We start from the raw sequence: 46,426 nt of genomic DNA on the forward strand, positions 1-46,426 counted from the left end.
AAGTGTTGCCGTGGTAATCCACGGTGGCGATCAGTTTCTCGGCAGGCAGGCCAAGGCGCTTGCCGGTTGCCTGCAGGATGCGGATGTTCGCCTGATGCGGAATAAGCCAGTCGAGCGAACTGACATCGATATCCGCACCGGCGAGCACTTCCTGTGCAACCTCGCCCAGCACCCTCACAGCAAACTTGAATACGGCTTGTCCGTCCATGCGCAGGAATGGATCACCGACCACCTGTCCTGCGGCAACGCTGCCTGGCACGCAGAGAATGGGATGGTGCGAACCGTCGGCATGCAAGGCGCTGGAGAGCACGCCCGGCGTATCGCTGGCCTCAAGAATGACCGCGCCGGCTCCGTCGCCGAAGAGCACGCATGTTCCTCGATCCGACCAGTCCAGGATCCGCGAGAAGACCTCGGCCCCGACGACCAACGCACGCTTGTTCGCGCCCGATCGAATGAACTTTTCAGCCACGGTCAGCGCATAGACGAAGCCGCTACACACCGCCTGAAGATCAAATGCGGCACAGCCATTGCTGATTCCGAGCTTGGATTGCAGCAAGGTTGCGGTACTGGGGAAAATGTAGTCCGGCGTGGAAGTCGCAACGATGATGAGATCGATGTCGTTGGGAACCAGAGCGGCCGCCTCAAGCGCCTTGAGACTCGCTTCAAGCGCGAGGTCGCTGGTCATCTGCCCAGGTGCAGCCAGGTGCCGCGCGCGAATCCCGGTGCGTTCGACGATCCAGTCATCGGACGTCTCGATTCCGCGCGCCACCAGATCATGGTTGGTAATCGGTTTGCCTGGCAGACAACTCCCGGTACCAGCGACTCTCGCATAAATCATGTGCTTGCCCCTTCCATCGCTGCCATGCGCTCGGCAATACGCTCGACGAGGCGATTGGCTCCAGCCTCTGCGGCACGGTAGATTGCCTGCTCAAAGGCGAATTCATCGGCCGAGCCGTGACTCTTGATGACCACGCCGCGCAAGCCCACGAGTGCCGCGCCATTGTATCTGCGGTGATCGACCCGATTCTTGAAACGCTTCAGCGCCGGCATTGCCGCAAGCGCCATGGCGCGCGTGAAGATATTGCGGGTGAACTCCTCACGCAGCATCGTCGCGAGCATCTGAGCCAGCCCCTCAGAGGTCTTGAGCAATACGTTGCCGACGAAGCCATCGCACACGACGACATCGGTCGTACCCTTGTAAATATCGTCGCCTTCCACATTGCCGTGGAAATTCAGGCCGCTGTTGCGAAGAAGCTCGCCGGCCTGCTTGACGATATCGTTGCCCTTGATCGCCTCTTCGCCGATGTTGAGCAGACCGACTGTCGGCCGCGACTTGTGATCGATGGCGGTCATCAGCATCGAGCCCATCACTGCGAACTGCAGCAAGTGCTCGGCCGTGCAGTCAACATTGGCGCCCAGGTCGAGCACATAGCTATGCCCTTTGCGATTGGGCAAGGCAGTGGCGATCGCCGGCCGGTCAATCCCAGGCAGTGTCTTGAGGACGAAACGCGATATCGCCATCAGCGCACCGGTATTGCCGGCTGATACAGCGGCCTGCGCGCGGCCGCTCTTGACGAGATCGATCGCCACACGCATCGAAGAATCCTTCTTGTTGCGCATGGCATTCGCAGGGGCCTCGTCCATACCCACCACTTCGGAGGCGGGCTGAATTTCGCAGCGCCCAGCCAATGCGCCACCAGTTTCGGCGATCGCCGCTTCCAGGGCTTCCGGTCGGCCCACCAGAATCACTTTCGACCCGGCATGTTTGCGCAAGAAAGCCAGCGCAGCGGGCACAGTGACGACCGGGCCATGATCGCCACCCATGCAGTCGATTGCAACGGTGACATCCATCAGCTAATCATCCGGTTCGAACTCGCACGACGAACAAAATTCTCAAGACAAAAAAACGGCGCAGACACACCTCGTGCTGCGCCGCCTTCGCAGTCGGGAAATTACTCGCCCTTGGTCTTGACCACTTTCTTGCCGCGGTAGAAACCGTTGGGGCTGATGTGGTGACGCAGGTGCACCTCGCCCGTGGTCGCCTCGACGGCGAGCGGGGGATTGGTGAGGAAGTCGTGAGCGCGATGCATGCCACGCTTGGACGGGGACTTCTTGTTTTGCTGGACGGCCATCAGATTACTCCTAGTCTAAATACAAACGCGCTTGCCGACGACTGGATGTCACTCTGCCTTGCGACGAAGTGATGCCAGTGCGGCAAAAGGCGATTCCTTTTCGGCCCCGTCCCTTGGACGTGGCTGCTCACAACTTTCATGCCGGGGCGCGATCGGCAGGCTGAGCAAGAGCTCGTCCTCGACCAACTCAAGCGCATCGAGCCCAGGTGTAGCCTCGATCGCATCGAACGCGTCGATGTCGAGCTCCTCGTCCGGTATCGGCGCGCCAACCGGGACGAGCTGCAACAGACGCCCCACCTCGACCGGCCAGTCCACTCGTTCCAGACAGCGTTGACACTGCATGCCCAGCACACCCTTCGCCGTCAAGCGAAGATATGGCTTCCCGTCCGCGCCCTGCTCGCCAACGATAACGTACTCGAACTCACCGGCGTGATCCAACAGCGCATCCGCAAGACGGCGAAACGCTTCCACCTTGACGACGCCACCAAGCCGACGCGCCTCACGGGCGAATCGAATCGGATCGGAGAGCACGCCTAGTCGCGACATAAGAGCGGGATGATATTATTTTCGACCGTTTGTGTCAAAGCCCTTGAACCCAATGCGAAACATCGTCCTAGCCTCGACCTCGGCCTACCGCCGCATGCTGCTGGAGCGCTTCCAGCTGCCATTTGAAACCGCCCGCCCCGAAGTGGATGAAACCCCCTTGCCCGATGAGCACCCGGCGGCTACCGCCGACCGCCTCGCCATTGCGAAAGCGCAAGCGGTCGCGCCCCAATGGCCGGACGCACTCGTCATCGGTAGCGATCAGGTCGCGCACATCGACGACGAGGTTTTCGGCAAACCTGGCTCCGTCGAACGTGCAGTCGCGCAGCTTCGCAGCATGAGCGGCCGGACCGTGGTGTTCCACACCGCACTGGCGGTGATCGACACCCGCAGCCGAGGCATCCAGACCGACAGCGTGCCCACCGAAGTGCGCTTTCGCACACTAAGCGACGCCGAGATCACCCGCTATGTTGAGAGGGAGCTACCGCTCGACTGCGCCGGCAGCGCCAAATCAGAGGGACTCGGCATCACCCTGCTCGACGCGCTCAGCGGTGACGACCCGACAGCTCTGGTGGGACTGCCCCTGATCGCACTGTCGCGCATGCTGCGCGAAGCGGGCGTCGAACTGCCATGACCGGACCCACCCAACGCGGTGCGCTGGTGCTGGTGCCGGTTGCGCTGGGCGAGACGCCCTGGACTTCCTTTCTGCCGCCAGAGGCCCATGCCAGGGCGTGCGGCTTGCGTCATTTCGTCGTAGAGACCGAGAAGACCGCCCGTTTGCAGCTCAAGCGCCTCGCTCATCCGACCCCGCTGCGCGAGCTCGACATCCGGTCGCTGCCCGAATCCGGCCCCGAGCAGGATCTGGACGCACTGCTCGCACCGACACTGGCAGGCGAGGACGTTGGCTTGATGTCGGACGCGGGTTGCCCCGGCGTTGCCGACCCGGGCGCAAGACTCGTCGCCCGCGCCCATGCGCTGGGCGTACCGGTGGTGCCACTGGTCGGCCCCTCCTCGATTCTGCTTGCACTGATGGCATCCGGCCTCAATGGCCAGAGCTTCGCCTTTGACGGCTACCTGCCGGTCGATGACGCCGAAAGAGACCAGCGGATTCGACTGCTCGAAGACGAATCACGCCGCCTGGGCCGCACCCAACTGTTCATCGAGACACCGTATCGCAACGATCGCATGTACGCCGCGCTCCTCGCAGCCTGCAAACCGGATACCCGGCTTTGCGTCGCCCGGGACCTCACCACCCGCGGCGAGTTGATCGGCACTCAAGCGGTCTCGACCTGGCGACGCCAGCCCGCACCCGATCTGGCAAGGCGACCTGCGATCTTCCTGATGCTCGCCGCTCAGGGCAGCGGCAAGCGAAGATAAACACCGCCGTCCCGCTCGAAGACCTCCAGCGCTTCGAGCGACGCACCCTCGCAGGGTCCCGCTACGCAGCGCCCCGTCGCCGGATCGTAGAGCGCACCATGAGTCGCACAGATGATCAGACGGCGATCGACGCCAAGAAAGCGGCCCGGCATCCAGTCGAGTTCGACCGGTACGTGGGCACATCGATTGACGAACGCCCTGACCACCCCGCCGGCACGCACAACGAAGGCCGGGACCACTGCGCCACGTTCGCGCTCGAGTTCGAATCGCACGCCGTCTCCACCATCGGCCAGCGCGGCCGACCCACAGATCAGGCGTGCCGACTCAGCCACTGGTGAAGACCCGAGGGTTCATCGACGATATCGAGCGGCCCGACCGCCTCAAGCTCTGCACGGGGATGCGCCCCGAAGGACACCGCCAGAGCCGCGACGCCTGCATTGCGCGCCATGTTGAGATCGTGGGTGGTATCGCCGACCATCAGTGTGCGTTCGCGCGCCACACCGAGTTCGTCCATGATCTCCTCAAGCATCGCAGGGTGAGGTTTGGAGAAACACTCGTCGGCACATCGGGTGCTATGGAAGAAGCTCGCCAGGCCGGTATGGCCGAGCGCCCGGTTCAGTCCGACTCGGCTCTTGCCAGTCGCCACGCCAAGCCACCGCTCCTCGCCCGCCAACGACTCGATCATGCCGAAAACCCCGGGGAAGAGGTCCAGCTCGCGGTCTTTGGATAGAAAGTGATGGCGATAGCGCTCGACCATTTGCGGGTAATCGCGTTCAGGCAGCTCCGGCACCGCATGCCGGAGCGCGTCGTGAAGCCCCAGACCGATGACGTGGCGGGCGCGCGACTCCGACGGTTCGGCAAGACCCAGGTCGCGACACGCGGCGCGGATCGCGTTGACGATCGCGCCCGCCGAATCCATGAGCGTGCCATCCCAGTCGAAAACGATGAGATCGAATCGTCTTTCAAGCGCCATGCTCAAGCCGCTCCAGAAACATCTTCAGTTCAGGCGCGAGCGGCGCGTGAAGCGCCAGCCGCTCGCCGGTCAGGGGGTGATCGAACACCAGTTGTTCAGCGTGGAGAAACATGCGCTTCAACCCCTCGCCTTCGAGACGCTTGTTGAGCGCAAAATCTCCGTATTTGTCGTCACCGCACAGGGGAAAACCCAGATGCGCGAGATGCACCCGGATCTGATGAGTGCGACCAGTCTTGAGTTCAACATCGAGCAGACTGTAATCCCCACAGCGCTTCTGTAGGCGCACGATGCTGTGCGAGGGTTTGCCGCCATCCGCAACCCTCACCCGCCGCTCGCCATCCTCGGTGAGGTACTTGTGCAATGAGAGCTTCACATGCTGGAGGGGGTTCTGCCACTTGCCATGAACCAGCGTCAGGTAGTGCTTCTCGACCTTGCCGGCGCGCATCATGTCGTGCAAAGCCTTCAGGGCCGCGCGTTTCTTCGCCACGATGAGCAGACCTGACGTTTCTCGGTCCAGTCGGTGCGCCAGCTCGAGCATGCGCGCCTCGGGCCTCTGGCTGCGCAACTGCTCGATGACGCCGAAACTCACCCCGCTGCCGCCATGCACCGCCTTGCCAGCCGGTTTGTCAACGACCAACAGGGCATCATCCTCATACACCACCGGCAGGGGCTTTCCTGACGGTACCGCGGCTGCCTGCCCGCCGGTCGACACCCGCATTGGCGGAATGCGCACTTCGTCGCCCTGCCTGAGCTTGTAAGTCGGCGCGACTCGCCCGCCATTGACCCTCACCTCACCGCTTCGCAGGATGCGATAGACGTGGCTCTTCGGCACACCCTTGCACATCTTCGCCAGGTAGTTGTCGATCCGCTGGCCATCGGAGGCCTCGTCGATGGTCTCGCGTCTCACCTGTCGCGCAACGACGCGTTCGCCAACCGGGGGGGCTTCACGCCTCATCGCGCAACCCGCATCGCGGCAGCATTCGTGTATTGGTTTTTGCTTTGTAAGCGGATCATGAATATACTCTAGACCGGTTGTACCGGTTGCAGCCGGATCATCCTGGTCGGAACTGACTGGGTAAGGATTCGGTAGAGAGCCCACAAGCGAGCTCCCGGCCAACCCACACGTCCCTTCGGTGCCGGTCGAAAAGGCATCGATGGTAACGCAACAGGCAACTTCCGATCCACTGGATCGGTTTTTTACGCGAAGACGCACAGCAGGATAAAGTGCTCCGGCCCGACCGGCCTCAATGCGCGGCGCGCGAGACGCGATCGCCGCCCTGTCCGGTCAGACTGCGGGAGTACCGAAACGACCAGCCGACCCATCACAGCCTCTAGATCGACAAACCTCTAGAAATCCGGATGAAAGTAGCAACTACCCACCGCTCCTGAAGTTCGTAGCGCAAGATGGTGCGCGCCGTTCGTCCTGCCCGTGTGTTCCATGCGGGAGAACGAAACAACATGAAGCGCATGCTTTTCAATGCGACGCAGGCCGAGGAACTCCGCGTCGCGATCGTCGATGGTCAGAAACTGATCGACCTCGACATCGAATCGGCCGCAAAGGAAGAAAAAAAGAGCAACATCTACAAGGCAGTCATCACCCGCATCGAGCCCAGTCTCGAAGCCGCCTTCGTTGATTATGGTTCCGAGCGTCACGGCTTCCTGCCCTTCAAGGAAATCGCTCGCAACTACTACGCCGCCGGCTCCGATTCCGGCAAGGCGCGCATCCAGGATGCGCTTTCCGTCGGCCAGGAACTCATCGTCCAGGTTGAAAAGGATGAGCGTGGCACCAAGGGTGCGGCACTCACCACCTACGTTTCCCTCGCTGGTCGCTATCTTGTCCTGATGCCCAACAACCCGCGCGGCGGTGGCGTCTCGCGCCGCGTCGAGGGTGACGAGCGCGCAGAACTGCGCGAGATCATGGACCAGCTCGAGGTCCCCTCGGGCATGAGCCTGATCGCCCGCACCGCAGCCATTGGCCGCAGCGCCGAAGAACTGCAGTGGGATCTCGATTACCTGCTGCAACTGTGGCGCGCCATCGACGGCGCTGCCAAGGAACAGTCCGGCGCTTTCCTCATTTACCAGGAAGGCAGTCTCGTCATCCGGGCGATCCGAGACTACTTCCAGCCGGAAATCGGCGAGATCCTCATCGACACCGACGACATCTTCGAGCAGGCGCGCCAGTTCATGGCCCACGTGATGCCGGGCAACGTCGCCAAGGTGAAGCGCTATAACGACGACGTGCCGCTGTTCTCGCGCTTTCAGATCGAGCACCAGATCGAATCGGCCTACGCACGCCAGGTAAACCTGCCGAGCGGCGGCGCGGTGGTCATCGACCACACCGAGGCCCTCGTTTCGATCGACGTGAACTCGGGCCGCGCCACCAAGGGCGCCGACATTGAGGAGACCGCGCTCAAGACCAACCTCGAAGCGGCCGACGAAATTGCCCGCCAACTTCGACTGCGCGACCTCGGTGGTCTGATCGTCATCGACTTCATCGACATGGAGTCCCAGAAGGCCCAGCGCGATGTCGAAAACCGTCTGCGCGAGGCCCTGCACTTCGACCGCGCCCGGGTGCAGACTTCCAAGATCAGCCGCTTCGGCCTGCTCGAGCTGTCCCGCCAGCGCCTGCGTCCGGCGCTCGCCGAGACCAGCTACATCCCCTGCCCGCGTTGCAACGGCACCGGCCATATCCGCAGCACCGAGTCGTCCGCACTGCATATTCTGCGCATCCTCGAAGAGGAAGCAATGAAGGACAACACCGGCGCGGTCCATGTGCAGGTGCCGGTCGACGTCGCCACCTTCCTGCTCAACGAGAAGCGTTCGGACATCGCCCGCATCGAGATGCGGCACAAGATCCTGCTGATCATCGTGCCGAACCGTCATCTTGAAACCCCGCATCACGACATCATTCGCCTGCGTCACGACCAGCTCAACCAGGAAGACATCGCGCTGGCCAGCTATCAAATGGTCGCGGCACCAGTGGAAGAGGAACTGCGCATCGGCGAAAGCAACGGCAAACCGGCTCGTGCCGAAGCCGCGGTCAAGGGCATTGCTCCCGGCCAACCGGCCCCAACGGTCACGCCTGCACCACAACCCGTCGCACAAGCCGAGCCCTCCGCCCCCGGACTGCTGTCACGCATGTTCGCCTGGTTCCGCAAGACTGGCGCACCTGAAGTCGCTTCACCGACCCCGGCCGCCAAGCCTGAATCGGACCGTGAATCCCGCTCGCGTGGCGACAGCCGCCGCGGAGGACGCAGTGGCGGTCGTCGCGACGGCGCTTCGCGCACCGAAAAGGCCGAAGCCGATGCCAGCCGCAAAGGCCGTCAGAAGCCTGCGCGCGCCCCTGAAAGCACCGATGAGGCGACTCAGGGAGCTCAACAGGAAAGCCGCAACGGCAACCGCAATCGCCGCGGTCGCGGGCAACGGGGTCAGCAGAAATCCGACGAATCCGTGGCTGCTGCCACCGCGATCGCGGTCACGGAGGAGCTTGTCGCCGATACCCCGGTGACGGAGGAACCGATTCCAGCGATCGAGATGGCGACAAAGGAGACAGGAGAACTGGTCGCCGCTGCCGATGAAGCCAGCAGCACCGGTCGGAGACGTCGTCGCGGCCGCGGTCGCCGTGGCGGTCGCAGCGAAAACGCGCAGACCGAGGGCACCGAAGAGATCAGCGCGCAGAGTGATACGGACGCCGAAGCCGACACGTCGACCGAATTCGAAGCCGCCCCGATTGAGGCTGCGGAGCTGCCGGTTCCTGCCGGAGCCGCAGTGACCGTCGAAGCTGGGTCGCTCGAAGCGCAGGAGCAGCCGGCAGAACTGCCGATCAGTGTTAGCTCGCAGGAACCAGCGACTCAGGTGCAAACTGCCGTGGCGGCCGAGGAGACGATTAGCGATACTTCGCTGCCGCCCCAGCCCAGCCAGGAAAGGCCCGCTGAGGAAGAAATCAAGCCGTCGCAAACCGCTGAAGCGGCCATTGCAGCCACCGCGGATGTCACGGAAACCGCTATGGAAACGACCACAGCGGAAACTGCCGCGGTCGAACCACCCGCGGAAATCGTCCAAGCGGTTGCTGAAACCGTTGCGGCTGAAGCGGTCGAAACCAGAAGCGAGACTGTGGCACCCGCCGGGCACGAACAGCAGGCCTTGCCACTCGAGGAAGAGGCACCGGCAGCTGTCGTAGCGGAGACTGTCGAAGCAGCCGCTGAAGCACCGGTTCCGGTCGCGACCCACAAGGAGCCCAGCGCACCGATCGACCTTGGCGCCACACTGAGCGAGAGTGGCTTGGTAATGATCGAAACCAAGCCGGAGAAAGTGGCCGAACCGAGCCAGACCGACTTTCCCCCGCAACAACTGGGACGTCGCCCGCGACCGGCTCAGGTCATACCCGACGAACCGATGCAGCAGGTTGAAACCCGCAAGTAAGTCGGACATGAAAACGGCCCATTCGGGCCGTTTTCTTTTGTATCGTCACGGGTTGGCTCCGTTGACACCATCTTTGCACCGGAGCCAGTCAGCCTCACCGAGCCGCCGGACCGCACAATCTGTCGATCAGGCCCTGCACCGCATCCTCGCAGTAATTCAGCACCGCCTCGAAACCGGCGTCACCCCCGTAGTACGGATCGGGTACTTCTTCGAGATCATGATTGCGCGCAAAACGCATGAACAAGTCGAGTTTGTGTCGATAGACCTCGGGACACATCCGCTGCATGAAACGCAGATGGCTGCCATCCATCGCCAGTAGCAGATCGAAGCGTTGAAAATCGGCGGTCTCGAGCTTGCGCGCGCGTTGTGCCGACAAGTCGTAACCACGGCTCAATGCCGCCTTGCGAGTTCTCGGGTCGGGCAATTCGCCAACGTGATAACCGTGTGTACCTGCGGAGTCGACCACAATACGGTCGACAAGCCCTGCGTTGCGCAGCATATGGCGCGCAACGCCCTCGGCAGTCGGTGACCGACAGATATTACCCGTGCATACGAACAGCACGCGGCTGGTGGTTTCGATCATCAGCACTCTCCCCCTCGCTTTGCGCGCTCAGTCCTGGTCGTGACGGTCGGCGCCGAAAGCACGCAAACGCAGCTTGAACAGTTCGTCGCGCGCCGCTGCAGCCTTTTCGAACTCCAGGTTGCGCGCGTGCTCCTGCATTTCCTTCTCGAGCTTCTTGATCGCACGCGCGAGCGCCTTCTCGTCCATGGTCGCATAGTCCGCGCGTGCCTCCGCAACGCCCCTGGCAGACTTCGCGTCATCACTCTCCGACGAATAGACACCATCAATGATGTCCTTGATCCGTTTGCTCACCGAGCGTGGCACGACGCCATGCGCCTCGTTGTGAGCGATCTGCTTGTTGCGACGGCGCTCGGTCTCGCCGATCGCCGCCGCCATTGAACGCGTGACCGTATCCGCATAGAGAATAGCGGTGCCGTGCAGATGGCGGGCCGCCCGGCCGATGGTCTGGATGAGCGATCGCTCCGAGCGCAAGAAGCCCTCCTTGTCGGCATCGAGAATCGTCACCAGCGACACCTCGGGAATGTCCAGACCTTCGCGCAACAGGTTGATCCCGACCAGCACGTCGAACTCGCCCAGACGCAGGTCTCGGATGATCTCCACGCGTTCAACCGTATCGATGTCCGAATGCAGGTAGCGAACCCGGATGCCGTTCTCGGCGAGGTAATCGGTCAGATCCTCGGCCATGCGCTTGGTCAGCGTCGTCACCAGCACCCGCTCGCCGACATCGATGCGCCGCTTCGCCTCCATCAGCAAGTCGTCGACCTGGGTAATTGCCGGACGTATCTGCACCGCGGGATCGACCAGACCGGTCGGGCGAACGACCTGCTCGACGATCTGGTCCTGATGACTCTGCTCATATTGAGCCGGTGTGGCCGAGACGAAGATGGTTTGCGGCATCAGGCGCTCGAACTCCTCGAAACGCAGGGGCCGGTTGTCCAGTGCCGAAGGCAGGCGGAAGCCGTATTCGACGAGGTTCTCCTTGCGCGAGCGGTCGCCCTTGTACATACCGCCGACCTGCGGGATCGATACATGGGATTCGTCCACGAACAGCAAGGCGTCGCCGGGCAGGTAGTCGATCAGAGTCGGCGGCGGCTCGCCGGGTCCGCGACCGGACAGATGGCGCGAGTAGTTCTCGATGCCCTTGCAGAAACCCATCTCGTTGAGCATCTCGAGATCGAAGCGGGTGCGCTGCTCGATGCGTTGGGCCTCGACCAGCTTGCCGGCCTTCTGGAAGGTCGAGATCCGCTCGCGCAACTCCTCCTTGATTGCCTCGATTGCCTTCAGCACGGTCTCGCGTGGCGTTACGTAGTGACTGGAGGGGTACACCGTGAATCTGGCCAGTTTGTGGCGCAGATGACCGGTGAGCGGATCGAACAGGGTCAGGTGCTCGATCTCGTCGTCGAACATCTCGATGCGCACCGCGAGCTCCGCGTTCTCCGACGGAAACACGTCGATGACATCGCCACGCACCCGGAACGTGCCCCGCCGAAAGTCGATGTCGGCCCGGGAGTACTGCATTGCCACCAGGCGCCGGATCAGGTCGCGGTGCGCAATGCGTTCGCCTTCGCGCAGATGCAGCACCATCGAGTGGTAATCCACCGGGTCGCCGATACCGTAGATGCAGGACACGGTCGCCACGATGACGACGTCCCGCCGCTCCATCAGGCTCTTGGTGGCCGACAGGCGCATCTGCTCGATATGTTCGTTAACGCTGGAATCCTTCTCGATGAAGAGATCGCGCGACGGCACATAGGCCTCGGGCTGGTAGTAGTCGTAATAGGAGACGAAGTACTCTACCGCGTTCTCGGGCAGGAATTCCTTGAACTCGGAATACAGTTGCGCCGCCAGTGTCTTGTTGGGCGCCAGCACGAGGGCCGGTCTGCCACAACGAGCGATAACGTTGGCCATGGTGTAGGTTTTGCCCGAGCCGGTCACGCCGAGCAGCGTCTGATACATCAGACCATCCTGCACCCCCTCGGTAAGCAGGCGAATCGCCTCCGGCTGATCGCCGGCTGGCTGAAAGGGCTGATGCAGCCTGAACGGGCTACCCTCGAAGGTCACCACGGCGTCGCTGGCAGCTGAGCTTGTCATGCTAAAATTTCCTGTTGTTCGGGCCGTTCGACTGGAGTGAATCTCGTACGGCCCGGCGCCCGATTATTCCCCAAAACGCCCCCGGGGGCACGGCCACATGGACCGGACGGGGTAGATCGGGTTCCCGCAATCGACACCGACCAACACTGGAGCTGAAATGTCTGCCTCGATCTTCGCCAAAGTCGAAATGGCCCCCCGTGACCCGATTCTCGGTCTCAACGAAGGCTTTGCCGCCGACACCCGTGCCGAGAAGGTGAATCTCGGCGTCGGCGTGTACTACGACGACAACGGCAAGATTCCCCTGCTGGCTGCAGTGCGCCAGGCTGAGAAGGCCCGCCTCGAAGCCGCCCCGGCACGTGGCTACCAGCCGATCGAGGGTCCCGCGGCGTACAACGCTGCGGTGCAGAACCTGCTCTTCGGCGCCGGTCATGATCTCATCGCCGCCGGCAAGGTCGTCACCGCCGAGGCTCTCGGCGGCACCGGCGCGCTGAAGATCGGCGCCGACTTCCTCAAGCAGCTCAACCCGGACGCCACGGTGTACATCTCCGACCCGAGCTGGGAGAACCACCGCGCCCTGTTCCAGAACGCCGGCTTCAAGGTCGAGAACTACCCCTACTACGACGCTGCCACCCGCGGGGTGGACTTTGCCGCAATGAAGGCTTCCTTGCTCGGCCTACCCGCAGGCGCCATCGTCGTGCTGCACGCCTGCTGCCATAACCCGACAGGCGCCGACCTGAGCGAATCGCAGTGGGGCGACGTGGTCGAGGCCTGCCGCGAGCGTGGCCTGGTGCCTTTCCTCGACATTGCTTACCAGGGCTTCGCCGACGGCATCGAGCCCGACGCGGTCGCGGTTCGCCTGTTCGGTAACAGCGGCCTGCAGTTCTTCGTGTCCAGCTCCTTCTCCAAGTCCTTCTCGCTGTACGGCGAGCGCGTCGGCGCGCTGTCCATCATCACCGACGGCAAGGACGAGTCCGCCCGCGTGCTCTCCCAACTCAAGCGCGTAATCCGTACCAACTACTCCAACCCGCCGATCCACGGCGGCGCCATCGTCGCTGCGGTGCTCAACTCGCCGGAACTACGGAAAATGTGGGAAGACGAGCTGGCCGGCATGCGCGACCGCATCCGCGAAATGCGCTCGAGCCTGGTTGACAAGCTCGCCGCCGAAGGCGCCACGCAGGATTTCTCCTTCGTCACCGCCCAGCGCGGCATGTTCTCCTACACAGGACTCACCGTCGCCCAGGTCGACGCCCTGCGCGACGACTACGGCATCTACGCGGTATCCACCGGCCGCATCTGCCTTGCCGCGCTGAACACCCGCAACATCGATTACGTTGCCAAGGCCATCGCCGCGGTCACCCGCGCCTGAAGCGGCCCGGCGCAGCGTTCTTCTTGACGCTAAGCCGCGCATTGACTAGAATGCGCGGCTCAATTCCTCGATAGCTCAGTTGGTAGAGCAACGGACTGTTAATCCGTGGGTCGCTGGTTCGAGCCCAGCTCGAGGAGCCAAAATTCAGGATGCTTCGCACCAAACGAAGCCGCACAAGTTGATCCCCGATAGCTCAGTCGGTAGAGCGACGGACTGTTAATCCGCAGGTCCCTGGTTCGAGCCCAGGTCGGGGAGCCAAGAAGCAAGCAGAAATGCCGCCCGCGAGGCGGCTTTTTTGCGTCCTCAAAGCGCGATCGCTGAAGGCTGAAGCTGCCTGAGAATGTGGCAGCGGGTCTGTACGACCCCGGCTCAGTTGGTGCACTGACTTCTCCTGCGTCGTGGTCAGCGCACGTGAGCGTTTCAAGGATATGCGCCCAGCGCCGGTATGGGTCATCATGTCGCCCTGAAACTCCAACGACTCCTCGGATGACTGATCATGCCAAAGGGATTGCACGTTCTTGCCACCATTCTCACAATCGCCTTCATGGCTGGTGTCGGCATTCACGACGCACATGCCCAGTCGCTTTCCGATCTTGAACGCAAGGCGAGGGAGATGGAGCGGCAGTTGGAGGGCACGACGGACATGAATCAATTGCTCGATGCCTTCCAGGAAACGATGCGGTTGATGGAACAGGTAGGCCGACGTGTGGATCCTGCAGCCAGTCCGGTCTCTCCGTTTCCGGCATCGAGCCCTGAGGCCGAAAGCGCGCGTCAGCGCGAGATCATCAACAGTCAGTTCCGGATCGCCCGAAACCTGTTCGCGTACGCGGACACGGACGATGAAGATCCCCTGCTCCAGGAGGCATTGGCCATCGAAGGGTACATCCTGGTCGATGGCGGTGAGAGGGAACTCCTTCCATCCGGCGGCACAGGCAAGGAACTCACCTACGCAATCGAGGAGAAGTTCGTCGGCAACCTGATCGTTGGTCGCGGCTTCGATCGGGCTTCCGGCGGTTTGCTGCGACCAAGCGACTACTCGATCCAGACACTGTCAACGGATATCCGGCTCTTGAACCTGCTCGGCAAGCAGTGCGTCAGGCGGGCTTCAGGCGGCTGCGTTGCCTGGACGCAGTTCATTCGCCACGAGGTCGAGCCCACTGAGCGATACCCGGGATTTTCCGACGGCGTCGTCAGCGCCGTCACCGAAGGGGCGCAAGTCCGGATCGAAGCAAGCACACCACGAATGATCTTTCACGGCGACGATCGGGTCACGTCCGCCGGTGTCGGTTGCTTCTCAGCCGACTGGACGCTTGACCGCAGCGACTTCGAAACGCTTCTTGAACGCGGGGAGTTGGTGTTACGAAAAGACATGGGACGCTCGGCAGGGGGAAGTCCAGGCTGCAAACCGGGTTCGAGCATGCTCCTGCTGATCTATCTGAGGGACAGGCTCACACAGCCGGAGATCCGGGTGTGCGACAGCGAGGAAGTGCAACTTGTGGTTCACCATCCGACCATCGATCGCAGATACGTCTATACCGACGCGTATCCACTCACACCCCAATACGACAAGCTGGTACTCGAGCTTGACGCAAGCACCGTCCCGCCGGAACACGCAGATCAGATCGTATGGACTATTCCGGAAATCGATGGCGCAACGCGCAAGATCAGCCCCGACCCTGGGTCGGCTAAGCCGAAGGGCGCGCGGTTCACCGTTACCTATGAGGGGTTGCCGGAGGATTACCGCGAGTTCGGGAAGCGAACGATTACCGCATCGGTGGCCCTGGACTCATGCGCTACCAAGGCCGAGAGAGACGTGTACTTCTTCTACCCCCGGGACGCCCGTAACAACCCTGGCGGAGAATATCCCAACTGGTTCTATTACTGGCGACAGACACCGGCAGCGCGCCCGTTCGGCTATGTCGACGTGCGTTTCGGGGGCACCGCATACGACCTCTGTGATGGCGAACACCAGATGGCGGCCTACAAACCGGCTCACCTGTTCAAGGCCATCCACATCTGCGACCTCACCGAGAAGCTCGGTGGAGACTTCACCGTCACCCTGCCCAAGGTCAGCCGGAACGACCTGTCGACCTTACTCACAAAACAGTACGTATCGTATTCGCACATCGACACATTCGCTGTGCTGGTTATTCATGAGTTCACCCACTTCAACAATTTCCATACTTGGTGGGAGCACAAGACCCCGGCCCAAAGAGAGGAGGAAGACAAGGACGGCGACGGCATCCCGGACCGATTGGGGCGAGACATGGGGTTCGATCCGGAAGAGTTCCAGACCCACTGGTATCACGACGAGGATTTCCGGAACATCAACGGGGATGAAGAGTTCCTCGCATACGAGTCCACCTACTCATATCAGGTTGGCACTCACGATGCACACGATTGGGGAAAGCCCGGGAAGAACTGGCCCGACTGACGTTGCCGACGACCGATCCCCTCGCCCAGGACAGCGCGGCCGTCACCGGCTGTAGCCAAGCCCTGACAGGGAAGCCAAGAAGCCGCTTGGGGCTCGGACGCATCGGTGGCCAAGGTCGGGGAATTGTCCGGCGCCCCAGCTGCTCGCCCTCTCCGTACCTTATCCAACGCCACCACCGATGGTCGTGCGCGGCGACTCAGTCGGAACCGACACTTGCTACGAAGTACACGTTCATGATGTCATGCGCGAGCCGGCACTTGTCGATGGACCGGAAGCCGGCGTCGCGCAACATGCGCTCGGCAAGCTCCTCTCCCCACATCGTGCCCAGGCCCGGTCCGCCCTGGCCGAGGGAGACACTGGTGCAATGCGCCGTGGACACCGCATACAGCAGCGGTCCGAGCGGGTGCGAAAGATTGCGGTGCAGTTCGCTCGATCCGGCGATGTCCTGCATCAGGAACAAGCCGTCTCGCGCGAGTGCGCAGCGGATCGAGCGCAGCAGCCCGGCGGGGTCGCGCTGGTCGTGAACCGCGTCGAACGCGGTGACCAGGTCATAGGGCTCCGCCAGCGTTTGCTCAGCAAGGTCACGCCGCTCGAAAATAAGGTTCTTTAGTCCGAGCGCCTGCGCCTCGGCCCGGGCACGCTCCAACGGTTCGGCACACAGGTCGAACCCCCAGAAGCGACTGTTCGGGTATTCGGCGGCAAGGGTCAGCATCGCACGACCCGAACCGCAGCCCACGTCGGCCACCCGAATTCCGTTCTCGAGCCGCTGGTGCAGGCCCGGGACCATCGGCACGATCACATCGAACAGAGCGGATACCACGGTTTGGGCGCTGTCTTCGGCCATTACTTCGTGGAACCGTTCGTAGCGCTCGTATGACAATCCCCCGCCGTTGCGAAAGCAGCCAACCAGGTCAGACTCCACCGTCGCGATGACGGGAATATACTGTGCGGTGGCGGCAAGATTGTTCGGCACCGAGTCCCGGGTCAGGAAACGCGCGTGCTCGGCTGGCAACCGATAGGTCTGGCTGGCGGGGTCGTAGTCGACAACGCCAGCGGTGACCATGACCGCGAGCCATTCCCGCACGTAGCGTTCGTCCAGACCGGCATCGCGCGCCAACGCATGGCTGGCTAACCAGCCAGCGCCCGCGATCGCATCGAACAGTCCGACACGGTGGCCGAGAGATGTCATCAGCACCAGAGCAGATTCGTTGAACGCGGACAGCATGCGTTCGGCGAAACGCTCGGAACGGGAAACGTCGAGGTCCTCGAGATGGGTCTCGACCATGGATTCTGTGGCAGTCGTCATAATTCATTGCTCCTTGGGGTTGTGGGTCGTGCGGCACCACTTTATGCGGGTCACGCCTCGGCCCATGAAGGCACTCGTGCAACAAACAGGACGAATCGGCCATGAACGCTCCTGACAGAACCCTGACGGTCGCACTTCTCGCCGTTCCCGATGCCGCCGCCTCTACGCTCCTGAGCCTGTACGACGTATTCTCATCGGTCGGTCGCGACTGGGAGGTCCTGATCGAGGGGCGCCCTCCCCGACCGCGGATGCGACCCATCATCGTCGCCGAATCATCAGGCCGCTTGAGCGTCGCGAATGGCATTTATCTCGACGCGGAATGCGGATTCGACCAATGCACTCGCCCAGACATAGTGTGCGTACCCGATCTGCTGATCTCGCCGGCGACGTTCGCGCGGGGTCAGCATCCGGCCGCAATACAATGGCTGACGGCATGTCACGCAAGCGGCAGCCTGATCACGTCCGCATGCTCGGGGGCATTGTTGCTCGCCGAAGCCGGCCTGCTCGATGGTCAGGAAGCGACCATCCATTGGGCTTATGGAGACACCATGCGACTGCATTTTCCGGAGGTGCGGCTGCGCGCGAACCAGACACTGGTCTCCTCCGGCATTGGCCAGCGCGTCGTAACCGCGGGTGGCGGCGCCTCCTGGCAGGACCTGGCATTGTTCCTGATCGCCCGTGAAGCCGGTCTGGACCAAGCGATGCACATCGCCAAACTGTATCTTTTCGAATGGCACGACCGCGGGCAGACTCCATACGCTGCCTTGGTGCGCTCGGCGCGATCCGAGGACGGCCTGGTTTCCGAAGCGCAGTCATGGCTCGCCAACAACTTCGACCGCCCTCACCCGGTCTCGTCTGTAATCGCACGCAGCGGCCTGCCCGAACGCACTTTCAAGCGGCGTTTCGTGCAAGCAGCCGGCATGTCAGCTATGGAGTACGTACACACGCTTCGTCTGGAAGCGGCCAAGCAGCGACTCGAAACATCTCAGGAAATCGTGGAATCGATCGCCGAATCGGTAGGCTACGAGGATGCGAGCTTCTTCCGCCGCCTGTTCCGCCGAAAGGTGGGCATGACACCAGCAGAGTACCGCCGCCGTTTCAGCGGCCTGCGCTCGGCCGTAACAGATTCCAGCCACAGTGGATCTTGAGTTCCGCACCGCGGCCCTGATGGACGCGTACGCAGCCACACCGCCTCTTATGCCAACATGGCATAAGCAAGGCCCGCGCCAATCGACCCAACGAGAGCGAATCCGAGATAGGTAATGAAGACTGGCAACCTTGCCAGCGCGAAGACCGCCATGGCAGCGGGAACGCTGGACACGCCTCCTGCGATCAGGAAGGCCATGCCGGCACCGGCCGCCATGCCTTGATCGATCAACGCTCCCACCAGTGGCAGCGCCGCGTATCCATTCATATACGTCGGTACGCCGACCACTGCGGCCACCACGATGGAGCGCCAACCGTCCTGACCCACGAGTTGCACCACCCAGTCGGCGGGGAGGAATCGCAACATGAGACTCTCCAGCACAAACGCCAGGGCCAACCATTTCCCGAGGAAAATGAAGTTCTTCATGCCATCGTCCAGGAAGACCCGGCGACGCGAGGCTTCACCCCAGAAACGCCAGACGGTTGGCCCAGGATTACGGACACGGGCCCCTGCGCACCCACCGTTCCCAACCCCGTCGCGAAGCGGGTTGCCCAGCATGCCGGCACGTTGAAGCAACCAGACACCGTATCCACCGAGCAACCCTACCCCGACAGCGGCCAGCGACTTGCCAATCGCGAAGTCGAGGCCCAAGACGCCAACTGTCAGCACGAACATCGGCGGATCCATCAGAGGTGATGCCAGCCAGAACGCCATGACCGGAGCGAGCGGTACACCCATGGCGAGCAAGGCTGCAATCAGCGGGATCACACCGCATGAACAGAATGGCGAAACCGCGCCCATCAGCGCAGCCAGCCCAACCATAAGCATACCGCTGCCTTGGAACGCATCCGCAATCAGGTTATCGGCGCCGCTGGCCTTCGCATAGGCCGCAACAAACACTGACGCGGTCAGGAAAGGTGAGATGGAGATCAACGCATTGAACACGAACGCAATCGTCTCGGGCAACTGATCCGGTACACGGATCGCCAGGACCGCGAGCACGATCAAAATGGCGACCACTACCCCGTCCGTGCGACGCAGACGTCGAACGCCATTACCGAGCATCAGTTGAAGGACGGCCATTTATCGATACCTCTAGGTTTCTAGTTCTTTTAAATCAAAAAAAAGCGCTACTGCGCGGCACTGGCACCGCTGCAACACTGCTCTGTCAGGTATGCGAGCAGGTTATCCATGCGGGCATATCCCGCAGTGCACACGACCTCACGCCCCAGACGGTTCTGCTGCACCAGCCCGGCGCTAGTCAGCTTGCTCAAGTGATGCGCGAGCGTCGAAGCCGGTTGCTCAAGCAGGCGCTGCAGTTCACCCACGTTCAGTCCATCATGACCCGCTCTGACCAGTAACCGGAAGAGGCGCAGGCGTGTAGCGTTGCTCAGCGCCGCCAGCGCAGCGACTGCTTCCTGCTCAGTCAGGCGATTGCTTGTTTCCATGAATCATTAAATAACTAGTTTTATAGTTGTGTCAAGAACTGTCTTGCGGATTGTCGACTAGTCCTGCTTGCCCTTGGGGCAATTACTCCCCAGCACTCACTTGCGTCGCCCTCAGCCGGTGCTTTCTGCTTGCCACTCCTCGCAGAGCGATCTCGGCGACAATCCTGCTGCCGTAAAAAGCTCGCCCGCGCATTTCTGGGGCAGCTCACTGTCCGGAGAAGACAGGCAGCGCAGGTTCGGGCTTTCATGCCCCTGGCCAGCAACGGGGCCGTCAAGGTCGACCCGGAAGGAGTCGACGTTAGTGGAGGTTGAGTCTCGTCCTTTCATCGTGAGCGAGTTGCGGCCGCAGCCGTGCGATACTCGGCATACGGAAAAGTCAAAGGAAACGATTACATGAACAGCCAAGAAGACAAAGTCGTATACGGCACCGAGGACATCCTGCGCAGCCTGTGCAACTCGGTGACCCGCGTGCTCTCGGTCGCCACCCAAGGCCAAGTGCGTTACTCGGGCATGGTCCAGCGCATCAGCAAGACCTGCCTCAAGCCTGATATCGGTTGCTTCGTGCTCTTCGACGGCGGCTTTTCGGGACTCGTGGTGATGAATTTCTCCGGTGGCGCGGCAATGGAGTTGTACCGCAACTATCTGCTCAGCATGGGGATGTCGGCCGACGAACTCGCAACCACCTACACTTCGGATGAAGTCGCGAACGTCATGGGCGAGCTGGTCAACCAGATGCTCGGGGACTTCACCGGCATGGTTGCACGGGAACTGCAAACTGACATCACCCAGAATCAGCCGAAGATGCTTGCGCTGAACAAACAGGTCACCCTCAGCGTCGATACCCAGCTGGACCGACCCGAGGCGCGGCGGGTCACCTTCTACACCCCGGGCAACAACATCTTCTATCTCGAGCTTGCGATCGACCATACCGAGTTCATCAAGCTCAACGACTTCGAAGTCGCCGAGGCGCCCGACCCCGACAGCCTGCTGGAACAGGCCAGTGCCCCTCAAGCGACCGCGGCGGCTCCCGACGATGACCATGACGCACTACTGAAGTCGCTGGGGATGTAACGGCAGTCTTCGCCATCATTCGAACGGTTGTTGATGGCACGCCGCACAAACCAAGAATGCGCCTCGCATCTGATTTAAGTCATTGTTTGTAATGTTCTATAAGTGCAGCTTTTAACTCAAAAGAAACATTCAATGACTCATTCTGTTGCATCGCACAAACCTTTTCCGTACTATTTGAACCGTCTCCTCCACCCTCCTCCTTTGGTGTGGATTCCGCCCGAGCCGAGTGCTCGGGCTTTTTTTTTGATCCTTGCCCAGCGGCACTTAGTCGACGCGCCCCCTGCGGGTACGACGATGATTGCCGCCGCTCGCATAGGCGCTCTGTACCGCCGCCATATGATCCACCGCCCTGGCCACTCGGGCGTTGATGGTGCCGGGAGGCATCCAGCCCTTGGCATCCGGCACGCCAGCCGGGATACCGGTGAGAATTTCCAGAGCGTCGTCCACCGTGCGTGCGGTATGGATATGGAAAAGGCCGCGACGCGTAGCCTCGACGACATCTTCTCGCAGCATCAGGTGGCGTACGCTGGCTACGGGAATGACCACCCCGTGCTCACCGGTCAGGCCACGCATGGAGCAGAGATCGAAGAAACCCTCGATCTTCTCGTTGACCCCACCGACGACCTGGGCCTCACCAAACTGGTTCACCGATCCGGTAATCGCAAGCGACTGGCGAATCGGCAAATCGGCTAGCGCCGACAGCAGGGCGCACAGCTCGGCGAGCGAGGCCGAATCGCCTTCGACCGGGGCATAGGACTGCTCGAACACCAGACTCGCGGACAGCGAGAGCGGTTGGTGTCGAGCGTAGCGGGCTGCAAGAAACGCAGTCAGGATCAGCACGCCCTTGGAGTGGATTGCACCACCCAGTTCGGTTTCCCGCTCGATGTCGACCACATCGCCGTCGCCAAGCCGCGCGGTTGCAGTGATTCTGACCGGATGACCGAACTGTTCACCTGCAAGCTCGACGACCACAAGCCCGTTGACCTGGCCGGAACGCACGCCATCGGTCGTAATCAGCGTCGTGCCCTCGACGATGGATTCAATCACGCGCTCGGCGTAGCGCCCGAACCGACGTGCCCGCGCGGCAGTCGCCCAGTCGACATGCTCCCGACCAACAAGGCCCAGTTTCGCGGAGCGCGCATGGAAATCAGCTTCGCGCATCAGGTCCGCCAGCTTGCGGGTGTGCAATGAGAGCTTGCCGGAGTGTTCCGCCAGACGGGCACCCTGCTCCACCAGGCGTGCGACCGCCGCCCGGTCGAAGGGAAGGAGGTCCGCGTTGCGCCCGAGCATCGCGAGCAGATGTGTGTAGTAGCGGACGTTCTCGGGCGTACGCGGCATCTCGTCGTCGAAATCCGCTGCAACCTTGAACAACTCGGCAAAGTCGGGATCGTGCTCGTTCAGCAGGTAAAACACGCTGCGGTCGCCGATCAGCACGACTTTCACGTCGCAGCTCACCGGCTCCGGCTCCAGCGTCGCCGTCGGATTCCACCCCTGTGCCTCGGCAGGTGCTTCGATGCGTATTTCCCGACTGCGCAGGACACGCTTCAGGCCCTCCCAGGCATGCGGTTGGGCGAAGAGGCGGTCGGCATCGAGGATGAGATAGCCGCCGCAGGCCCGATGCAGGGCGCCGGCGCGAATCAGATGAAAATGCGTCACCTGGTTGCCCATCTGGACCAGATGCTCGATTCGACCCACCAGCCCGCCATAGCCGGCGTTGTCCTCGTAGATCACCGGTGCGCCACGGGTGTCCTCGTTGTCGACCAGCAACTTGACAAGGTACCGGTGGAATCGGCTGGATGCCTCCTCCTCGCGTCCTTCCTCTTCCTCGCCGCTCCAGTCGGCGCCACCGTCGAGCAAGTCCTTCTCAACCGCATCGAGGAAGGCCTGCACCGCCTCGAGATCCGCATAGGTTTCGCGCAGACTTCGCGACAGATGCGATACCGTCGGTGCCAGCACATCCCGCTCGGCGCGACGGGTGGCCTCGTACAAGGCCTTGCGCCAACCGGGAAACTCCTCAAGCAGGTCGGCAAGCCGATCACTCCATTCCCCGACTTTCTTCTCGATCGCAGCCTTCTCGTCATCGGGCAACGCGTCGAAGGCCTCGGGCGACATCGCTTCGCCCTCGCGTGTTGGCGCGAACACGAAACCCTCGGCAGTCTTCAGCAAGGAGACGCCGTCGTCGGCACAGGCCTTGCCGAGTTCGCGCAGCGCCTCTTCCTCGCGAGCCTTGTGCGCCTCCTGCAAGGCCTCGATGCGGGTCAGGTGCGTTTCGCTGTCTAGTGCGGCGTCGATGCCCGGCCCGAGGTCGCGCACGAAGGCCTGCATGTCGGTGCGCAAACGTGCACCCACACCTGCGGGCAGGGTTAAAAGACGGGGACGCTGAGCATCGTCGAAGTTGTGCACGTAGCACAGGTCGGGCGGCGCGGCGCGTTTTGCGGCGATCTCGTTCAGCAAACGGGTGACGATGGCGTGGCGACCGGTGCCCGACTCGCCGAGCACGAAAACGTTGTAGCCCGGATGCGACATCGCCAGCCCGAATCGCAGCGCCTCGTCGGCGCGCGCTTGCTCGAGGCCGTCAGGCAGGTCGGCGAGATCCTGGGTGGTTTCGAATTCGAACGAATCGGTACTGCAACGAGTCCGCAGGGACTCGGGCGGCAGCACGTGCTGACTGGGCATGCTGATGACTCTCCTGTCGCACGGACTCGGCAGCTTGCGCTGTCGCTGTCCGCGCGGATAATCGTATAGGCGTTATTCGCCGGTTATGGAATTATCCCCGCAAACCGGGGTCCGTGGCTGAGATGCGATGAGTCACTCGCCCCCAACGAGACGAACGGCACGAAACCGACACAATGAAAATCATCCCGATCCACACCGACGCCATCACGCCGAGCATCGCCCCCGACGACATTCCGGCCGACGGCCCGCTCTCGGACCGCCGCGGTCGCGAGGTGCGCGACCTGCGCATCTCGGTCACCGACCGCTGCAACTTCCGCTGCGTGTATTGCATGCCCCGATCGGTGTTCGACAAGGATTACCCCTTTCTGCCGCGCAAGGAGCTGCTCAGCTTTGAAGAGATCTCCCGCGTCGCGCGCGTCTTCGCCGCGCGCGGGGTACGCAAGTTCCGGATCACCGGCGGCGAGCCCCTGCTGCGCAAACATGTCGAAAATCTCATCGAGCAGCTCGCCGCCATCGACGGCGTCGAGTTGACGCTGACCACCAACGGCGTCTTGTTGCCGCGCATGGCGCAACGCCTCAAGAACGCCGGCCTGCACCGGGTCACGATCAGTCTGGACGCGATCGACGATCCGACCTTCCGCGCGATGAACGACGCCGACTATCCGGTCTCCGACGTGCTCAAAGGCATCGACGCGGCGGCTGCCGCGGGTCTCGGCCCGGTCAAAGTCAACATGGTGGTCAAGCGCGGCGTGAACGACGCGGGCATCGTCGACATGGCCCGCCACTTCAAGGGCAGCGGCCACATTGTGCGCTTCATCGAGTTCATGGACGTGGGCAGCTCGAACGGCTGGAAGATGGACGAAGTCGTGCCTTCGCGCGAGGTCGTCGAGCGGATCGACCAGGTTTTTCCGCTTGAAAACGCCGACCCGAACTACATCGGCGAGGTTGCCGAACGCTGGCGCTACCGCGACGGCTCCGGTGAGATCGGCGTCATCTCATCGGTGACCCAGGCCTTCTGCTCCACCTGTACCCGCATCCGGCTCTCGACCGAGGGCAAGCTCTATACCTGCCTCTTCGCCCAGAACGGTCATGACATCCGCGACCTGCTGAGACGGGGCGCGAGCGACGAGGAGATCGACAGCTCGATCGCCTCTGTCTGGCTAGCCCGCGAAGATCGCTACTCCGAGATTCGCACCGAGAACACCGCCAGACAGCGCAAGATCGAGATGTCCTACATCGGTGGCTGAGCCGGCAGCCTGGGCGGCGAGCCAGCTTCGTCCAGGCCGTCAATCTCGTCGAGTTCAGCCGATTCGATCTTGCGGAAATGCGCGCTGATCTTGCGCGAGCTTACCTGCACCTCCTGTACATCGCGGCTTGCCTGGTCGATGTGACGTGCCAGTGCTGCCATGCGCTCGTCGAAGCGGGCAAAATCCTTGGCCAGCTTGCCCAAGGCGTCGCGGATCACATGGATTTGCTTGCGGGTTTCGACGTCCTTGAGCACCGCGCGCGCGGTATTCAGTACCGCCATCAGCGTGGTCGGTGACACGATCCACACCCGTTTGCGCTGGGCATGCTCGACCAGCTCCGGATGGTGGGCATGGATCTCGGCGAACACCGCCTCGGCCGGAATGAACATGACCGCCCCGTCGGCGGTTTCCCCGGCGAGGATGTACTTGTCGGCGATCGCATCGATGTGCCTGCGCACATCAGCCCTGAACGCACCGGTCGCAAGGCGGCGGTCGACTTCCGCGAGTTCCGGAGCGAGCATGCGGTTGTAGTTTTCAAGCGGAAACTTGGCATCCACCGCGACGCGCCCGGTCGGCGGCGGCAGTGTCAGCAGGCAATCCACCCGCGTGTTGTTGCCAAGCACCGCCTGAAACGCATAGGCGTCTGGCGGCAGCATGTTGCGCACCAGCGCCTCGAGTTGCACTTCGCCGAAGGCCCCACGCGCCCGCTTGTCGCCGAGGAGCTCCTGCAGCGTCACCACATTCGTCGTGAGCCCGTCGATCTTCTTCTGCGCTTCATCGATGGTGGCCAGGCGTGCCATCACGCTGGCGAAGGTCTCGTTGGTCTTGCGAAAGCCCTCATCCAGACGCTGATTGACATGACCGCCGATGGCCTCCAGACGCTCATCTATGGTGCGCGACAAAGCCTCCATCCCCTTGGTGAGCAATTCACGGTCGGCGCGCGCATGCTCGGCAAGCCGCCCCAGCATCTGCTCGACGATCTCGGCCCGCAAGCGTTCGTGCGCGGTATTCATCGAGGCCGACAACTCGGCCTGGCGTGAGGTGATCTCCTCGCGCTGCTGCGCCAGGCGGGTGAGCAAGCCCGTGTGCACCTGAGCGAGCGCATCGCCCATGCGGTCCGCAACGTGGCTGCTCTGAAACATCAGGCGGTCGCTCTGACGCTCCAGACCCTGATGAAGCGTCTCGATCAGGCGTTTATGCTGGGCTTCCGCCTGCTGCTGCAAGCGAACCTCCAGCAAGGCGTCGAAACGCCGCTCCCGCCCACGCCACAGCATGACCAGCAAGAGCAGGCCGAGCGCGACCAGGAAAGCCACACCAAGCCAAGCCGTCCAATCAAGGCGCTGCAGCGCCTCGGCGAATCCAAGCCAATCCATACCGCCCCCAACAATCCCAAAGCACGCACAGACAGCGCACGGAAAGCGATAGGGTACTGTATGAAATTATATCAAGCCAGCGCCCGCAGGCTGGCGAGCGGCGGCCGGGCGAGGAGATGGCGGGTGCCAAGCCAGCCACCGATGACGACGCCGATCGCACCGAGCACGGTCGCCACGGTCATCGGCAGCAAGCTCGGCACGTAGGCCATCTTGAAGACCTGCTCGGCGAGCAGCCAGCCGATGACCGTGGCACCAAAGCCAGCCAGCACGCCGGCGACGCCGCCGAGCACCATGAACTCCGCAAGCAGCGCCTGGCGCACCTGTCTATTGCGCGCGCCGAGGGTGCGCAGCATCGCCAGTTCGAAGTCGCGTTCGTCATGCGTCGATTGCAGCGCGGCATAGAGCACGATGAGTCCGGCGAGCAGCGCGAATCCGAACACGAACTGCACGATGAGCACCAGGCGGTCGGTCACCGCCTGCACCTGTGCAATCACCGCGGCGACATCAATCACCGACAGATTCGGGAAGCGGTTGATCAGTCCGGTGGTAAATCCATGCTCGCCCGGCGACAAATGAAACGCGGTGACCAGACTCGCAGGATCGCTCTCCAGCATGCCATCGGCGGCGATGAAGAAGAAGTTCACCCGCATCGAATCCCAGTCCAGTTCACGCACACTGGTGATCGGCGCCTCGACGCTTCGTCCGGCAATGTCGAACCGGACGCGGTCGCCAATCTGGAGGCGGAATGTCTCGAGCAAGCCTTTTTCGATCGAGAACTGCGGCGTGCGATCGGTGCCGTGCCATTGCCCCTGCACGATTCGCGCGGTGTCGGCGAGCTCGCTCGCATAACTCAGGTTGAACTCGCGCTCGGCGAGCCGGCGGGTGCGCTGATCGACATAGTCGTCCGGGTTCACCGGCACACCGTTGATCGCCATCAGCCGACCGCGAATCATCGGGTAGATATCCGGCGCCTCGAAGCCGTTCTCTGCAAAGTAATCCGCTACCGGCGCACGCTGATCCGGCTGAATGTTGATGATGAAACGGTTGGGCGCATCCTCGGAGCTCATCTGACGCCAGCTGTCGAGCAGGTCGCCACGGATCAGCGTCAGCAGGAGCAAGGCGGTGATGCCGAGACCGAGCGCGCTCACCTGGATCACGCTCGCGCCCATGCGCCGGTTCAGCGACGCCAGGCCATAACGCCAACCGCCGCCGCGCAGACTGCCATGCCCCTTGAGCAGACCGAGCAGGCGCAGCACCATCCACGCAGCAAGCGCGAAGACTCCCAACGCGGCCGCGAACCCGATTGCGACCATGACACCAAGCGAAAAGTCACCCGCAATCCAGAAGATGATGCCGAACAGCGCCGCGGCGCCCAGCGCCCAGGCCACGCCACTGGCTGATTCGACGTTAGCGATCTCACGCCGGATGACGCGCAAGGTGGGCACCCGACCCAACCGCAGCAACTGCGGCAACACGAACCCCACAAGCAGTGCCAGTCCGACAACCAGCCCGTGCGCAAGCGGCAACAGCGACGGTGTGGGCAGACTGACCTGCATGATCTCGGCCAGCACCCCGACCAGCCCGAACTGCACTGCCCAGCCGAGTGCAGTGCCAACCAGCGCCGCGATGAGGCCGAAGATCACGAACTCGCCAATCACGATGCGCAGCACCTGAGACTGGCGCGCGCCCATGCAGCGCATCATTGCGCAGGCATCCAGGTGGCGGCGCATGAAGCGCCTCGCCGACAGGCCGACAGCGACCGCAGCGAGAATCACCGCCAGAAGTGCCGCGAGCCGGAGAAAGCGCTGCGCCTGATCGAGCGCGCCCCGTACTTCCGGGCGCGCATTGTCGAGTGTCTCGATGGCCTGACCGCGCCCCAGATTGGTTTCAGCCCAACGCTCGAACGCCTCGATGTCACGCAGTTCACCGGCAATATGCATCCGCCAGGTCGCCCGGCTGCCCTCGACGATGAGCCCGGAGTCGGCCAGGTCTGCCATGTTGAAGATCGCACGCGGCAACAGCGCAAAGAAATTCGCACCGCGGTCGGACTCGAAGGTGATCATGCCGCCGACGATGAACTCCAGAAAGCCGAGCTCGACCTTGTCGCCGACCGACACACCGAGTGTCGCGAACATCCGCTCGTCAAGCCAGACCTCGCCGCGTTCCGGCACCCGCCCCGGGTCGGCATCGGCCTGGTTCGGCCCCGCCGAGATGCGCAGGCCGCCACGCAAGGGGTAGCCTTCCTCCACCACCTTCACTCCGGCGAGTTGAGCCTCCTCTTCAGTGCTGACCATGCTGGTGAACAGGACTGTGTCAGCCACTTCCAGCCCGCGCCGACGGGCTTCGTCATGGAAACGCCCATCCCAGCGCTGATCTGCGCGCAACAACAGGTCGCCACCAAGGAGCTGATTGGCTTCGCGATCCAGCCCGCGCGATACCCTGTCGGCGAGAAAGCCGACGCTGGTCAGGCTTGCCACGGCGATGATGATCGCCAGACCGAGCAGATGGAGTTCGCCCGCGCGAAGGTCGCGAAGCATCATGCGAAAGGCCAGTCTGAGCGTATTCATGCGGCAGTGGACGCGATTTTCGTCAAGGCGTTCAACACGCTCATGCCGGCAGCAGGCGCTTGACGAGTTCCACCCAGTAAGCGCCACCGACCGGGATGATGTCGTCGTTGAAATCGTAGTTTGGGTTATGAAGCATGCAACCGCCCTCGCCCGCTCCATTGCCGATCCAGACGTAGCAGCCGGGTTTGTGCTGCAGGAAGAAGGCGAAGTCCTCGGCGCCCATGCTCGGCCGTGCGTCGGTCTGCACCTTGTCGGAGCCGACCAGGCCCGCCGCGACCTCGGCGCAGCAGGCGGCCTCGCTCGCGGTATTGATCGTCGCCGGATAACCATGGCGGTATTCGATATCAACGCTCACGCCATGCGTCGCCGCAATGCCGGCACAGATCTGGCGCAGACGCGCCTCCACGGTGTCGCGCACTTCCGGCAGGAAGGCACGAACCGTGCCCGAGAGCTGGGCGCGATCCGGAATCACGTTGTACGCTTCGCCGGCATGGAACAGCGTGGTCGACACCACCGCGGCGTCCAGCGGGTCCAGGGTACGACTGGTGATGGTCTGCAGGGCCTGCACCAGCGCGGCGGCGGCAACCACCGGGTCTTTTCCCAGGTGAGGCATCGCCGCGTGGGCGCCATAGCCCATCACGGTGATGTCATAGCGGTCGGCACTGGCCATCGCCGGCCCGGAATGCACTGCGAAATGTCCTTCGGGCATGCCCGGCCAGTTGTGCATGCCAAACACGGATTCCATCGGAAAACGCTCGAACAGCCCGTCGTCGATCATCGCCTGCGCGCCGGCCTCGCCCTCCTCCGCAGGCTGGAAGATGAGATACACGGTGCCGTCGAAACCCTCGCCGCGGGCCAGCACGTCGGCCGCGGCAAGCAGCATCGTGGTGTGTCCGTCGTGGCCGCAGGCGTGCATGCAGCCGGCGTGCCGCGACTGATGGGAGAAAGTGTTGCGTTCCTGCATCGGCAACGCATCCATGTCGGCACGCAGACCGATCGCCCGCATCCCGGTACCGGCACGCACCACACCGACGACTCCGGTACGACCGACGCCACGGTGAACTTCCAGCCCCAGCGCTTCGAGGTGCGTCGCGACCAGTTCGGCGGTACGATGCTCCGCGTAGGCGAGCTCCGGATGCGCATGGAGGTCGCGACGGATGTCGGTCAGTCTTGCATGGTTGCTGCGGATGGCTTCGATGACGCTCATTTGGCGAACTCGGGATACTCATGGCTAAGGTGGATTCCAGTTTAGCGGCGAAGTTCGGCAGCGTCGATCACCCATAACGGTGCTGCCAGCGTCAGCCATGCCCCGCTACAGTGCGTTGGGTGGGGCAATTTTGCGTCGATCCTTGCCGAAACGCGTCTGAACGGGCTGGCGCAGCTTTTGCTCCAGGCAAGGCGGACACCAAAGGAAGAGGGCTCAGTCATGTCGATCCATGTGGCACTCAATCATGTCACCCGTTACCAGTACGACCGACCCATCACGCTCGGCCCACAGATCGTGCGCCTGCGGCCCGCGCCGCACAGCCGTACGCGCATCCTGAGCTACTCGCTGCGCATCCTGCCGGATACTCACTTCATCAACTGGCAGCAGGACCCACAGGCCAACTACCTCGCACGCCTCGTCTTTCCCGAGAAGACCACCGAGTTTTCGATCGAGGTCGACCTGGTCGCCGAGATGGCGGTCATCAACCCCTTCGACTTCTTTCTCGAGCCCTACGCCGAAAAATGTCCATTCGAGTACGAGAGCTGGCAGAAGGACGAGCTCGCGCCCTATTTCAAGAAGCTCCCGCTGACCCCGCTTTTCCGCGAGTACCTCGACGGCATCGACCGCGAGCCCACGCCCAGCGTGGACTTCCTCGTTGGCCTGAATCAGCGCCTGTGCAATCACATCAAGTACCTGATCCGGCTTGAGCCCGGCGTTCAGGCGCCCGAGGAGACGCTCGAGAAACGCTCCGGCTCTTGCCGCGACTCGGCATGGCTGCTGGTGCAACTGCTCCGCCACCTCGGCGTTGCCGCGCGGTTCGTGTCCGGCTATCTCATCCAGCTCAAGGCCGACGTCAAGGCGCTGGACGGTCCCTCGGGGCCGGACGCCGACTTCACCGACCTGCACGCCTGGTGTGAGGCCTACCTCCCCGGCGCCGGATGGGTCGGCCTCGACCCCACCTCCGGCTTGTTCGCCGGCGAGGGTCACATCCCGCTGGCGTGCACACCGGACCCCTTCTCGGCGGCGCCGATCACCGGCGCGCTGGAGAAGTGCGAAGTCGATTTCGAGCACCGCATGGCGGTGAGCCGTATCTGGGAGGCGCCGCGGGTCACCAAACCCTACACCGAAGATGAGTGGTCCGAGATCGAGCGTCTGGGCCACGCGATCGACCGCCAGCTCGACGCGATGGACGTGCGTCTCACCCAGGGCGGAGAGCCGACCTTCGTATCGGCCACCGATCTCGACGGCGCCGAATGGAACACCGACGCTCTCGGCCCGACCAAGCGCCTGCTCGCGGCAGAGCTCTTCCACCGCATGCGAGACAAGTACGGTGCCAACGCGCTGGTGCATTTCGGGCAGGGCAAATGGTATCCCGGCGAGCAGCTACCCCGCTGGTCGCTGAACTGCTTCTGGCGCCTCGACGGAGAGCCGGTCTGGTCCGACCCATCGTTGATTGCCGACGAGCGGCGCAACTACGAAGTGGACGAGCGCGACGCCGCGCGCTTCCTGCAAGGTATCGCGACCCGGCTTGGCCTCGACGGGCAATACGTTTTCGGCGCCTACGAAGATGTCTTCTACTACCTGTGGCGCGAACGCCGACTGCCGGCCAACGTCGACCCGTTCGACTCGCGCCTCGCAGACCCGCTCGAGCGCGCTCGCCTGATGACGGTGTTCAGCGCAGGCCTGGACGCCATCGTCGGCCACGTCCTGCCGGTCGAGCGGAATCCGTCGAACACGCACTGGCAGACCGGCCGGTGGTTTCTCCGCGACGAACGTTGCTATCTCGTGCCCGGCGACTCGCCGATCGGCTACCGGCTACCGCTCGACTCCCAGCCCTGGGTCAGCGAAGGCGACTACCCCTGGATTCATGCGGCGGACCCGTTTGCACCTCACGCTCCCCTGCCCAAGCAGGCCAATATTCGCCAGCAAATGGCCAGCGAGGCTGCCTCGGCGAGTTCCGCGGGCACTGGGGGAACCGGCATCACCGCCGGCTGCGGGACCGACCGCCCACCGGCTGACTTCCAATCCGCAAACTGGATCACTCGCACCGCGATATGTGCCCAGGTACGCGACGGAGTGCTCTACATCTTCATGCCACCCACCGAACGACTCAAGGACTACCTCGAGATCGTCACCGCAGTCGAGGCCACCGCCGCCGATCTGGCGCTACCGGTGCTGCTCGAAGGCTACGAGCCACCACGTGACGCGCGCATGCGCCACTTTCGCATCACGCCCGACCCCGGCGTGATCGAGGTCAACATCCACCCGGCAAACGACTGGGATGAACTGGTCGATCAGACCACGCATCTCTACGAGGCGGCGCACGAGTCGCGCCTGACGACCGAGAAATTCATGGTCGACGGGCGGCACACCGGCACCGGCGGCGGCAACCACTTCGTGCTCGGCGGGCAAACCGCGTCGGACTCGCCCTTTCTCCGGCGCCCCGACCTGCTGCGCAGTCTGGTCTCGTACTGGCACAATCACCCCAGCCTGTCCTATCTGTTCTCGGGTCTGTTCATCGGACCGACCTCGCAGGCCCCGCGCATCGACGAAGCGCGCAACGACGCGGTCTTCGAGATCGAGATCGCCTTCCGTGAGATGGAAAGACTGCTCACATCCGGGCCGGGCGACTGTCCGCCGTGGCTGGTCGATCGCCTTATGCGCAACCTGCTCACCGACGTCACCGGCAATACCCACCGTGCCGAGTTCTGCATCGACAAGCTCTACTCGCCCGACGGCCCGGCTGGCCGTCTCGGCTTGCTCGAGTTACGGGCCTTCGAGATGCCGCCCCACGCGCGCATGAGCCTCACCCAGCAGCTTCTGCTGCGGGCGCTCGTGGCCCGCTTCTGGGAAACGCCGTACACCCCTCAGCGCCTGGTTCGCTGGGGCACCGAGCTGCACGACCGTTTCCTGCTACCGCATTTCGTCTGGCAGGATTTCCTGGATGTCATCGATGAAACCCGCGCAGCCGGCTTCCCGCTGCAGGCAGCGTGGTTCGCCCCACATCAGGAGTTCCGCTTTCCCAAGATCGGGGATTACGTACTCAAGGGTATGACCCTGGAACTGCGCACCGCGCTCGAACCCTGGCATGTGATGGGCGAGGAAGGCGCGGTCGGCGGCACCGTGCGCTATGTGGATTCCTCGGTGGAGCGGCTGCAGGTCAAGCTCAACGGCATCGCACCGGACCGTTACCGTCTCACCTGCAATGGCGTTCCGGTTCCGCTGCAGCCTACCGGCACCGTGGGTGAGTTCGTCGCCGGAATCAAATACCGGGCCTGGCAGCCGCCGTCATGCCTGCATCCGACCATCGGCGTGGACAGCCCGCTCACCTTCGACCTCGTCGACACCTGGAGCAGCAGGAGCCTGGGCGGCTGCCAGTACCACGTGATGCATCCGGGGGGGCGCAGCTTCGAGACACGGCCGGTCAACGCCTTCGAGGCCGAAAGCCGAAGGCTGGCGCGCTACTTCCGTACCGGACACACGCCCGGCCCGATGAACGTGCGTGAGCCCCGCGTAAACCCGGAGTTTCCGTTCACCCTCGATCTGCGACAATATTGAGGTAGCAAAAGTAGCGACAAGCGCCCCGTCCGACCGTCCGTCAGACGCAGGCTGTGCAACCCAACGCGCCCGAACATGCCTGCCGGAATACTGGATCACTATCCATTCTCGCCCGCGCGCTACGATGAAATGTTCGTCGCGCGCGGCATTCCCCGTGCGCACTGGGAACCGTTTGCCGCCCGTCTGGAGGCCTTGCCGGCCGACGCGCTGGTGCAACGTTCGCGCTTCGTCGCCGACGCGATCGAGTCCGACGGTGTGACCTACAGCGTTTACGCTGACCCCAAGGGCCTCAACCGCCCCTGGGAGCTGGACATGCTGCCGCAGATCATCAGCGCGGAGGAATGGAGCGTGCTGTCCGCAGCGGTAGCCCAGCGGGCACGCCTGCTCAACGCCATGCTGGCCGACCTCTACGGGCGGCAGTGCCTGCTGTCGGAGGGTCTGCTCCCCCCAGCGCTGGTCTTCGGACAACGCGGCTTCAAATGGCCGTGCATGGGCACCCAGCCGACAGGCGGACACTTTCTGAGTCTCTACGCAGTCGATCTCGCCCGCTCGCCCGATGGCAACTGGTGGGCGATCGCCGACCGGACCCAGGCGCCATCCGGCACCGGCTACGCCCTGCAAAACCGTATCGTGGTGTCACAGGCGTTTCCCGACGCTTTCCGCAACCTGCAGGTGCAGAAGATCGCTGACTTCTTTCGCGGCTTGCAGAATGCCCTGGTGCGCATGGCGCCGACCGACGGCGAAACGCCACTGGCCGTACTGCTGACCCCCGGCCCCTACAACGAGACCTATTTCGAGCACGCCTTCCTTGCGCGCTACCTGGGTTTTCCGCTGGTCGAGGGTCAGGACCTCACGGTGCGGGACGACACCGTCTATCTCAAGACGCTGCGCGGCCTGCGACGGGTCCATGCCATTCTGCGCCGCCTCGACGACGACTTCTGTGATCCCCTCGAGCTGCGCGCGGACTCGGCACTCGGGGTGGCCGGCCTTGTGGGCGCGGTGCGCGCAGGCAAGGTGCTGGTCGCCAATGCGCTGGGCAGTGGCGTGCTCGAAAGTGCCGCCCTGTTCGGATTTCTGCCAGGTATCTGCGAACGGTTGCTGGGCGAGCCGCTGGCAATGCCCTCGGTCGCGACCTGGTGGTGCGGCGAAAAGCCGGCACTCGAACATGTGCTCGAGAATCTCGACGAACTGGTCATCAAGCCCGCCTACTCCGGCATGAACCGCCAGACTGTCTTCGGTCATCAGGTCAAGGGCAAGGCGCGCGATGAGCTCGTCGCCAGCATCAAGGCGCAGCCTCACGCCTACGTTGGCCAGGAATGGGTACGCCTGTCACAGGCACCGGTCTGGACCGGCAACGCCGAGCAGCCCCTGACGACCCGCTCAGTGGGCCTGCGCCTGTTCGCTGCAGCCGCTCCCGACGGCTACACCGTGATGCCCGGCGCGCTTACCCGTGTCGCCCCCAGCGCCGGTGTCGAAGTCATCACCATGCAACGCGGCGGCCTGTCCAAGGACACCTGGGTCCAGTCCGACGCCCCGACCCAGAGATCCAGTCTGCTCAAGGAGCGTCTCGGAGTCATCGACCTGCTCTACAACAGCGGCGACATTCCCTCGCGCCTGGGCGAGAACCTGTTCTGGATGGGGCGTCATTCCGAGCGGGTCGAATCCTCCGCGCGGGTGTTGCGCGCGGCGCTGACCCGTGTCGCCGGCGGCACAGACGACATCGGCGACGAACTGTCCGGCCTGCTGATTGCCGCCAATCGACTTGGCGCACTGAACGAAGACGAGGACGCCGACGCGGCGCCGTCGCTCGAGGCGCGTCTACTCGGCGCAGTCACGGACCTGGCGCAACCGGGCTCGGTAGCGGCCAATCTGCGCGCCCTCGCGATGAATGCCAATCATGTGCGCGAGAGGCTATCCTCGGACAACTGGCATGTGCTCAACCGGCTCGAGACGGTTCTCAAACCCTCTCCGGCGACACTGGACCAGGCCATAGGCGCGCTCGATCAGGTGATGCTCAACTGCATCTCGCTCGCGGGATTCGCGATGGACGACATGACCCGCGACGAGGGCTGGGTCTTCCTCATTCTTGGCCGTCGCATAGAGCGTCTTGCCAGCATCTCGGCGCTGGTGTCGGTCGTCCTGCAGGCCGACCCCGACCAACGCGACAACATGCTCGAATGGCTTCTCGAGGCCGGCAACTCCATCGTCACCTATCGTTCACGTTATCGCCGAGTACCCGAACTGCTGCCGGTCATTCACCTGCTGGTTTTCGATACCGCCAATCCGCACTCGGTTGCAATGCAGGTCCACGCACTCAAGCGCTATCTCGCCCGCAGCGCCCAGGATCTCGGCCACCCGATGCCGCCGCAGATCGCGGGTCTTGAGCGGCGCATCGGCCGTTTCGACCTGACGGCCTTCGAAGCCGAACACTGCGACGCCGCATGTGCCAGGCTGGCTTCGCTGCTGAACGACGCAGAGAACACCGCCTACGTGCTTTCGGATGACGTGCATCATCGCTTCTTCATCCATACTGTCGAACGCTCTCGCCTGCGGAGCGTCGCTTGAAGCCGCTCCGCTACCATATCCGCCACGATACCCGCTACAGCTACGACCAGCCGGTGGGCGAGTCCCATCAATTGCTGCGTCTCGCGCCTCGCAATCTGCCCTGGCAGAAATGCGTCGCCCATCGCATCGAAACCGATCCCGAGCCGGTGCGTCGGCAGCGATTCTTCGACAGTTTCGGCAACGCAGTCGACGCGCTGCACTTCGAAGCGGATCATGACTTCCTCGCAGTGCGCAGCGAGAGCTGGGTTGAGCTGTACGCGCCGCCGTTCGCCGCCGCGAGCGAATGCTGCAATTGGGAAGCGGCCCGCGATGCGTTGCGTTACACGGCAGGCAAACCTCTCACGCGGGATCTGCTCGAAGCGAGCGCGTTTCTGTTCGAGTCGACCAATGCCCGGCTGAAGCGTGATTTCGCGGACTATGCCGCAGTCTGTTTTGTACCGGGGCGCCCACTGCTGAGCGCGGTCGACGCGCTTATGGTGAAGATCTTCGAAGAGTTCACCTTCGACCCGGAGGCAACCGAGGTGTCGACGCCGGTTGCCGAGGTTTTCGCCAACCGGCGCGGGGTATGTCAGGATTTCGCACATTTCATGATCTCCTGTCTGCGTTCGCTCGGTATCGCCGCCCGCTATGTCAGCGGCTACCTGCTCACCCGCCCGCCGGCGGGCAAGAAGCGACTCATCGGTGCCGACGCGACTCATGCCTGGGTGTCGGTTTTCTGCCCCGGGCTTGGCTGGGTGGACTTCGACCCGACCAACGCGATTCGTCCGCAACTGGAACACATCGTCGTCGGTTGGGGCCGGGATTTCAGCGACGTCTCGCCGATGCGCGGTGTACTGCTCGGCGGCGGCGGACATGAACCGGACATCGCGGTCACCGTCGTGCCGGAAGACGAGTTCACCGAGTTGTACACCGATGCCGACATGCCCACTCTCGAGTTGCGTCCAACCGGTTCCTGAGCTCATCTCATCTATATGGCATGAAGCTCCACTACGCCGACCACTTCGTCTTGCCCCTGCCGTCCGGCCACCGTTTTCCGATGGACAAGTACGCACGACTGCGCGCGCAGTTGCAGTCCTCGCCGCAGTTCAACGAGGGCGACTTCGTCGTGCCCGCGGCAGCCAGTGACGAGGAGATCCTGCAGGCACATTGCGCCAACTACCTGCGTCGGGTCGTGCAGGGCAGCCTCGACCAGGCGGAGCAGCGACGCATCGGCTTTCCCTGGTCGCCCGGCATGGTCGAGCGCTCACGCCGTTCGGCCGGCGCGACGCTCTCCGCCTGCCGCGCCGCGCTGGACGATGGCTGCGCAGCCAATCTCGCGGGTGGCACGCATCATGCCCACCGCCACTTCGGCTCGGGGTTTTGCGTATTCAACGACGCGGCGATCGCGGCCCTCCAGCTTCGCAGCGAGGCGCTGGTGGAACAGGTCGCAATCATCGACTGCGATGTGCATCAGGGCGACGGCACCGCGGCGATCCTTGCCAGAGTGCCGGAAGTCTTCACCTTCAGCATGCATGGCGCAAAGAATTTCCCGTTTCGCAAGCAGGTTTCCGACCTCGACATCGAGCTCGCCGACGGCACCGGCGACGAGGACTATCTCGCCGCGCTTTCCGACGGGCTTGCACAGGTTTTCCGACGCGTATCCCCGGATCTCGTGATCTACCTCGCGGGTGCCGACCCCTACCGCGAGGACCGCTTCGGACGCCTCGGGCTATCGATCGAGGGACTGAGACGACGCGACGAAATCGTCATCGCACAGTGTCTGGACCGCAACATCCCGCTGGCCATCGCGATGGCCGGCGGTTATGCTCGTGACACGGCCGATACGGTCACCATCCACGCCAACACCATCATCACCGCCGCCGGCATGTGCCGAGCAGGCGGCTGAGCCCACCGTCACCGCGGACCAATCATGCCCGAAGAATCCCATATCGCACTGCTCATCGACGCCGACAACTGTCCGGCGGCCAAGATCGAGGTCATCCTCGACGAGCTCGCCAAGTTCGGCGTAACCAACATCCGCCGCGCCTACGGCAACTGGAAGAGCACTGGGCTGAAGAGCTGGGAACAGGTGTTGCATGAGTACGCGATCCAGCCGGTACAGCAGTTCGCCTACACCAAGGGCAAGAATGCAACCGACAGCGCGATGATCATCGACGCGATGGATCTGCTCTACACCCAGAAACTCGATGGTTTCTGCCTGGCCTCATCGGATTCGGACTTCACGCCGCTGGTGATGCGCATTCGTGCCAACGGCCTCAAGGTCTTCGGCTTTGGCGAAAAGAAAACCCCGATGCCATTCGTCAATGCCTGCTCCAAGTTTCTCTACCTCGAGAACCTGGGCATGCCGGACCCGGCCTCCGAGAAACCGGATCCGGCGGCACAGCGAAAGAACGCCAAGGACCTCAAAGGCGACGCCAAGCTGGTTAACATGCTTCGCGCCGGCATCGAGGCTGCGGCCGACGACGATGGCTGGGCACCGCTGGGTGCGGTCGGCTCGCACATCAGCAATGTCAGCTCCTTCGATCCACGCAACTACGGCTATCGCAAGCTCAGCGACCTGATCAGCGAGATCGGTCTGTTCGAGACGCGCAAGAGCAGCAACCACATCTATCTGCGGGACAAGAAGGCCACCCGCAAGACCGGGAGCTGACCGGCTTGCAAGTCCTCGGCGTCGACTTCACCAGCGCCCCGAGCCGGCGCAAACCGATCGTCGTCGCTCACGGAACGCTGGACGTCGACGAGGTTCGCCTTACCGCCATCGAGAGTCTGGAAGACTGGCCGGCCTTCGAGGAATTGTTGACACGCCCCGGCCCCTGGCTCGGCGCGTTCGACTTTCCTTTCGGTCTGCCGCGCGAGGCGGTCACGGATCTGGGTTGGCCGGGCACCTGGGACGGCATGGTCCGCCACTGTGTCTCACTGGGTCGCAGCGGCTTTCGTGCCACCCTGGATACCTACCGCGAGAGCCAGCCGATCGGGCGGCGCTACGCGCATCGCACAACCGACCACCCTGCCCGCTCGCACAGCCCGCTGAAGCTGGTCAATCCGCCGGTCGGGCTGATGTTTCTGGAGGGTGCTCCCCGTCTGCTCGAGGCCGGCGTGCATCTGCCGGGCTTGCGTGCCGGCGACCCGCAACGTGTCGCGGTCGAGGCCTACCCCGGCTTTCTCGCCCGCAGCATCGAATCGGCCTCCTACAAGGGCGATGCAAGCGCTGCCCGAACGCCCTCACGGCATGCCGCAAGAGCTCGAATTCTCAACGCTCTGGCAAGTGGCGCAAATCCGCTCGGCCTGCGGCTGGCCGTTGACAACGCGATGGCCGTCAGCTTGCTGGAAGACCACCGCGGCGACCGGCTGGATGCCACGCTGGCGATGATGCAGGCTGGTGCATGCACACGCGCCGGTCACCCCGGTTTCGGCCTGCCTCGGAAAGTCGATCCGCTGGAGGGTTGGATCGCGACCGTATCTGAAACCAGCACTCTCAGTTGATCTCCAGCCTGATCGGGCGCCTGCGCTCGCGCTCCTGCTCGATCAACCTGGCGATGTCGGTATTGCCGCTGGACAAGGCCCAGGTTTCCGCCGTGAAACCGCGGTCGTTCTGGTGATAGAGATCGATGTCTGTCTGCAACAGCCGTCGAACCACCTGGATGTGGCCATTACGGGCGGCGAACATCAAGGCGTTCGACTCGTTGGGCGCCAGGGCATGAACGTCCGCGCCGCGTTCGATGAACTTCTCGACCAGATCAAGATGTCCCTGGAACGCCGCATAAATCAGCGGTGTCCAGCCGTCATGGTTCAGCTCCGCGCCGGCGTCGAGCAGTTCATCAACCACATCCCGATGGCCGCCGAGCGTTGCGAGCATGAGCGCGGAATCCCCCGCGAGATTTCGGTGAAGCACATTCGGCCGGTACTGCAGGATGGCCTGCACAGTTCGCAGATGCCCTTCGCGCGCGGCAAGCAGCAGCAGCGAGTTGCCTTGCTCGTCGATGGTGTTGGGGTCAATGCCCCGGTTGAGCAGGCTCACCAGTTGCCGGGTATCCCCGAGCCTGGCGGAGCTAATGGAAGCCTCGTAGCTGTCGGCCAGTACGACCGTAGTCATGCAAGCCAGAACCAGTGCGAGAAGGAATCGGCGAAGAATCATGTCAGTTCACTCTTGCGTGCCTGAAAAGGCGGAAGTAGTTCTCGGTGGTGATCGCCTCGATCCGTTCCAGCGGCTCGTCGCGCAGGCGGGCAATCTCTTCTGAGACATGAACCACCCACGCAGGTTCATTGGTCTTGCCCCGATGAGGCACCGGCGCGAGATAGGGTGAGTCAGTCTCGATCAGCAAGCGGTCAAGCGGCACATACTGCGCAACCGCCTTCAGATCCTTCGCATTGCGAAAGGTCACGATTCCCGAAAAGGAAATATAGAAACCGAGGTCGAGCGCGGCCTCGGCCATCTCGCGCGACTCGGTGAAACAGTGCATTACGCCGCCGCAAACGTCCGCACCCTCTTCTCGCATGATGCGGATGGTGTCGTCGGCAGCGCTGCGAGTGTGAATGATCAGGGGCTTGTCACACGCGCGAGCGGCACGGATATGCACCCGAAACCGCTCCCGTTGCCATTCCGGCGCATCCTTGTGCCAGTAATAGTCGAGACCGGTTTCCCCGATCGCGACCACCTTGGGATGCCTGGCGAGCGCCACCAGACGTTCGACGTCGGGCTCATCCACCTCAGCATTGTCGGGATGCACGCCGACCGAGGCGTGTAACCCCTCATGTCGCTCGGCCAGCGACAGCACCCGCTCGAAATCCTCGAGCTTGACGTTGACACAGAGCGCCTGCCCGACGTTGTTTGCGCGCATGGCAGCGAGAATCTCATCCTCGCGTTCGGCAAGCTGCGGAAAATCCAGATGACAATGAGAATCTACGAACACGTGCCGAAAACAATCAGAGGGTGTGTGTGGGCCGACTCGAGCCAATCAGGCCGGCGAGTATGGTCTCGGCCGACGCCTTCGGTCTTGCCGCCCTGCGCGCCGTTGGGGGTGAGCCAGACCACCTTCGCTGCCACCGGGTGCTTGGTCGGGTCATCCATGAACTGAAGCAGGAGAAACACTTCGTCACCGAGCTCGTACTTGCGGTTGGTCGGTACGAACAGACCGCCGTGGGTGATGAAGGGCATGTATGCAGCGTACAGCGCCGATTTCGAGCTGATGTTCAGCGACAGTACGCTGGGCCGCACCGCGCTCTTGCCTGGTTCGCTCATCTCTTTATCCCACCAATCGCACGCGCAAAGCGCAGCAACATATCCTCGAGCATCAACCTCGCATTGAGAGGATGCCGTGCAACCCGCCTGATTCGGGTCAAATCATTGTAGCAGGTCGTCATGGCGTCGACCTTTGCGCGCAGGGCGACTGCCGAAAGCACGGCCTCGTGATCCGGGAAATAGCGCACCTGCCCCCCAAGACGGATACTCGTCAGGTCCGTCACCCAGCGCTGGACCCAATCGACAAGCTGCGCCATGTCGAATCCGGCCGCAATCGCCTCCTTCGACTTCAGCCAGCTTTCCCACTGGCCGGCCAGCATGAGCGGGTCGGTGCCCGGCAGCGCGCCGATATCGCGCACGAAGCGCATGAGGTGAGGCGCCATTCCTCGTGCGGCCAGACGCTCGGCCGCCAGCGGCATGCCACCGCCAGCGCGCGCCAGGGCAAGCAGCTCCGGCGGCTTGTCGGTTGCCCATGCGCGCAAAGCGGTTTCGTCCGGGGGAGAGATCGCCCACGTCTGGCAGCGGCTGCGAATGGTCGGCAGCAGCATGCGTGGCGCCGAACTGCATAACAGAAACGTGCAGCCCTGCGGCGGCTCTTCCAGCGACTTCAGCAGCGCATTTGCGGTGAATGTGTTCATCGCCTCAGCCGGCTCGACGATCACGACCCGTCGGCTCCCCTGATGTGCGGTGACGCCAAGCGCGGACTGAAGATCGCGCACCTGCTCGATGACGATCTGTGATGACTTCGCCTTGCCGCCTTCCTCCGCCGACGACGCTTCAGGCGACGCCGACTGAGCCGCCGGCACCAGCAAGTGCAGGTCGGGATGGTTCCCTGACAGCCGCAGCAAACAGGCGTCGCATCGACCGCAGGCATGGCCATCTTCCGTTGGATGAGCGCACAACATCGCGGCGGCAAGCGCATCGGCAAGATCGCGCTTGCCGGTGCCTGCCGGGCCAACGAACAGCAACGCATGCGGCATGCGTTCGCCCAGTGAAACCAGGCGTCGCCAGGTATCTTCCAGCCAGGGATGCATCAGGGCCAGCGCTCCTCGACGATCGCGAGCATCTCGCCACGAATCGTCGCCGGATCGCGGTCGGCATCGATCACCCGGACTCGCCCGGGATCCGCAGCCGCACGCTCCAGATAGGCGCCCCGGACCCGCTCGAAGAAATCGCGCCGTTCACGCTCGAAGCGGTCCGGCGCATTGCCAGTGCCGGCAAGGCGTTGCGCCGCGCGTTCCGGCGACAGATCGAAGACCAGTGTCAGGTCGGGCTGAAAGCCGGGATGCACCCATTGCTCGAGCGCAGCGAACTTCGCCGGATCCAGCCCCCGCCCGCCGACCTGATAGGCGTAGGTTGCGTCCGAAAAACGATCGGATACCACCCAGCGTCCCGCGTCGAGTGCCGGCCGGATGCGCACCGCGAGATGCTCGCGACGCGCGGCAAACATCAGCATCGCTTCGGTTTCGAGATGCATCGGCTGATGCAGCAACAGCTCACGCAAACGCTCGCCGAGTTCTGTGCCACCGGGCTCACGGGTCTGGTCGACGACGCGCCCCTTGCCTTCCAGGTGCGCCACCAGGGCCGCGATCTGGCTGCTCTTGCCGGCGCCGTCGATGCCTTCGAAGGTGATGAAGCGACCCTTGGTCACGCCTTCACTCATCCACCTCTCCCACGAATAAACCGATTGACCGCCCGGTTGTGGTCCGCGAGGTTGCGCGAGAACTGGCTGCTGCCATCCCCCCGGGCGACGAAGTAGAAATACTCCGACTCGGCAGGTTGAACCGCGGCGATCAGCGAATCCCAGCCGGGCATCGCGATCGGCGTCGGCGGCAGGCCGGCACGGGTATAGGTGTTGTACTCATGATCGGTTTCGAGGTGACGTCTCCTGAGTCGCCCCTCAAACGCCTCACCGAAGCCGTAGATCACCGTCGGGTCGGTTTGCAGCCGCATGCCGATGCGTAGCCGATTGGTGAACACCGACGAGACCAGCAAGCGGTCGTCTGCAAGACCGGTCTCCTTCTCGATGATTGAGGCAAGAATCAGCGCTTCGTAGGGCGAGCCCAGAGGTACGCCCGGGTCACGCTGTTCCCAGGCCTGTTCGAGCCGGCGCTGCATCGCCTGATGCGAGACACGGAATACCTCGAGGGCACTGGTGTGACGATCGAACAGATAAGTGTCCGGGAAGAACAAACCCTCCGGATGAGACTCCGCAGCACCGATTCGAGCGAGAATCTCCTCGTCGCTGAGATCCGCGGTATCAACCCGCACATAGGGATGGGTTTCGATCGCTCGTCGTACCTGACGGAAGGTCCAGCCTTCGACGATGAGCAACTCGGCGCGCGTGACCTCCCCGCGGTAGAGCTTGTCGATCAGCTCTCTCGCATTGAGGCCGGTTTGGATCTCGTAGCTGCCCGCAACGATGCGCCCGGCCTTGCCATCGAGCCGGGCAATCCAGTAGAGCGCTTCGGGATGAACATCAGCCCCGGCGGCCGAAATTTCACGCGCCGCCTGGCGCATATTGAAGCCCCGCTGGACGGTGAACTCAATCGTCGGGGAGGCAAGCGGCAACGGTCGGTTCGCATACCACCAGGCGGCGCCCAGCGCGGCCGCGGCGAGCATCGAAACGATGGCGAGCAGGAGGATCGACTTAAGAAGAAACGCTTTCATTCGGCCCGGAGTTGCTGGGTTGAAATCTGACCGACGGATTAAACTCCGACCGGCATGCACGATCCGAGGTTCGGCGTGCGACGCAGCCCACTATAATACTTGATCAGATCAATCGACGTTCCGACCCCGACACGAGAACTGGAAAAACATGACATCGCTCTGGACCGACTATCTCGCCCGCTCGGGCGCAAGCCTCGCCGCCAACTCGCTGAGCTTCGACACGCCACCGCCGGCGCCGGGCGAAACCCTGGTCGTGCCACTGTTGCACCTCGGCGTCATTCGCTCCGCAGGTGAAGACTCCGCATCGTTCCTGCACAACCTGTTTTCCAACGACGTCAAGAAACTGGCCCGTGACGAAGCCCAGTGGAACAGCTTCAACAGTCCGAAAGGACGCATGCTCGCGAGCATGTTGCTGTGGTCCGAGGATGGCGGTCACGCGCTCGCCCTCGCCAGCGACATCCTCGTGCCGATGCACAAGAAGCTGTCGATGTACGTGCTGCGAAGCAAGGTCAAACTGACCGATGCAAGCGGCGACACTGCGCTGATCGGCTTGGCCGGACCGAATGCCGAAGCAATCGCGAACGCACTCGGCCTGCCTGCCGCGACCGGCGACATGCGCCAGAGCTCGACCGACGCCCTGCGCGGCATCCGGCTGAACGCCACGACCTACGTGCTTGCGGTAGCGCTTGACCGGGCCGAGTCGGTTTTCGAGCAGGCACTGTCCGCCGGCGGCATCCGCGCCGGCACCGACGCCTGGCAGTTGGCGATGATTCGTGCCGGTCTGCCGCTGATCACTGCAGCGACACAGGAAGAATTCGTCGCGCAAATGCTCAATTACGAACTCATCGGCGGCGTGAACTTCAAGAAAGGCTGTTACCCGGGCCAGGAGATCGTCGCCCGCACGCAGTACCTCGGCAAACTCAAGAAGCGCATGTACCGGGTGCGTATCGACGCCGAGCAGGCGCCAGCCGCGGGCACTGATCTCTACACCCCCGCGTTCGGCGAACAGTCGGCTGGCAAGCTGGTCAATGTCGCGCCCTCGCCCGATGGTGGCTTTGAGGCGCTGGCCGTGATGCAGATCAGCTGCGCCGACACTGGCGAGATCCACCTCGGCTCGCCCACCGGCACGCTCCTCGTGTTGCTGGATCTCCCCTACTCGGTCGATTGAACATGATCGACGAGACCCGGACCGACGCCAGCATCTACGTCTACTACAGGCTGCGCGCCGACGTCTCGAGCGAGACGGCATGCGCTCGGATTGCCACGATGCAGCAGGCGGTCACCGAACGCACTCCAGTCACGGCCCGACTCATGCGACGGCTCGAGGACACCACTACCTGGATGGAGATCTACGAGCACGTGACCAACGTCCGCGAGTTCGAGGCAGTGCTCGCGGAAGAAGTCGCCGTTGCCCGACTGGACGATCTCATCGAGCCCGGCTCGGCGCGTCATATCGAGCATTTCGTCGCTATCGGCAGACCGGGCGAGGCCGACTGACGATGTGTCTCATCGTTCTGGCCTGGCAGGTTCACCCGGATTACCGCCTGGTGGTCGCTGCGAACCGGGACGAGTTTCGCGAGCGTCCGGCCAGTCCGGCGCATTGGTGGACCGATGCACCGCACATCCTGGCCGGGCGTGACCTCGAGGCCGGCGGAACCTGGATGGGCCTTACCCGGCAGGGTCGCTTCGCAGCATTGACCAACTACCGCGACCCTTCCGGCCATCGTCCCGGCGCGCCGTCACGTGGCACACTGGTGCGTGACTGCCTGTCGGGCAGCGCAGATACCGAATCGACCCTGAACGCACTGGCAGGCGTGAGCGGGCAGTACGTTGGCTTCAACCTCTTCGTCTCCGACGGTCGCACGCTGGGCATCCATGAGAGCACCACCGGCGCGGTTCGCAGACTCGAGCCGGGTATCTACGGGCTGTCAAACCATGTGCTCAACACCGACTGGCCCAAGCTCAGGCGGGCACGCAGCCAATTCGCCGAAGCACTGAAGACCTTGCCCGAACCCGAGCCGATGCTCCGACTGCTCCGGGACACCACGCCGGCGGCAGATCACGAGCTCCCCAGCACCGGGGTTTCGCTGGAATGGGAACGCCTGCTATCGCCGGTATTTGTCAGCACAGCGGACTACGGTACTCGCTGCTCGAGCCTGATTACCATCGGACACGACGGCAACACTCGTTTCAGCGAATGGACCTGGAACGCGGAGGGCGAGGTCGAAAGCCAGGTCGAGCACCGCTTCACACGCCGATCCTGACCCAGGCCTGCGCAATTCATAGCCGTCGACGCATCTCACGATGGGCGATGCCGGCCTCCATGAATACCTCGCCTTCAGGCTGAAACCCGAAGCGGGCGTAGAAACCCTCGGCGGTCAGCTGCGCATTGAGCACGAGTTGGTCCATGCCGAGCCGCTTGGCCTCGTCG

The 46,426-nt window shown here is 63.1% G+C and carries 39 protein-coding genes, 2 tRNA genes and 1 pseudogene; 19 read left to right on the forward strand and 23 right to left on the reverse strand.

All coding sequences use genetic code 11. The annotated features are described in order from the left end of the window. The 4 genes from GPA21_RS03510 to GPA21_RS03525 form a co-directional block, all read right to left on the reverse strand. A partial coding sequence (locus tag GPA21_RS03510; protein ID WP_168986832.1) for a beta-ketoacyl-ACP synthase III occupies window positions 1–838 on the reverse strand: 838 nt, incomplete at its 3' end. After that, window positions 835–1,851 carry a phosphate acyltransferase PlsX gene (gene plsX / locus GPA21_RS03515; protein WP_168986833.1) on the reverse strand — a complete coding sequence of 339 codons (1,017 nt, stop codon included), beginning with the start codon at window positions 1,849–1,851 and terminating at the stop codon, window positions 835–837. The genes plsX and GPA21_RS03510, both read right to left, overlap by 4 nt. Window positions 1,852–1,952: 101 nt before the next feature. Beyond that, entirely contained in the window at window positions 1,953–2,132 is a 180-nt protein-coding gene (gene rpmF / locus GPA21_RS03520) for a 50S ribosomal protein L32 (protein ID WP_168986834.1), read from the reverse strand. Window positions 2,133–2,180: 48 nt separating this feature from the next. Beyond that, the gene (locus GPA21_RS03525; RefSeq protein ID WP_168986835.1) at window positions 2,181–2,678 is read right to left on the reverse strand and encodes a YceD family protein; all 498 of its coding nucleotides are present in this window, start codon (window positions 2,676–2,678) and stop codon (window positions 2,181–2,183) included. A gap of 52 nt (window positions 2,679–2,730) precedes the next feature. On the opposite strand from GPA21_RS03525, the gene GPA21_RS03530 reads away from it, so the two are divergent. Both GPA21_RS03530 and GPA21_RS03535 read left to right on the forward strand, forming a co-directional pair. Further along, window positions 2,731–3,309, forward strand: a complete 579-nt coding sequence (locus GPA21_RS03530) for a Maf family protein (protein WP_168986836.1) — start codon at window positions 2,731–2,733, stop codon at window positions 3,307–3,309. Next, entirely contained in the window at window positions 3,306–4,052 is a 747-nt protein-coding gene (locus GPA21_RS03535) for an SAM-dependent methyltransferase (protein WP_168986837.1), read from the forward strand. The genes GPA21_RS03530 and GPA21_RS03535 overlap by 4 nt, the downstream gene beginning before the upstream one ends. On the opposite strand, the gene GPA21_RS03540 is transcribed toward GPA21_RS03535, so the two are convergent. Genes GPA21_RS03540 through GPA21_RS03550 form a run of 3 tightly spaced genes read right to left on the reverse strand, consistent with a single transcriptional unit; the run spans window position 4,028 to window position 5,980 of the window. Then, window positions 4,028–4,384 carry a Rieske 2Fe-2S domain-containing protein gene (locus GPA21_RS03540; RefSeq protein WP_168986838.1) on the reverse strand — a complete coding sequence of 119 codons (357 nt, stop codon included), beginning with the start codon at window positions 4,382–4,384 and terminating at the stop codon, window positions 4,028–4,030. The genes GPA21_RS03535 and GPA21_RS03540 overlap by 25 nt on opposite strands. Further along, a complete protein-coding gene (locus GPA21_RS03545) occupies window positions 4,363–5,025 on the reverse strand; it encodes an HAD-IA family hydrolase (RefSeq protein ID WP_168986839.1) in 663 nt (220 codons plus the stop codon). The genes GPA21_RS03540 and GPA21_RS03545 overlap by 22 nt, the downstream gene beginning before the upstream one ends. Beyond that, a complete protein-coding gene (locus GPA21_RS03550) occupies window positions 5,015–5,980 on the reverse strand; it encodes an RluA family pseudouridine synthase (protein WP_168986840.1) in 966 nt (321 codons plus the stop codon). The genes GPA21_RS03545 and GPA21_RS03550 overlap by 11 nt, the downstream gene beginning before the upstream one ends. A 503-nt stretch (window positions 5,981–6,483) precedes the next feature. Here GPA21_RS03550 and GPA21_RS03555 point away from each other — a divergent pair. Further along, window positions 6,484–9,447, forward strand: a complete 2,964-nt coding sequence (locus tag GPA21_RS03555) for an Rne/Rng family ribonuclease (RefSeq protein ID WP_168986841.1) — start codon at window positions 6,484–6,486, stop codon at window positions 9,445–9,447. Window positions 9,448–9,541: 94 nt separating this feature from the next. On the opposite strand, the gene GPA21_RS03560 is transcribed toward GPA21_RS03555, so the two are convergent. Next, the gene (locus GPA21_RS03560) at window positions 9,542–10,030 is read right to left on the reverse strand and encodes a low molecular weight protein-tyrosine-phosphatase (protein ID WP_168986842.1); all 489 of its coding nucleotides are present in this window, start codon (window positions 10,028–10,030) and stop codon (window positions 9,542–9,544) included. A 27-nt stretch (window positions 10,031–10,057) separates the two neighbouring features. Beyond that, on the reverse strand, window positions 10,058–12,121 hold the full coding sequence (gene uvrB / locus GPA21_RS03565) for an excinuclease ABC subunit UvrB (protein ID WP_168986843.1): 2,064 nt from the start codon (window positions 12,119–12,121) through the stop codon (window positions 10,058–10,060). 157 nt (window positions 12,122–12,278) lie between these two features. Between uvrB and GPA21_RS03570 the strand changes: the two genes are divergently transcribed. From GPA21_RS03570 to GPA21_RS03585, 4 genes are all read left to right on the forward strand, one after another. Continuing rightward, on the forward strand, window positions 12,279–13,487 hold the full coding sequence (locus GPA21_RS03570) for an amino acid aminotransferase (protein WP_168986844.1): 1,209 nt from the start codon (window positions 12,279–12,281) through the stop codon (window positions 13,485–13,487). 64 nt (window positions 13,488–13,551) lie between these two features. Further along, a tRNA-Asn gene (locus tag GPA21_RS03575) sits at window positions 13,552–13,627 on the forward strand. A gap of 42 nt (window positions 13,628–13,669) precedes the next feature. Next, window positions 13,670–13,745: transfer RNA gene (locus GPA21_RS03580), tRNA-Asn, on the forward strand. Between the two features lie 238 nt (window positions 13,746–13,983). After that, complete coding sequence (locus GPA21_RS03585) at window positions 13,984–15,921, forward strand: hypothetical protein (RefSeq protein WP_168986845.1); 1,938 nt, start codon at window positions 13,984–13,986, stop codon at window positions 15,919–15,921. 196 nt (window positions 15,922–16,117) lie between these two features. On the opposite strand, the gene GPA21_RS03590 is transcribed toward GPA21_RS03585, so the two are convergent. Beyond that, on the reverse strand, window positions 16,118–17,227 hold the full coding sequence (locus GPA21_RS03590; RefSeq protein ID WP_168986846.1) for a class I SAM-dependent methyltransferase: 1,110 nt from the start codon (window positions 17,225–17,227) through the stop codon (window positions 16,118–16,120). Window positions 17,228–17,328: 101 nt separating this feature from the next. On the opposite strand from GPA21_RS03590, the gene GPA21_RS03595 reads away from it, so the two are divergent. Beyond that, the gene (locus GPA21_RS03595; RefSeq protein ID WP_168986847.1) at window positions 17,329–18,375 is read left to right on the forward strand and encodes a GlxA family transcriptional regulator; all 1,047 of its coding nucleotides are present in this window, start codon (window positions 17,329–17,331) and stop codon (window positions 18,373–18,375) included. 47 nt (window positions 18,376–18,422) lie between these two features. Here GPA21_RS03595 and GPA21_RS03600 read toward each other — a convergent pair whose 3' ends face one another. Both GPA21_RS03600 and GPA21_RS03605 read right to left on the reverse strand, forming a co-directional pair. Further along, window positions 18,423–19,457 (reverse strand): permease, encoded by a 1,035-nt coding sequence (locus GPA21_RS03600; RefSeq protein ID WP_211163404.1) that lies wholly within the window; start codon window positions 19,455–19,457, stop codon window positions 18,423–18,425. A 47-nt stretch (window positions 19,458–19,504) separates the two neighbouring features. Continuing rightward, complete coding sequence (locus GPA21_RS03605) at window positions 19,505–19,822, reverse strand: ArsR/SmtB family transcription factor (protein WP_168986848.1); 318 nt, start codon at window positions 19,820–19,822, stop codon at window positions 19,505–19,507. Window positions 19,823–20,215: 393 nt separating this feature from the next. On the opposite strand from GPA21_RS03605, the gene GPA21_RS03610 reads away from it, so the two are divergent. Next, window positions 20,216–20,893: a DUF3334 family protein gene (locus GPA21_RS03610; RefSeq protein WP_168986849.1), complete on the forward strand. Its 678-nt coding sequence runs from the start codon at window positions 20,216–20,218 to the stop codon at window positions 20,891–20,893. A gap of 264 nt (window positions 20,894–21,157) precedes the next feature. Here GPA21_RS03610 and GPA21_RS03615 read toward each other — a convergent pair whose 3' ends face one another. Next, complete coding sequence (locus GPA21_RS03615) at window positions 21,158–23,569, reverse strand: Lon protease family protein (protein ID WP_168986850.1); 2,412 nt, start codon at window positions 23,567–23,569, stop codon at window positions 21,158–21,160. 173 nt (window positions 23,570–23,742) lie between these two features. Here GPA21_RS03615 and moaA point away from each other — a divergent pair, with 173 nt between their 5' ends. Next, complete coding sequence (gene moaA / locus GPA21_RS03620) at window positions 23,743–24,816, forward strand: GTP 3',8-cyclase MoaA (protein WP_168986851.1); 1,074 nt, start codon at window positions 23,743–23,745, stop codon at window positions 24,814–24,816. Here the strand turns inward: moaA and GPA21_RS03625 are convergent. The 3 genes from GPA21_RS03625 to GPA21_RS03635 form a co-directional block, all read right to left on the reverse strand. Then, complete coding sequence (locus GPA21_RS03625; RefSeq protein WP_422614169.1) at window positions 24,801–25,958, reverse strand: DNA recombination protein RmuC; 1,158 nt, start codon at window positions 25,956–25,958, stop codon at window positions 24,801–24,803. The genes moaA and GPA21_RS03625 overlap by 16 nt on opposite strands. Before the next feature lie 302 nt (window positions 25,959–26,260). Further along, on the reverse strand, window positions 26,261–28,756 hold the full coding sequence (locus GPA21_RS03630; RefSeq protein WP_168986852.1) for an ABC transporter permease: 2,496 nt from the start codon (window positions 28,754–28,756) through the stop codon (window positions 26,261–26,263). A 40-nt stretch (window positions 28,757–28,796) separates the two neighbouring features. Then, entirely contained in the window at window positions 28,797–29,963 is a 1,167-nt protein-coding gene (locus GPA21_RS03635; protein ID WP_168986853.1) for a M20 aminoacylase family protein, read from the reverse strand. A gap of 219 nt (window positions 29,964–30,182) precedes the next feature. Here GPA21_RS03635 and GPA21_RS03640 point away from each other — a divergent pair, with 219 nt between their 5' ends. The 6 genes from GPA21_RS03640 to GPA21_RS03665 all read left to right on the forward strand — a co-directional run bounded on the left by GPA21_RS03640 (window position 30,183) and on the right by GPA21_RS03665 (window position 39,569). Then, window positions 30,183–33,521: a transglutaminase family protein gene (locus GPA21_RS03640; protein ID WP_168986854.1), complete on the forward strand. Its 3,339-nt coding sequence runs from the start codon at window positions 30,183–30,185 to the stop codon at window positions 33,519–33,521. 75 nt (window positions 33,522–33,596) lie between these two features. Next, window positions 33,597–36,086: a circularly permuted type 2 ATP-grasp protein gene (locus GPA21_RS03645; protein WP_168986855.1), complete on the forward strand. Its 2,490-nt coding sequence runs from the start codon at window positions 33,597–33,599 to the stop codon at window positions 36,084–36,086. Next, window positions 36,083–37,042, forward strand: a complete 960-nt coding sequence (locus GPA21_RS03650) for a transglutaminase family protein (protein ID WP_168986856.1) — start codon at window positions 36,083–36,085, stop codon at window positions 37,040–37,042. The genes GPA21_RS03645 and GPA21_RS03650 overlap by 4 nt, the downstream gene beginning before the upstream one ends. Before the next feature lie 20 nt (window positions 37,043–37,062). After that, on the forward strand, window positions 37,063–37,971 hold the full coding sequence (locus GPA21_RS03655; protein ID WP_168986857.1) for a histone deacetylase family protein: 909 nt from the start codon (window positions 37,063–37,065) through the stop codon (window positions 37,969–37,971). A gap of 24 nt (window positions 37,972–37,995) precedes the next feature. Beyond that, the gene (locus GPA21_RS03660; RefSeq protein WP_168986858.1) at window positions 37,996–38,736 is read left to right on the forward strand and encodes an NYN domain-containing protein; all 741 of its coding nucleotides are present in this window, start codon (window positions 37,996–37,998) and stop codon (window positions 38,734–38,736) included. Between the two features lie 5 nt (window positions 38,737–38,741). Further along, the gene (locus GPA21_RS03665) at window positions 38,742–39,569 is read left to right on the forward strand and encodes a DUF429 domain-containing protein (protein ID WP_168986859.1); all 828 of its coding nucleotides are present in this window, start codon (window positions 38,742–38,744) and stop codon (window positions 39,567–39,569) included. Here GPA21_RS03665 and GPA21_RS03670 read toward each other — a convergent pair. The 6 genes and pseudogenes from GPA21_RS03670 to mltG form a co-directional block, all read right to left on the reverse strand. After that, window positions 39,562–40,221 carry an ankyrin repeat domain-containing protein gene (locus tag GPA21_RS03670; protein ID WP_168986860.1) on the reverse strand — a complete coding sequence of 220 codons (660 nt, stop codon included), beginning with the start codon at window positions 40,219–40,221 and terminating at the stop codon, window positions 39,562–39,564. The genes GPA21_RS03665 and GPA21_RS03670 overlap by 8 nt on opposite strands. Before the next feature lies 1 nt (window position 40,222). Further along, window positions 40,223–40,996, reverse strand: coding sequence for a YchF/TatD family DNA exonuclease (locus GPA21_RS03675; RefSeq protein ID WP_168986861.1), 774 nt, complete (start codon window positions 40,994–40,996; stop codon window positions 40,223–40,225). Window positions 40,997–41,009: 13 nt separating this feature from the next. Next, window positions 41,010–41,325, reverse strand: a pseudogene (locus tag GPA21_RS03680) (PilZ domain-containing protein). Then, the gene (gene holB / locus GPA21_RS03685; RefSeq protein ID WP_168986870.1) at window positions 41,322–42,362 is read right to left on the reverse strand and encodes a DNA polymerase III subunit delta'; all 1,041 of its coding nucleotides are present in this window, start codon (window positions 42,360–42,362) and stop codon (window positions 41,322–41,324) included. The pseudogene GPA21_RS03680 and the gene holB overlap by 4 nt, the downstream one beginning before the upstream one ends. After that, window positions 42,359–42,988: a dTMP kinase gene (gene tmk / locus GPA21_RS03690; protein WP_168986862.1), complete on the reverse strand. Its 630-nt coding sequence runs from the start codon at window positions 42,986–42,988 to the stop codon at window positions 42,359–42,361. The genes holB and tmk overlap by 4 nt, the downstream gene beginning before the upstream one ends. Beyond that, window positions 42,985–43,995, reverse strand: coding sequence for an endolytic transglycosylase MltG (gene mltG, locus GPA21_RS03695; protein WP_168986863.1), 1,011 nt, complete (start codon window positions 43,993–43,995; stop codon window positions 42,985–42,987). The genes tmk and mltG overlap by 4 nt, the downstream gene beginning before the upstream one ends. A 148-nt stretch (window positions 43,996–44,143) precedes the next feature. Here mltG and ygfZ point away from each other — a divergent pair, with 148 nt between their 5' ends. Genes ygfZ through GPA21_RS03710 form a run of 3 tightly spaced genes read left to right on the forward strand, consistent with a single transcriptional unit; the run spans window position 44,144 to window position 46,259 of the window. Then, complete coding sequence (ygfZ, locus tag GPA21_RS03700) at window positions 44,144–45,163, forward strand: CAF17-like 4Fe-4S cluster assembly/insertion protein YgfZ (RefSeq protein ID WP_168986864.1); 1,020 nt, start codon at window positions 44,144–44,146, stop codon at window positions 45,161–45,163. 2 nt (window positions 45,164–45,165) lie between these two features. Then, window positions 45,166–45,492, forward strand: a complete 327-nt coding sequence (locus GPA21_RS03705) for a DUF4936 family protein (protein ID WP_168986865.1) — start codon at window positions 45,166–45,168, stop codon at window positions 45,490–45,492. Window positions 45,493–45,494: 2 nt separating this feature from the next. Further along, a complete protein-coding gene (locus GPA21_RS03710) occupies window positions 45,495–46,259 on the forward strand; it encodes an NRDE family protein (RefSeq protein WP_168986866.1) in 765 nt (254 codons plus the stop codon). Window positions 46,260–46,275: 16 nt separating this feature from the next. Here GPA21_RS03710 and GPA21_RS03715 read toward each other — a convergent pair whose 3' ends face one another. After that, window positions 46,276–46,404 carry a GNAT family N-acetyltransferase gene (locus GPA21_RS03715; RefSeq protein ID WP_246261739.1) on the reverse strand — a complete coding sequence of 43 codons (129 nt, stop codon included), beginning with the start codon at window positions 46,402–46,404 and terminating at the stop codon, window positions 46,276–46,278. Window positions 46,405–46,426: the final 22 nt, after the last annotated feature.

It is taken from the genome of Azoarcus taiwanensis, from assembly GCF_012910885.1.
Taxonomy (GTDB): Bacteria; Pseudomonadota; Gammaproteobacteria; order Burkholderiales; family Rhodocyclaceae; genus Azoarcus_F; species Azoarcus_F taiwanensis.

Excerpts from the sequence above, each read along its gene's own strand:
- GPA21_RS03605 (WP_168986848.1), bottom strand. The coding sequence starts at position 19,822 with ATGGAAACAAGCAATCGCCTGACTGAGCAGGAAGCAGTCGCTGCGCTG.
- GPA21_RS03635 (WP_168986853.1), bottom strand. The coding sequence starts at position 29,963 with ATGAGCGTCATCGAAGCCATCCGCAGCAACCATGCAAGACTGACCGAC.
- GPA21_RS03710 (WP_168986866.1), top strand. The coding sequence starts at position 45,495 with ATGTGTCTCATCGTTCTGGCCTGGCAGGTTCACCCGGATTACCGCCTG.
- GPA21_RS03550 (WP_168986840.1), bottom strand. The coding sequence starts at position 5,980 with ATGAGGCGTGAAGCCCCCCCGGTTGGCGAACGCGTCGTTGCGCGACAG.
- GPA21_RS03590 (WP_168986846.1), bottom strand. The coding sequence starts at position 17,227 with ATGACGACTGCCACAGAATCCATGGTCGAGACCCATCTCGAGGACCTC.
- GPA21_RS03660 (WP_168986858.1), top strand. The coding sequence starts at position 37,996 with ATGCCCGAAGAATCCCATATCGCACTGCTCATCGACGCCGACAACTGT.
- GPA21_RS03670 (WP_168986860.1), bottom strand. The coding sequence starts at position 40,221 with ATGATTCTTCGCCGATTCCTTCTCGCACTGGTTCTGGCTTGCATGACT.
- GPA21_RS03705 (WP_168986865.1), top strand. The coding sequence starts at position 45,166 with ATGATCGACGAGACCCGGACCGACGCCAGCATCTACGTCTACTACAGG.
- ygfZ (WP_168986864.1), top strand. The coding sequence starts at position 44,144 with ATGACATCGCTCTGGACCGACTATCTCGCCCGCTCGGGCGCAAGCCTC.
- GPA21_RS03535 (WP_168986837.1), top strand. The coding sequence starts at position 3,306 with ATGACCGGACCCACCCAACGCGGTGCGCTGGTGCTGGTGCCGGTTGCG.
- GPA21_RS03560 (WP_168986842.1), bottom strand. The coding sequence starts at position 10,030 with ATGATCGAAACCACCAGCCGCGTGCTGTTCGTATGCACGGGTAATATC.
- GPA21_RS03555 (WP_168986841.1), top strand. The coding sequence starts at position 6,484 with ATGAAGCGCATGCTTTTCAATGCGACGCAGGCCGAGGAACTCCGCGTC.
- GPA21_RS03570 (WP_168986844.1), top strand. The coding sequence starts at position 12,279 with ATGTCTGCCTCGATCTTCGCCAAAGTCGAAATGGCCCCCCGTGACCCG.
- GPA21_RS03545 (WP_168986839.1), bottom strand. The coding sequence starts at position 5,025 with ATGGCGCTTGAAAGACGATTCGATCTCATCGTTTTCGACTGGGATGGC.
- mltG (WP_168986863.1), bottom strand. The coding sequence starts at position 43,995 with ATGAAAGCGTTTCTTCTTAAGTCGATCCTCCTGCTCGCCATCGTTTCG.
- GPA21_RS03625 (WP_422614169.1), bottom strand. The coding sequence starts at position 25,958 with ATGTTTCAGAGCAGCCACGTTGCGGACCGCATGGGCGATGCGCTCGCT.
- GPA21_RS03715 (WP_246261739.1), bottom strand. The coding sequence starts at position 46,404 with ATGGACCAACTCGTGCTCAATGCGCAGCTGACCGCCGAGGGTTTCTAC.
- tmk (WP_168986862.1), bottom strand. The coding sequence starts at position 42,988 with ATGAGTGAAGGCGTGACCAAGGGTCGCTTCATCACCTTCGAAGGCATC.
- moaA (WP_168986851.1), top strand. The coding sequence starts at position 23,743 with ATGAAAATCATCCCGATCCACACCGACGCCATCACGCCGAGCATCGCC.
- GPA21_RS03640 (WP_168986854.1), top strand. The coding sequence starts at position 30,183 with ATGTCGATCCATGTGGCACTCAATCATGTCACCCGTTACCAGTACGAC.
- GPA21_RS03595 (WP_168986847.1), top strand. The coding sequence starts at position 17,329 with ATGAACGCTCCTGACAGAACCCTGACGGTCGCACTTCTCGCCGTTCCC.
- GPA21_RS03655 (WP_168986857.1), top strand. The coding sequence starts at position 37,063 with ATGAAGCTCCACTACGCCGACCACTTCGTCTTGCCCCTGCCGTCCGGC.
- GPA21_RS03615 (WP_168986850.1), bottom strand. The coding sequence starts at position 23,569 with ATGCCCAGTCAGCACGTGCTGCCGCCCGAGTCCCTGCGGACTCGTTGC.
- uvrB (WP_168986843.1), bottom strand. The coding sequence starts at position 12,121 with ATGACAAGCTCAGCTGCCAGCGACGCCGTGGTGACCTTCGAGGGTAGC.
- GPA21_RS03530 (WP_168986836.1), top strand. The coding sequence starts at position 2,731 with ATGCGAAACATCGTCCTAGCCTCGACCTCGGCCTACCGCCGCATGCTG.
- GPA21_RS03525 (WP_168986835.1), bottom strand. The coding sequence starts at position 2,678 with ATGTCGCGACTAGGCGTGCTCTCCGATCCGATTCGATTCGCCCGTGAG.
- GPA21_RS03630 (WP_168986852.1), bottom strand. The coding sequence starts at position 28,756 with ATGAATACGCTCAGACTGGCCTTTCGCATGATGCTTCGCGACCTTCGC.
- GPA21_RS03600 (WP_211163404.1), bottom strand. The coding sequence starts at position 19,457 with ATGGCCGTCCTTCAACTGATGCTCGGTAATGGCGTTCGACGTCTGCGT.
- rpmF (WP_168986834.1), bottom strand. The coding sequence starts at position 2,132 with ATGGCCGTCCAGCAAAACAAGAAGTCCCCGTCCAAGCGTGGCATGCAT.
- GPA21_RS03610 (WP_168986849.1), top strand. The coding sequence starts at position 20,216 with ATGAACAGCCAAGAAGACAAAGTCGTATACGGCACCGAGGACATCCTG.
- plsX (WP_168986833.1), bottom strand. The coding sequence starts at position 1,851 with ATGGATGTCACCGTTGCAATCGACTGCATGGGTGGCGATCATGGCCCG.
- GPA21_RS03645 (WP_168986855.1), top strand. The coding sequence starts at position 33,597 with ATGCCTGCCGGAATACTGGATCACTATCCATTCTCGCCCGCGCGCTAC.
- GPA21_RS03585 (WP_168986845.1), top strand. The coding sequence starts at position 13,984 with ATGCCAAAGGGATTGCACGTTCTTGCCACCATTCTCACAATCGCCTTC.